At 59.1% G+C, this 57,254-nt stretch carries 50 protein-coding genes and 1 tRNA gene (1 of these 51 running past the window's edge); 29 read left to right on the forward strand and 22 right to left on the reverse strand.

Annotated elements, in window-relative coordinates:
- Window positions 1-287: 287 nt before the first annotated feature.
- The 3 genes from ACNA0I_RS22410 to ACNA0I_RS22420 all read right to left on the reverse strand — a co-directional run bounded on the left by ACNA0I_RS22410 (window position 288) and on the right by ACNA0I_RS22420 (window position 3,501).
- On the reverse strand, window positions 288-1,547 hold the full coding sequence (locus tag ACNA0I_RS22410; protein ID WP_415808241.1) for a CaiB/BaiF CoA transferase family protein: 1,260 nt from the start codon (window positions 1,545-1,547) through the stop codon (window positions 288-290).
- 19 nt (window positions 1,548-1,566) lie between these two features.
- A complete protein-coding gene (locus tag ACNA0I_RS22415; RefSeq protein ID WP_415808242.1) occupies window positions 1,567-2,376 on the reverse strand; it encodes an enoyl-CoA hydratase/isomerase family protein in 810 nt (269 codons plus the stop codon).
- A 129-nt stretch (window positions 2,377-2,505) separates the two neighbouring features.
- Window positions 2,506-3,501, reverse strand: a complete 996-nt coding sequence (locus ACNA0I_RS22420) for a Bug family tripartite tricarboxylate transporter substrate binding protein (RefSeq protein ID WP_415808243.1) — start codon at window positions 3,499-3,501, stop codon at window positions 2,506-2,508.
- A 130-nt stretch (window positions 3,502-3,631) separates the two neighbouring features.
- On the opposite strand from ACNA0I_RS22420, the gene ACNA0I_RS22425 reads away from it, so the two are divergent.
- Complete coding sequence (locus ACNA0I_RS22425) at window positions 3,632-4,342, forward strand: GntR family transcriptional regulator (protein ID WP_415808244.1); 711 nt, start codon at window positions 3,632-3,634, stop codon at window positions 4,340-4,342.
- Between the two features lie 118 nt (window positions 4,343-4,460).
- On the opposite strand, the gene ACNA0I_RS22430 is transcribed toward ACNA0I_RS22425, so the two are convergent.
- Window positions 4,461-4,637: a hypothetical protein gene (locus ACNA0I_RS22430; RefSeq protein WP_415808296.1), complete on the reverse strand. Its 177-nt coding sequence runs from the start codon at window positions 4,635-4,637 to the stop codon at window positions 4,461-4,463.
- On the opposite strand from ACNA0I_RS22430, the gene ACNA0I_RS22435 reads away from it, so the two are divergent.
- Together ACNA0I_RS22435 and ACNA0I_RS22440 are read left to right on the forward strand one after the other, a co-directional pair.
- A complete protein-coding gene (locus ACNA0I_RS22435) occupies window positions 4,597-7,323 on the forward strand; it encodes an autotransporter domain-containing protein (RefSeq protein WP_415808295.1) in 2,727 nt (908 codons plus the stop codon). The genes ACNA0I_RS22430 and ACNA0I_RS22435 overlap by 41 nt on opposite strands.
- 327 nt (window positions 7,324-7,650) lie before the next feature.
- Complete coding sequence (locus ACNA0I_RS22440; RefSeq protein WP_415808245.1) at window positions 7,651-9,729, forward strand: autotransporter family protein; 2,079 nt, start codon at window positions 7,651-7,653, stop codon at window positions 9,727-9,729.
- Window positions 9,730-9,736: 7 nt separating this feature from the next.
- Here the strand turns inward: ACNA0I_RS22440 and ACNA0I_RS22445 are convergent, their stop codons facing one another.
- Window positions 9,737-11,035, reverse strand: coding sequence for an MFS transporter (locus ACNA0I_RS22445; RefSeq protein ID WP_415808246.1), 1,299 nt, complete (start codon window positions 11,033-11,035; stop codon window positions 9,737-9,739).
- 95 nt (window positions 11,036-11,130) lie between these two features.
- Between ACNA0I_RS22445 and ACNA0I_RS22450 the strand changes: the two genes are divergently transcribed.
- Window positions 11,131-11,838 (forward strand): TetR/AcrR family transcriptional regulator, encoded by a 708-nt coding sequence (locus ACNA0I_RS22450; RefSeq protein WP_415808247.1) that lies wholly within the window; start codon window positions 11,131-11,133, stop codon window positions 11,836-11,838.
- Between the two features lie 24 nt (window positions 11,839-11,862).
- Here the strand turns inward: ACNA0I_RS22450 and ACNA0I_RS22455 are convergent, their stop codons facing one another.
- The 6 genes from ACNA0I_RS22455 to glnK all read right to left on the reverse strand — a co-directional run bounded on the left by ACNA0I_RS22455 (window position 11,863) and on the right by glnK (window position 16,886).
- Window positions 11,863-12,198, reverse strand: coding sequence for a ribbon-helix-helix domain-containing protein (locus tag ACNA0I_RS22455; RefSeq protein ID WP_094821715.1), 336 nt, complete (start codon window positions 12,196-12,198; stop codon window positions 11,863-11,865).
- 161 nt (window positions 12,199-12,359) lie between these two features.
- On the reverse strand, window positions 12,360-13,958 hold the full coding sequence (locus ACNA0I_RS22460) for a GMC family oxidoreductase (protein WP_415808249.1): 1,599 nt from the start codon (window positions 13,956-13,958) through the stop codon (window positions 12,360-12,362).
- A gap of 19 nt (window positions 13,959-13,977) precedes the next feature.
- Window positions 13,978-14,589 carry a tat (twin-arginine translocation) pathway signal sequence gene (locus tag ACNA0I_RS22465; protein WP_415808250.1) on the reverse strand — a complete coding sequence of 204 codons (612 nt, stop codon included), beginning with the start codon at window positions 14,587-14,589 and terminating at the stop codon, window positions 13,978-13,980.
- Window positions 14,590-14,668: 79 nt separating this feature from the next.
- Entirely contained in the window at window positions 14,669-15,067 is a 399-nt protein-coding gene (locus tag ACNA0I_RS22470; RefSeq protein WP_415808251.1) for a VOC family protein, read from the reverse strand.
- Window positions 15,068-15,274: 207 nt separating this feature from the next.
- Window positions 15,275-16,510 carry an ammonium transporter gene (gene amt / locus ACNA0I_RS22475; protein ID WP_415808252.1) on the reverse strand — a complete coding sequence of 412 codons (1,236 nt, stop codon included), beginning with the start codon at window positions 16,508-16,510 and terminating at the stop codon, window positions 15,275-15,277.
- Window positions 16,511-16,547: 37 nt separating this feature from the next.
- Window positions 16,548-16,886 (reverse strand): P-II family nitrogen regulator, encoded by a 339-nt coding sequence (gene glnK / locus ACNA0I_RS22480; RefSeq protein WP_012249555.1) that lies wholly within the window; start codon window positions 16,884-16,886, stop codon window positions 16,548-16,550.
- A 610-nt stretch (window positions 16,887-17,496) separates the two neighbouring features.
- Between glnK and ACNA0I_RS22485 the strand changes: the two genes are divergently transcribed.
- Window positions 17,497-17,754, forward strand: coding sequence for an accessory factor UbiK family protein (locus tag ACNA0I_RS22485; RefSeq protein WP_415808253.1), 258 nt, complete (start codon window positions 17,497-17,499; stop codon window positions 17,752-17,754).
- A gap of 102 nt (window positions 17,755-17,856) precedes the next feature.
- On the opposite strand, the gene ACNA0I_RS22490 is transcribed toward ACNA0I_RS22485, so the two are convergent.
- The 4 genes from ACNA0I_RS22490 to ACNA0I_RS22505 form a co-directional block, all read right to left on the reverse strand.
- Window positions 17,857-19,461 carry an AMP-binding protein gene (locus tag ACNA0I_RS22490; protein WP_415808255.1) on the reverse strand — a complete coding sequence of 535 codons (1,605 nt, stop codon included), beginning with the start codon at window positions 19,459-19,461 and terminating at the stop codon, window positions 17,857-17,859.
- A gap of 196 nt (window positions 19,462-19,657) precedes the next feature.
- Complete coding sequence (locus ACNA0I_RS22495; protein WP_415808256.1) at window positions 19,658-20,353, reverse strand: response regulator transcription factor; 696 nt, start codon at window positions 20,351-20,353, stop codon at window positions 19,658-19,660.
- The gene (locus tag ACNA0I_RS22500; RefSeq protein ID WP_415808257.1) at window positions 20,346-21,923 is read right to left on the reverse strand and encodes a sensor histidine kinase; all 1,578 of its coding nucleotides are present in this window, start codon (window positions 21,921-21,923) and stop codon (window positions 20,346-20,348) included. Before ACNA0I_RS22500 ends, ACNA0I_RS22495 begins: the two co-directional genes overlap by 8 nt.
- A 77-nt stretch (window positions 21,924-22,000) precedes the next feature.
- Window positions 22,001-23,683, reverse strand: a complete 1,683-nt coding sequence (locus tag ACNA0I_RS22505; RefSeq protein ID WP_415808258.1) for an ATP-binding cassette domain-containing protein — start codon at window positions 23,681-23,683, stop codon at window positions 22,001-22,003.
- 1,251 nt (window positions 23,684-24,934) lie between these two features.
- On the opposite strand from ACNA0I_RS22505, the gene ACNA0I_RS22510 reads away from it, so the two are divergent.
- The 9 genes from ACNA0I_RS22510 to ACNA0I_RS22550 all read left to right on the forward strand — a co-directional run bounded on the left by ACNA0I_RS22510 (window position 24,935) and on the right by ACNA0I_RS22550 (window position 33,228).
- Window positions 24,935-25,909 (forward strand): alpha/beta hydrolase, encoded by a 975-nt coding sequence (locus ACNA0I_RS22510; protein WP_415808259.1) that lies wholly within the window; start codon window positions 24,935-24,937, stop codon window positions 25,907-25,909.
- Window positions 25,910-26,090: 181 nt separating this feature from the next.
- Window positions 26,091-27,608: a YifB family Mg chelatase-like AAA ATPase gene (locus ACNA0I_RS22515; protein ID WP_415808260.1), complete on the forward strand. Its 1,518-nt coding sequence runs from the start codon at window positions 26,091-26,093 to the stop codon at window positions 27,606-27,608.
- Between the two features lie 273 nt (window positions 27,609-27,881).
- A complete protein-coding gene (gene rpmI, locus ACNA0I_RS22520; protein ID WP_012249552.1) occupies window positions 27,882-28,079 on the forward strand; it encodes a 50S ribosomal protein L35 in 198 nt (65 codons plus the stop codon).
- 15 nt (window positions 28,080-28,094) lie between these two features.
- Complete coding sequence (gene rplT / locus ACNA0I_RS22525; protein WP_415808261.1) at window positions 28,095-28,454, forward strand: 50S ribosomal protein L20; 360 nt, start codon at window positions 28,095-28,097, stop codon at window positions 28,452-28,454.
- Between the two features lie 277 nt (window positions 28,455-28,731).
- Window positions 28,732-29,754, forward strand: coding sequence for a phenylalanine--tRNA ligase subunit alpha (gene pheS, locus ACNA0I_RS22530; RefSeq protein ID WP_415808262.1), 1,023 nt, complete (start codon window positions 28,732-28,734; stop codon window positions 29,752-29,754).
- A 13-nt stretch (window positions 29,755-29,767) separates the two neighbouring features.
- Window positions 29,768-32,185 (forward strand): phenylalanine--tRNA ligase subunit beta, encoded by a 2,418-nt coding sequence (pheT, locus tag ACNA0I_RS22535; protein WP_415808263.1) that lies wholly within the window; start codon window positions 29,768-29,770, stop codon window positions 32,183-32,185.
- Between the two features lie 2 nt (window positions 32,186-32,187).
- A complete protein-coding gene (locus tag ACNA0I_RS22540; protein ID WP_415808264.1) occupies window positions 32,188-32,529 on the forward strand; it encodes an integration host factor subunit alpha in 342 nt (113 codons plus the stop codon).
- Between the two features lie 57 nt (window positions 32,530-32,586).
- Window positions 32,587-33,024 (forward strand): MerR family transcriptional regulator, encoded by a 438-nt coding sequence (locus ACNA0I_RS22545; RefSeq protein WP_415808265.1) that lies wholly within the window; start codon window positions 32,587-32,589, stop codon window positions 33,022-33,024.
- Between the two features lie 127 nt (window positions 33,025-33,151).
- A tRNA-Pro gene (locus ACNA0I_RS22550) sits at window positions 33,152-33,228 on the forward strand.
- 73 nt (window positions 33,229-33,301) lie between these two features.
- On the opposite strand, the gene ACNA0I_RS22555 is transcribed toward ACNA0I_RS22550, so the two are convergent.
- Window positions 33,302-33,523 carry a hypothetical protein gene (locus ACNA0I_RS22555; RefSeq protein WP_415808266.1) on the reverse strand — a complete coding sequence of 74 codons (222 nt, stop codon included), beginning with the start codon at window positions 33,521-33,523 and terminating at the stop codon, window positions 33,302-33,304.
- 218 nt (window positions 33,524-33,741) lie between these two features.
- Between ACNA0I_RS22555 and ACNA0I_RS22560 the strand changes: the two genes are divergently transcribed.
- Window positions 33,742-34,743 (forward strand): Bug family tripartite tricarboxylate transporter substrate binding protein, encoded by a 1,002-nt coding sequence (locus tag ACNA0I_RS22560; protein WP_415808267.1) that lies wholly within the window; start codon window positions 33,742-33,744, stop codon window positions 34,741-34,743.
- 418 nt (window positions 34,744-35,161) lie between these two features.
- Here ACNA0I_RS22560 and ACNA0I_RS22565 read toward each other — a convergent pair whose 3' ends face one another.
- A complete protein-coding gene (locus ACNA0I_RS22565; RefSeq protein ID WP_415808268.1) occupies window positions 35,162-35,923 on the reverse strand; it encodes an IclR family transcriptional regulator in 762 nt (253 codons plus the stop codon).
- 173 nt (window positions 35,924-36,096) lie between these two features.
- On the opposite strand from ACNA0I_RS22565, the gene ACNA0I_RS22570 reads away from it, so the two are divergent.
- The 6 genes from ACNA0I_RS22570 to ACNA0I_RS22595 are packed head-to-tail and all read left to right on the forward strand — an operon-like array spanning window position 36,097 to window position 43,937.
- Entirely contained in the window at window positions 36,097-37,419 is a 1,323-nt protein-coding gene (locus ACNA0I_RS22570; protein ID WP_415808269.1) for an ArgE/DapE family deacylase, read from the forward strand.
- A 37-nt stretch (window positions 37,420-37,456) separates the two neighbouring features.
- Window positions 37,457-39,064 (forward strand): ABC transporter substrate-binding protein, encoded by a 1,608-nt coding sequence (locus tag ACNA0I_RS22575; protein WP_415808270.1) that lies wholly within the window; start codon window positions 37,457-37,459, stop codon window positions 39,062-39,064.
- Window positions 39,061-40,038, forward strand: a complete 978-nt coding sequence (locus tag ACNA0I_RS22580) for an ABC transporter permease (protein ID WP_415808271.1) — start codon at window positions 39,061-39,063, stop codon at window positions 40,036-40,038. The genes ACNA0I_RS22575 and ACNA0I_RS22580 overlap by 4 nt, the downstream gene beginning before the upstream one ends.
- The gene (locus ACNA0I_RS22585) at window positions 40,035-40,874 is read left to right on the forward strand and encodes an ABC transporter permease (RefSeq protein ID WP_415808272.1); all 840 of its coding nucleotides are present in this window, start codon (window positions 40,035-40,037) and stop codon (window positions 40,872-40,874) included. The genes ACNA0I_RS22580 and ACNA0I_RS22585 overlap by 4 nt, the downstream gene beginning before the upstream one ends.
- On the forward strand, window positions 40,874-42,514 hold the full coding sequence (locus ACNA0I_RS22590) for an ABC transporter ATP-binding protein (protein ID WP_415808273.1): 1,641 nt from the start codon (window positions 40,874-40,876) through the stop codon (window positions 42,512-42,514). Before ACNA0I_RS22585 ends, ACNA0I_RS22590 begins: the two co-directional genes overlap by 1 nt.
- On the forward strand, window positions 42,504-43,937 hold the full coding sequence (locus ACNA0I_RS22595) for an amidase (protein WP_415808274.1): 1,434 nt from the start codon (window positions 42,504-42,506) through the stop codon (window positions 43,935-43,937). The genes ACNA0I_RS22590 and ACNA0I_RS22595 overlap by 11 nt, the downstream gene beginning before the upstream one ends.
- Window positions 43,938-43,963: 26 nt before the next feature.
- Here the strand turns inward: ACNA0I_RS22595 and ACNA0I_RS22600 are convergent, their stop codons facing one another.
- The 3 genes from ACNA0I_RS22600 to ACNA0I_RS22610 all read right to left on the reverse strand — a co-directional run bounded on the left by ACNA0I_RS22600 (window position 43,964) and on the right by ACNA0I_RS22610 (window position 46,924).
- Window positions 43,964-44,890, reverse strand: a complete 927-nt coding sequence (locus ACNA0I_RS22600; RefSeq protein ID WP_415808275.1) for a 2-hydroxyacid dehydrogenase — start codon at window positions 44,888-44,890, stop codon at window positions 43,964-43,966.
- A gap of 67 nt (window positions 44,891-44,957) precedes the next feature.
- Window positions 44,958-46,265, reverse strand: a complete 1,308-nt coding sequence (locus ACNA0I_RS22605; protein ID WP_415808276.1) for an NAD(P)/FAD-dependent oxidoreductase — start codon at window positions 46,263-46,265, stop codon at window positions 44,958-44,960.
- A 29-nt stretch (window positions 46,266-46,294) separates the two neighbouring features.
- Window positions 46,295-46,924: a cupin domain-containing protein gene (locus ACNA0I_RS22610; RefSeq protein WP_415808277.1), complete on the reverse strand. Its 630-nt coding sequence runs from the start codon at window positions 46,922-46,924 to the stop codon at window positions 46,295-46,297.
- A gap of 173 nt (window positions 46,925-47,097) precedes the next feature.
- Here ACNA0I_RS22610 and ACNA0I_RS22615 point away from each other — a divergent pair, with 173 nt between their 5' ends.
- From ACNA0I_RS22615 to ACNA0I_RS22630, 4 genes are read left to right on the forward strand one after another with little or no spacing between them, the layout of a single operon-like run.
- Window positions 47,098-48,753 carry an ABC transporter ATP-binding protein gene (locus ACNA0I_RS22615; RefSeq protein WP_415808278.1) on the forward strand — a complete coding sequence of 552 codons (1,656 nt, stop codon included), beginning with the start codon at window positions 47,098-47,100 and terminating at the stop codon, window positions 48,751-48,753.
- The gene (locus tag ACNA0I_RS22620) at window positions 48,746-50,407 is read left to right on the forward strand and encodes a peptide ABC transporter substrate-binding protein (RefSeq protein WP_415808279.1); all 1,662 of its coding nucleotides are present in this window, start codon (window positions 48,746-48,748) and stop codon (window positions 50,405-50,407) included. The genes ACNA0I_RS22615 and ACNA0I_RS22620 overlap by 8 nt, the downstream gene beginning before the upstream one ends.
- Before the next feature lie 46 nt (window positions 50,408-50,453).
- Window positions 50,454-51,404, forward strand: a complete 951-nt coding sequence (locus ACNA0I_RS22625; protein WP_415808280.1) for an ABC transporter permease — start codon at window positions 50,454-50,456, stop codon at window positions 51,402-51,404.
- Window positions 51,405-51,427: 23 nt separating this feature from the next.
- Window positions 51,428-52,306 (forward strand): ABC transporter permease, encoded by an 879-nt coding sequence (locus ACNA0I_RS22630; RefSeq protein WP_415808281.1) that lies wholly within the window; start codon window positions 51,428-51,430, stop codon window positions 52,304-52,306.
- A 6-nt stretch (window positions 52,307-52,312) separates the two neighbouring features.
- On the opposite strand, the gene ACNA0I_RS22635 is transcribed toward ACNA0I_RS22630, so the two are convergent.
- Both ACNA0I_RS22635 and ACNA0I_RS22640 read right to left on the reverse strand, forming a co-directional pair.
- Entirely contained in the window at window positions 52,313-53,194 is an 882-nt protein-coding gene (locus tag ACNA0I_RS22635) for a DUF2242 domain-containing protein (protein ID WP_415808282.1), read from the reverse strand.
- A gap of 269 nt (window positions 53,195-53,463) precedes the next feature.
- Complete coding sequence (locus ACNA0I_RS22640) at window positions 53,464-54,144, reverse strand: S24 family peptidase (protein WP_415808283.1); 681 nt, start codon at window positions 54,142-54,144, stop codon at window positions 53,464-53,466.
- An 898-nt stretch (window positions 54,145-55,042) separates the two neighbouring features.
- Here ACNA0I_RS22640 and ACNA0I_RS22645 point away from each other — a divergent pair.
- The 4 genes from ACNA0I_RS22645 to ACNA0I_RS22660 all read left to right on the forward strand — a co-directional run.
- Entirely contained in the window at window positions 55,043-55,267 is a 225-nt protein-coding gene (locus ACNA0I_RS22645) for a hypothetical protein (RefSeq protein ID WP_415808284.1), read from the forward strand.
- Between the two features lie 223 nt (window positions 55,268-55,490).
- On the forward strand, window positions 55,491-55,703 hold the full coding sequence (locus ACNA0I_RS22650) for a hypothetical protein (protein WP_094821683.1): 213 nt from the start codon (window positions 55,491-55,493) through the stop codon (window positions 55,701-55,703).
- 138 nt (window positions 55,704-55,841) lie between these two features.
- Complete coding sequence (locus tag ACNA0I_RS22655) at window positions 55,842-56,948, forward strand: AGE family epimerase/isomerase (protein WP_415808285.1); 1,107 nt, start codon at window positions 55,842-55,844, stop codon at window positions 56,946-56,948.
- A 176-nt stretch (window positions 56,949-57,124) separates the two neighbouring features.
- Window positions 57,125-57,254 carry the 5' portion of a hypothetical protein gene (locus tag ACNA0I_RS22660; protein ID WP_415808286.1) on the forward strand. The gene runs 86 nt beyond the window's last position, so only the first 130 of its 216 coding nucleotides appear in the window; its start codon is at window positions 57,125-57,127; its stop codon lies beyond the right edge, outside the window.

A 57,254-nucleotide genomic window follows, 5' to 3' on the forward strand; every position in this document is an offset into this window, starting at 1 on the left:
CGCTCCCTTCGACATCCACTCCGCTCGNCNACGAGGCGCCCCCACGCAGCCACTGCCCCGCATCGACTCGCAGTAACTCAAGCTCATCACATCGCTGGCATGACTTTCTTGCTTGGCGTTTTTCTGAATCAGCCTGGGTGAAGAGAAGGATCTTGCAGGGCTGCGATGAGCGGGTGCCCTGCACACCCGCTCATCGCGTTCGGGATTTGCATGCAGAGGCTGTGGCACCGTTGCTGGGCAAAAGATCTCTCGAGTCACGTTGACATAATGTCACGCACGGCGCTCGTCTAAGCCGTCGCACCCTCACGATCAATCGCCGCCACGACTCCTGCATTGATCAAATCATCAATCTCAGACTCGCTATAGCCAAACTCCCCCAGAATAGCGACCGTGTCCTCACCCAGCTGCGGAGCAGGCCGATGGTACTGCGCCGGCGTGGCCGACAACTTGACCGGCATCCCCACAGTACGCACCGTGCCCGCGACGGAGTGTTCCTGTTCCACCACCATGCCGCGCGCCAATGTCTGCGGATGCGACAGCGCTTGTGCGATGGAATGCACGGGCCCGGCCGGTACGCCAGCTTCATCGAAAATATCCAGCCATTCCTGCGCACTGCGGGTTTTCAAGATAGCGGACATACTTTCGACAAGCTCATCGCGATTGTTCATCCGGTCCCGGTTGCGTGCAAAGCGCGGATCCTCGGCCCATTCAGGTTTGCCCAACGCGGCGGCAATACGCTGCCAGTTCTTTTCGTTCGCCCCGCCGATGATGATCCAGTCTGTTCCTGTCGGAAACGCCTGGTACGGTGCGCTCAAGACGTGCGCCGACCCGGTAGGTCCAGGCGATACGCCGCTGCCAAAATAAATCGCGGCATGCCAATACAACTGCTGCAGGCTAGCCTCCAGCAACGAGGTCTCGACGATCTGGCCTTCGCCTGTGCGTTGTTTGTGTTGATATGCCGCCAACACGCCAAATGCCGCTAACAAGCCCGCATTGATATCGGCCACCGAATTCCCCGTACGCAGCGGCGGCCCGCCAGGTTCGCCGGTGATGGCCATCAAGCCCGAGAAACCCTGCGCGACCAGATCAAAGCCACCCTTGTCCGCATAGGGACCCGACAGGCCATAGCCCGATACTGCGCAGTAAATCAGGCCCGGATTTTCCTTGCGCAGCGTCTCGTAGCCCAGACCCAGCTTCTCCATCGTGCCTTTGCGAAAATTCTCCGTCACCACATCGGCATCGCGGATCATGCGCAGCAGGACTTTCTTGCCCTCGGGATGTTTCAGGTCCAGCGCGATGGCGCGTTTGTTCCGGTTCAACATCAAATACGGCGCCGAGATCCCATTGATCTGCGGGTCGCGATACTGCCGCGAATCGTCGCCGCCGTTGATTTTTTCGACCTTGATCACGTCTGCGCCCAAGTCGGCCAACATCATGCCGCAGGTGGGGCCCGCCATGATCTGTGACAGCTCGATCACGCGCATGCCTGCCAGCGCGCCTTTCGCAGCGCCGGTCGCGGAGGAGGGATTGGATGCGTGCTTTTCCATAGTGTTTCCTGAAACGGGATCAGCGTCCGTTGAACTGGGGTTTTTCTTTCGCCAAAAACGCGCGATAGCCGGTGCGGAAGTCTTCCGTATCAAAACAATCGAAAGCCTCGTCGCGATCGGCATCGGTCAATGGCGTGCCCGCCATCAGATTGCGGACGAATTTCTTGTGCCAACGCGCTACCAGCGGCGCGCCTTCAGCGACGCGGCGTGCGGTTGCCTGGACTTCGGCGGCGACCTGATCGTCCGCTGCTACCCGCGTGACGACGCCCAGCCGCAGGGCCTCGCTGGCGTCGAAAATCGTGCCTTCCAGCAGTACCTGCAACGCTACCGTGGGCCCCACCAGACGTACCAGGGGCGACAGTTCCGAGTATGACATCACCAAGCCGAGATTCTTGATCGGCACGCCAAAACGCGAGCTCTCGCCGCAGATGCGGATGTCGGCCAGGCTGGCGATTTCCAGCCCGCCGCCCACGCAAATCCCGTGAATCTGGGCCACGATCGGATGACGGCAGTTCGCCAGTGATTCGATCGTGCGGCGCATGACAGCCCCGTACGCGACGGCTTGTTTTTTGTTGCTGCGCGAGGTTTCGAATTCGCTGATGTCGTTGCCGGGCGAAAAGGATTTTTCCCCAGCGCCGCGCAATACGATGCAGCGTACGCTGTCATCTTCATTCAGTTCCAGAAAGGTATCGCCCAGCAATCGCCAGCCATCGATGGTGAAGGCATTGAGCTTCTCGGGACGATTCAGGACGACGGTCACGATGCCGCCATCGCGTTGCACCTGGACCAGCGATTCGCCGGCGGCGTTGGTGGTGGAAGTTGTGTTCATGGGTTCTCCGATCGGGCTCGATATTGATACCGGGTGGGGAAAAGGGCGCAGCCGCCAGGCTGCAGGATCAGTCAAAAATGTTGCGTATGGCATCTAAGGCTGGCAGCCATCGAGCTGCGCCGGCAGGGTCTACTGCTTGCTCAAGCCCAGGCTGCTGGTGATTTTTCCGTATTTGCTCCATTCGTCCTTGATGTAGCTGGCGAACTCGGCCGGCGTCTCGGGGCCGTCGCCCAACTCCATGCCTTGGTCGGCCAGTTTCGCCTGGATATCAGGATCGGCCAGTGTCTGTGCCATGGCTTGGTCAAGCTTGTCCAGGATCGGTTTGGGTAATTTGGCAGGCGCCAGCAAGGCATACCATTGGATGATGTCCATTCCCTTGATGCCGGCTTCAGCCAGGGTGGGGACCTCAGGCAAACGCTTGCTGCGCTTCGCGCTGGTGACCGCCAGCGGGCGCAATTTGCCGGCCTGGACCTGGCCGATCGCGCCTGGCAGCGTATCGAAATTCATGTCCACATTGCCGCCCAGCAGGTCCGTCATCGCCTGGCCGCTGCCCTTGTACGGCACGTGTTCCATCTCCACGCCGGCAATTTGCGAGAACCGCGCGGCGCTCAGATGTTGCGGGCTGCCCTGGCCGGATGAGGCGTATAGCAGTTGTTTGGGATGAGCCTTGGCGTCGTCGATCAGATCCTGTACCGTCTTGTAGTCGTGCTTGGTGGGGTTGATCACCAACACATTCGGCACCGACCCGATGTAGCGCACGGCGGTGAAATCCCTGATCGGATCGATATCCGACTGGACCACATAGGGTGCGGACACCGTCGACTGCATATTGGCCAGCATCAGGGTATAGCCGTCGGGATCCGCCTTGGCCACATAATCGGACGCGATCAAGCCCGAGGCGCCCGGTTTGTTTTCCACGACGATCTGTTGGCCTAGAACGCTGGAAAGTTTCGCCGACAGAATGCGCGCCGATACATCGGTGCCGCCGCCGGGTACAAACCCGACAACCAGGCGGATCGGCCGTTCAGGCCATTTCGACGCGTCCTGGGCTAGAGCAGGGGCGCCGGCGGAAATCAGCGTGGTGATCGCCAGGGCGCGGGCCCAGGCACGAACGGGGGTATGCATAGGGTATGTCTCCTCGGTAAGTGAGCCTGTCCGGGCATTGCTTGCTCTATGATTGGTACAGGCTTGGTATTCCTTTGGTGTTTGGTATACCAGATACAACAATAGACGATTTAGGACGTGCGAACAACCCATGGCTAACGCTGAAGCTTCGGTTTCTGACCAATCTCCCCTGGATTTGGCCATTCACCATCCCACTTTGCCGGCCGTCGTGGCTGAACGGCTGCGCCAATTGATCATCGATGGCACGCTCAAGCCGGGCACCTGGCTCAACGAGCGGGACTTGTGCGACCGCCTGAAAATTTCGCGTACGCCGCTGCGCGAAGCCTATCGGATGCTGGCTTCTGACGGGTTGTTGACCCTGCAGCCCAAGCGCGGCGCCATGGTGATCGAGCTGTCTGCCGACGACGTTGCGAATATCTTCGATGTATTGGCGGTACTGGAAGGCTTGGCCGCCCGCAGTGCGGCCGAGCGGGCCACGGACGAAGAACTCGCGCACATCGCGCAGTTGCACGAGCAGACCCGCGACCACTACAACAACCGGGACATCCGTGCCTATTACGCCACCAGCATGGGCACGCACATCGCGATCAATCGCGCAGCGCACAATCCTGCGCTGACGCATGCCTATGACCGGTTCAATCTGCAAGTCCAGGCACTGCGATATCGCTCAAACTTCGATCTGGACGAATGGACCAAGGCGATGAACGACCACGAGGCATTTGTGGGCGCCCTGCTGCGGCGCGATGGGGAAGAGGCGGAGTCCTTGATCCGTGGTCATCTGAAGGGGCGCAAGTCCTATCATATGCGGACAGTGCGTACGACGCCGGCCGCGGCATCGTGAGCTGTGCCATCGTGCGTGCCCCGCGCCCGATAAAGGGGGGATAACCTCATCGCCGATTGCGCACGATCGGCCTCGTTGTTTCTACTCGTCCGAATTCTTGCCTCGTGAACCCCTTTTGCTATTGACCGGATGCGGTATTGACCACAATCACGCCCATAGCAATACGCTCGGCGGCATGGGGAATGAGTTCAAGAAACGCTACCTTCGCGTTCAGATATACGTCGACGATAGTGGTATCGGTATGCGTATTGGCGATGGTGTTCAATACGGTGCGGGCGCAGCCTTCCAGCGACAAGCTTAGACAAAAAACTCGTGTTTTTCTTGATGGAAACAACAGAGTTGTATGGCGGGTGGACCTCGATGAGGTTAGCGAGCTGCGCCTACCTTCCTTCTCGGTTCCTGATTGGCCGCTTAAAGGCACCATTACGCCGCCTCCCGTTTATGCGTCGGATTTCACCGGAGAGGGAGTCAAGGTTGGGATATCCGATTTTGGTTTCGATACGCTGCGAGACTCCCCGCATTGGCTGGCGTTGAGCGGAGTGATACACGAGAATCTACCGATTAGAAAGATTGGCGACCCGTCCGTTCATGGTGCGATAGTCGCCCGCATCGTAGCAGGCAAACCCCTCGGAGATGAATACGCTCAGGGTATTGCTCAAGGCAGTCGTCTATACGTGACCGACGCCCGTACCACATATAAGAAATTATTCGCCAACGATGTCACTATCATCAATCATTCTTGGGTGTTGACTGGTCGTGGTCACGACGGGATTCGAGAACTAGGCAATGCCGACGAGGCGACTTTGTTAAAGAGGTTCGTTGGTGAAGAGGAGATCACGCTGCACCAGGCCGTTTGGATAAATGACGTCCTCATGATTTGGGGCGCCGGGAACGCTGCAGCGTCCGCCCCTTCATACCCCGGACTGCTTCCCGGTCTGCTGCCTACGCTGCAAAAAGGATGGCTCGTCGCTACGTCGATTCATTCCGATGGGACGTTACGTTCCTATGCCAACGCGTGCGGCGAGGCCGCTAATTGGTGCATCAGTACGGTGGAGGGGCGCGCCGGCGACTACAAGGGAACGTCATTGGCCGCGCCGGTGGTGACGGCCACAGCGGCGTTGGTTTCCGAGGCACACCCTTGGATGGATAACAGCGCGTTGCGGCAAACCTTGCTTTCCACGGCGGATGATCTTGGAAAACCTGAAATCTATGGATGGGGGCGTCTGAATCCGGATCGTGCCGTGCGCGGCCCGGCCTTGTTTGATTCGCGGCTTACCTTGGGTGGGGATTTCATTGCCGATATCCCGAGCTCCGCACCGTCATCCGGTTTTTACAACAATATCGCCGGTGATCGTGGGCTGATCAAAAAGGGCGGCGGCAGATTGGCGTTATGGGGGGAAAACACGTACACCGGCGGCACGCAAGTTTTGGACGGAATTCTGGAACTCCATGGCAGCGTTGCAGGTTGGCTGTCTCTTTCTCAGGGGGCCATACTCATCAGCAACGGAGGCAGGATCGGCGGGGATTTCGTGAATGCCGGAAAGGTGTATCTCGAGGGAAAGGGCTTGCACGTGCAAGGCGATTACATCGAGATGGGACGGACGCGGCGCGTCTATATACCCGTCGACGCCGTATTCGAAATTGACGGGCGGGCGTATATCGGCGACTCGAGCTTGCATATTTTGTCGCCTAGTCAGATCTACATATCAACGGCGGCCCGAATGTTAATGCGTGCGGGCGAAATCATTGGCGAGTTTGGCGCTGTCGCGATAGATGGCTTGTACCAGGCCACGGTGAGGTATGGTTCCGAACAGATCGATGTGCTGATCGACAGATATAACGTTGCTACCGCGGCGCGGGCGTCGTTCGCTGAGGGGCGCGTATTGCACGCCAGTGCGCTTGCCGTCGAGACATCATTTGCAGCAGTAGATCGCAAGTTGCAAGGCGAGTCCGTCGATGTGAGCGATGCGTTCATATCGCAGGCAGCGATACTGCAACACATCGATTCCACGGAAACCTTTGAAATCACATTGAATAGTCTCACGGGCGAGGTCTACGCCTCGTCCCAAGCATTGAGTTTTCAGCAAGCGCAGATTGTCAATCGCGCATTGTCCAACCGTGTCGATGCGTTGAGTCGTACGCACGACGGCGGCGGACTATGGATCAACATGCTGGGCGCCGATGGCAAACTGCAGCAATCGGGTTATGCCAGCGCCGATACGCATCTGTTTGGCGCGCAGCTCGGGGCCGACTATCGCTTGAACCCGCATACGATCATCGGCGCGGCATTCTCATGGTCGCAGGCGAATGCGGTATTTGATGGACCAGGCGGACGTTCCAAGGGGCGCAGCGTAGGGCTTTCTGTCTATGGCCGCCATGGCGGAGCTACGGGAAATTATCTGGTTGGCCGCCTGGGTCACGATTGGATTCATACCGACGTTTCACGCGACATCATGATTGGGCAGAGCGAGCATATCGCCAGCAACCGTCATGACGGTATGACGTCCGCCTACGCAGAGCTGGGCTATGTTCTGTCCGCGGGATCATCGACCTACACGCCTTTCGCAGGCATCGAATACAGCCGTCTGCATCGCGGCGCTTTTCATGAAACCGGCAGCCAGTTTGGATTGAGCGCCCGACACGCCTCGTATGAACAAGGCGCGGCATTGTTCGGCATGCGACATCAATCCGGGCCGATGCGATGGACGGCTGGTGAGACGACATTCACGGGGTCCGCTGCTTATCGCTACGGCAATCCGGGCAGCCTGAGGTTTTCCGCGGCGTTCAACGGTGCGCCCGATGCCAGGTTCACGCTGCAGGGGATCGGGCTGCCGCGACATAGCGGTTGGCTGGGTTTCGGCGTTGTCACGCGGCAGGACTCCTCCCATCTCGACTGGTTCATCAATGTCGATATGCAGCTCGACCATCATGGTGTGAACAGCAAGGCGATTTCGGCAGGGCTGCGCTACGAATTTGGATAGATGGGCTGCGCTTGCCGCGGCGATGGGGCGTTTGTTGCCGTGCGCCGTGGTTGCAATGAGTGGGCTGGCACTGTCAGTTCGTCTCATTTCTGGGCTTGAGTCGGCACATTCCCACGGTTTTCGAAACGTCGTGGCTCAATGGTTCGCGTCATCTAACTGAGAGGGAGCGAGCTAATGATCACGATCTGCAAACTCAAACGGAACTCGAGTGTCCGCGGATGGGTGGTGTCCCCGGCAATGCGTAAGCGCCGACCAAAGCCATCCGCAGTGGCCGCGTCGTACGTATTGCTGGCATCGTTGTCTCTGCCCTGCGCCGCACAATCCGTGATGGGTCCGCATGTCGGTAATGATGTCCGCCGGTCTCATGTGGTTCCTTTTTCTGAGCTACACAGTGAAGAGCAGTCTTGGTCTGACTGGGTTACCTTAAAACGACCCAAGGTTTTGTTCGGCTCTCAAACCGTGATCGTCCGTGACGGTATGCGTACGCGCGATGATTTCTCGTTCGACGAAGTGCACGTTGTCGGAGATAGCCTCAGCAAATTGATCACCAGGGGCGGGGACGCTTCCAGGCCACTGACCATGCATGACAACGACTTCAACGGAGAAATCATCGTCAAAGCGGGCGCACTACAGGTGGACGATAGCCGCATCGCTGCAAAGCGGATCACGGTACAAAATGAGGCGTCGTTACTAGGGAACGGCGTGGCTGCACCCGACTATGGGCCTGGACGGCAGCGGGATCAGCACATTCTGATAGAGCGCGGAGGGTCGTTGCAGGTCGGCTCGTTAGCGGCGAGAACAAAATATCAGGCAGAAAGTTTCGTTATTAAAGGCAATCTCGCCGTCCATGGGGACGTATGGATTCATAATTTGCCAAGCGGAGCCGGCAGTACGCTCTATGTGCAGGGGGATTACCATGGGGAGAAAGGGAGTGTCGTGCATATGGCAATTGACGAGCGTGCTCGTTTGGTGAAGTTGATCTCCCCGTCGCGCAGCATGGCTCACGACAAATTGGTAATCATGGGAAATAGCAGCGGCGAATCCCAAGTCAGAATTATCAATTTGGGTAGCGGCGCCGATATTGATTACGCTCGGGGCGTTATCAAGCTGATTACCGTACGCGGGGATTCAGCGGCGGAGTTCACCCTGGCGGGGCGCGCCGTGGCGGGGTCCTATGAGTACCGTCTGGCACGACGAGATGATCGCGACCCAGCCTCCGGCTCAAGGAAGGACTGGTACCTGGTGAGTGATACGTCGGAAAATAAGGATCAATCAGACGGATCCGCAGGCGACTCATCCAGTTCAGAGGGCCGCACGTCTCCCAAGCAGATCTCCGAACGACCTCCCTCGGACGAACAGAGCGCTGCGGCTGATCCTGGTAATTCATCAGACTCAAAGCCCGACACCACAAACGAGAATGCCCTCATCATCCGGGCACCTCTAGCGCCACGTACCAAAGTCATCCGCCCCGAGGCAGGCTCCTACAACAGCAATGCCCTGGCAGCCAACACCATGTTTCAGATGAACCTGAACGACCGGCTCAGCAGCTACTACCAGGGCGAGGCCCCCGGCCATCATGGCAGCGTATGGGTGCGGTACAACGGCTCGCGCAATCACCTCAATGACGCCTCGGGGCAACTGCGTATCCGGGGTGACAAAAACATGGCGATGCTAGGCATCGATATGCTGGCGAGCTCGACCAACCTGCTCGATCAGATCACCCTCGGTGTCATGGGCGGATACGGACAGTACCATGGACACACGACATCGCGTGTGTCGGGCTATTCGAGTCACGGCAAGGTGGACGGTCACAGCGTGGGGATCTATGGCACCTATCAGCAAAACGCCGATATCCAGAGCGGGATATACCTGGACAGCTGGGTGCTATGGAACCGCTTCAACAACAAGGTCAAGGGCGATGACTTGCCGCTCGAAAAATACACCTCAAAAGGCGTCACGGCGTCGGCAGAACTCGGCTACAACGCCAAGATCGCCGAACGGAATAACGTAAAGTACGTGCTGCAGCCCCACGCGCAGATCATTTATCAGAACGTACGCTCCGCTAATCTGCAGGAGGCGAACGGTACGCGTGTCCACTTCCTGAATCGTGGCCGTACGCAGACAGTCGTTGGTTTACGGGCGGCCGCACACATCCCCAGCGGCTTGACCTCGACCATCACACCGCACCTCGAGCTCAACTGGCTGCGCTCCAGCAAAAACTACGCGGTGCGTATGAATGGTGTGGGCGCCGAGATGCATGGCGGGCGCAACACGGGTCAATTGAAATTGGGCGTAGAGGGCGACATCAATCAGCGTGTCTCACTCGATGTTGCCTTGTTCCGCAATCAAGGCAACTCGGGATATCACGAGACAGGGGGAAATCTGGCGTTGAAGTATCGCTATTAATCTCAGCTCAGGTTGCTGCCAGCGGAATCGGCTCGGGCGCTCTGCCCGAGCGCCGAATCATCAGCGCCAGGATGGCCGCGATGATGCCGGTCGCTCCTGCCAACACAAACGCCACCAGATAGCTGCCTTGCGTGTCGCGGATATAGCCCGCCATCCATGCCGCCGACGCAGCGCCGACTTGATGGCCCGCGACGATCCAGCCAAATACGATCGGCGCATCGCGTTCACCGAACGCCTCGGTGGTCAGGCGCAATGTGGGCGGGACGGTCGCGATCCAATCCAGACCGAAAAATATCGCAAAAATCGACAGACTGTAGAACGAGAAATCGGAATAGGGCAGATACATCAGCGCCAATCCGCGCAGCCCGTAGTAAACAAACAGCAGCTTGCGCGGATCATAGCGATCCGTCAGCCATCCGGACGCCGTCGTGCCGATCAGATCAAAAATCCCCATGACGGCCAATAGTCCTGCGGCACGCACCTCGGGAATGCCATGGTCGCCGCACAGCGCGATCAGATGCGTGCCCACGAGACCATTCGTCGTAAAGCCGCAGACGAAAAACGTTGCGAACAAATACCAGAATGTGCGTGTGCGAATCGCACGATTCAACGCACCGAATGTCGCGGCCAGTAAACCGGTGCGCGGTGCCGGTGCCGCCAATGGCGTATCGGGCGCAGAACCATAGGGCGTCAGGCCCACGCTGGCCGGCCGGTCACGCACTAGCCACCAAGCCAGCGGCACCAATGCTGCTGTCGCCGCAGTCACCGCCCACACCGCACGCCGCCAGTCGCCAGACGAGGCCAGGGCGGCCAGACCGGGCAAAAACAGCAATGTCCCGGTCGCCGTACTGGCGGTCAGCAATCCCATCATCAGGCCACGGCGTGAAGCGAACCAGCGGTTGACCACCGTCGCACCCAACACCACCGCCACCGCGCCCGAGCCAATACCGGAGAACACACCCCAGCTCAGTAACAAATGCCAGGGTTCGGTCATGAAGCTGCTCAGCCCTGTAGATATCGCCATCAAGCTCAATGCAGCGACCAACACACGGCGCACGCCAAACCGTTCCATCGCTGCCGCAGCGAACGGCCCCACCAGGCCATACAGAAAGATCCCCACGGCGGCCGACAATGAGGTAGTGGCGCGGGTCCACCCAAAGTTTTCCTCCAACGGGATGAGCAACACGCTCGGGGTAGAGCGCAGGCCAGCCGAGACTAATAGGGATAGAAAGATGACGGCAACCACCACAAAGGCGTAGCGTTGCCCATAGTGCTGAAAGGGGCGAGGGAGCTGGGATATACTCATGTTACTGACTGGTACGTATCGGGAACTCGTATGCTACGTACCGGTCAGTAACATCGTCAAGTAAAAAATATTGATCCGATGTCAGGAGTATCGCCATGACCCGTAAAACTGCTTCCTCTGCCGCGGCTGAGTTGTCCCCCCAATCGGCGCCCCCCAAGCTGGCGTCCGAGCGTATTCGCGAGACCGCGCGCCGCATGTTCTATGAGGATGGCATTCGCGCGGTGGGTGTGGACGCCTTGGTGGCCGAGGCGGGTGTGACCAAGCCCAGTCTGTATCGCAGTTTTTCGTCGAAAGACGAATTGGCAGCGTCGTATTTGCGCGACTACGAAGTCGAGTTCTGGGCCAAGTTCAATGAGGGAGCGCCCCTGCACCCCGATGACCCGCGTGCTGCGTTGATGGTGTATTTCGAAGGCCTGGCTCAACGCTCGGCGGGCAGACCCGTAGCGCCGACCTCGGATCGCGTCGCGCGAGACGAGAGCAGCCTGCCTGTGGCCACCACACGTTATCGCGGTTGCGGCTTGACCAACGCCGTCGTCGAGTATCCCGAGCCCGATCATCCTGCGCATCAAGTCGCTGTGAGGCACAAGGCTGATCTGCGTGCGCGTATGGTGGAACTCGCGGTGGACATGGGGGCCGCGGATCCGGATGTCCTGGCCGACGGATTGATGTTACTGCTGGAGGGGGCGTTTGTGTCTGGCCAGATATTCGGCGAGGGCGGACCGGCGCGCTATCTGCCCGAAGTTGCCAGCCGTTTGATAGATGCCAGTATCGCACCACCGCAGCCGGCGCCGCGCAAAAGCTGAGGCGGCCAGCGGTTCAAGGGCGCGTCACCGCGCATGCGCCAATACCGGCTGAAACCGCGTCGCATCACGCCCATCGCATAAAGGCGTGAGATCGGTGTTCTTCTGCGATAAATATCGTAGACAGCAAACACGCAAAAACGACGCAAAGCTCATCGGCATATCCCCGTGGCGAGCGAGCAATTCATCATGCAATTTGATCGCAAACTGACTCGTCGTCAGGTCTTCGCGTTCCGCGATTTCCTGCAAGACGTTCCAGAACAGATTTTCCAATCGGACCGTCGTCACCACGCCGTGAATGCGTAACGAACGCGTGCGGGATTCGTAAAGAATCGGATCCGTATTTACATAGATCTGGCACACGATTGTCCTCCTATCTTGAAAAAGCGGGACCCGGTCGAGCGCCGGGCTTGCCGCATTGATGTTACGCCGATTCCGCGGTTCCCGGTGCCGGGACGGCAATCGGCGTCCGTGCTGCCGGCTGGCGCGCTCGGGCGCCCCCTCTCTGTGATGGCCTCAAGACTTTAGATCGCTCCGTGCTTCATCTGTTCAGCAATGTAATCCGCTTGGCGAATTGCCAACGATACGATAGTCAGCGTGGGATTTTCCGCTCCACCCGTTGTGAATTGACTGCCGTCCGAAATAAATAGATTGCGGATGTCATGCGCTTGGCCATGCTTGTTCACGACACCGTCTTCGGGTTTGTCGCTCATCCGTGCCGTGCCGAGATTATGCGTGGAAGGATAGGGCGGTACACGATAGGTATCCTTGGCCCCCACCGCTTTATACAATGCCTCGGATTGTTTGAAGCCATGTTCGCGCATGGCAACATCGTTTGGATGGTCGTCGAAATGTACGTCTGCGGTCGGCAGGCCGTATTGGTCCTTCAGCTCGGAGTTCAAGGTAATTCGGTTGGAGGCCTGGGGCATGTCTTCGCCCACGATCCATAGTCCCGCAGTGTGCGCATACTGATCCATCGCATCCGCGAATTTCGCACCCCATGCGCCCGGATCTAGAAACGCCGCGTAAAACGACAATCCTAGAGATATCGTCTCCATGTGATAACCGCCTGCAAACCCGCGCGACGTGTCGTGGCGCGCCTCGTCCTCGACGATGCCGGCCATCACCGTGCCCTTGTACATGTCGACTTTATTTGCAAACGTGGCATAGACCGAACCAGTCGTATGCCGCATGTAGTTGCGGCCCACCTGATCCGAGCTGTTTGCCAGTCCATTGGCAAACTTCGCCGAGTGCGAGTTCAGTAACAGACGGGGCGTCTCGATGGAGTTACCTGCGACCGCAACCGCACGGGCTTTTTGCCGTTGAAGCGCTCCTTTGGAGTCGTAGTACAGCACGGCATTGACCTTGCCCGCCTCATCATGTTCGATACGCGCCACATGTGCCTCGGTACGCAATTCCGCATGCCCGGTTTCAATCGCGCGTGGCAGCTCCGTATACAAGGTGGACCATTTCGCGCCGAATCGACAGCCTTGAAAACAGAACCCGCGCTGATAGCAGTGAGCCCGATCATCGTTGGCCACGCTATTGATCGCCATGTGGCCCGTGCTGACATGCTTGTAGCCTATCTTGGTGGCGCCTTCGTGGAATATTTTGAAATTGTTGTTGCCCGGCAAGCCTGGCAAGCCATTCGTACGGGTCACACCGAGTTTCTTCTCGGCACGAGTGTAATAGGGATCCAGATCCTCGCGCGTGATCGGCCAGTCGAGTAATGTCGCACCATCGACTTTTCCATATGTCGTCAGCGCCTTGAATTCATACGGCTGAATACGCAGACTGGCGCCGGCCCAGTGCACCGATGTGCCTCCGACGGTTTTACAGATCCATGCAGGCAGGTTGGGAAAATCTTTCGCGATACGCCACGAGCCAGATGCAGTACGCGGGTCGAGCCACGACAATTGCTGAAACGACGCCCATTCATCAGCCAGAAAATCCGCTTGCGTATGCAATTTTCCGGCTTCGAGGATGACGACGTCTACGCCTTTCTGCGCGAGCTCATTGGCCAATGTTCCGCCGCCTGCGCCCGAGCCGATCACTACGACGACATGATCATCGTCGAGGGAAAATTTTTTGCCGGGCTGTTCTGGAGTATTTGTGTTCGCCATGTCTGTCTCCTCGTTCTAATTAGTTTGCCGGGATAGGGCCGCTGTCTTGTTCCGGGGGATTCGGCAGCCACGCCAGATCATTGAATCCCTTGTATAGATAGCCGCCATCTCCCGCCTGTGCGCCATAACCGAAATGGGCATAAGCCAGCGCATTGGAGTAAAGCGAGACCACTGCTGTCGAACGTACGGTCTGGAAAAATGGCGTGTCCGCCAACGCGGCCACGTCACGGTCCTGGTCGACGACAGCACGAGTGGACCAATCACCACCTGCCTGCGTATCGAGTTTGCGTATACCCTCGGCCAGTTGATCCCGTACCGCGGCAGCACCCGCAGCTTTGCCGTCAAGGTCTTTGACGACGAGTGCATACACGGCGTCATCCAATGTGGTGTGAGGATAGATGCGCTTGATCAATGCAAGCAGGACCTTTCCCTGATGCTCATCGAGGCTTTTTAATTCCAAGGCCCAGGCCCGGCTCGGTGCGATGAGGGTCAGCGCGGACGACATCGCCAATGTGCCAAATAACACGCCCGTGCCTTTCAACAGGGCTCGGCGTGTGAGCGAAATACAGGACTTTTCTGTGGCGGGTGACGGCTCTCGCTCAAGGGCGAGAGCGATGTGTTTGGATTGCATGTGTGTCTCCTTATCGTAGCCTTGAGCAGGCTTTTCTTGGTCACGGGCTCGGGTATTGCCATAGCCTGGCATCGTTGAGCTACTGATAGTGCCCGTGGCGTTCGAGCACTTCGATCTTGTAATTGTCAGGGTCTTGAACGAAGAAATAGCGCGCGATCAATGCGCCGTCTGCGGCGAAGAATTCTTTGAGGTCATTGGGGGTGAATCCCAGTGCAGTCAGGCGTTCGCGCTCGTGGACGGCATCGTCCACCACAAAGGCGACATGTCCGTATCCATCGCCGTGCGTATACGGTTCGCTTTTGCCCTTGTTCCACGTGAGTTCGATTTCCGTTTCGCTTTCGCTATTGCGTAAATACACGAGCGAGAAACTGTCAAAATCCAGTCGATAGCTGGGCTCGAGCCCAAATGCGGTTTGATAGAACGCCAGCGATTTGTCGAGATCGCGCACACGCACCATCGTGTGAATCAGTTTTGCCATGATGCAGGTCTCCAGTCATTTTTGTGGTGAGCAATGCGCTTTGCCATTGCGGTATGGAGAGCAGTCTAGGCAGATTTGATCGAGGATAGGTAATAGCGGGCTAAATACTGACGCAAATAAAAAACCACCGATGCTTTCACATCGGTGGCTTTTCCCCTTGGGGAGACCGTTTGCCGCCATATTCAGCGCGGCGTCAGCCCCTTCCTTTTAACTGTGGTATGCCGATTCGCCGTGGCTGGTTACGTCCAGGCCTTCGCGCTCCTGGTCTTCCGGTACACGGACACCGCAGAGCATGTTGGCGATCTTGTAGGCCACCCATGCCACCACGCCCGACCACACAATGGTCAACAGCACGCCTTCCAACTGCACCCAGAGCTGAGACATCACCTCGCCGGTGCCGGCACCGAGACCGCCGAGCGCCTTGGCATTGAACACACCGGTCAGCAGCGCACCGACGATACCGCCGACGCCGTGCACGCCGAACACATCCAGCGAGTCATCTGCACGCAACATGCGCTTCAGGCCATTGACACCCCATACGCAGACAATGCCAGCCAGCACGCCGATGATGAGCGCGCCGCCCGGGCCGACGAAACCCGCTGCCGGCGTAATACCCACCAGGCCTGCGATAGCGCCAGAAGCAGCACCCAGCATCGAAGGCTTGCCCTTGATTGCCCATTCGGTGAACAGCCAGGCCAGAATCGCGCCAGCGGTCGCAATCATGGTGTTAAAGAATGCCAGCGTAGCGCCTTCGTTTGCGGCCAGTGCCGAGCCACCATTGAACCCGAACCAACCCACCCACAGCAGGGCGGCGCCGATGAAGGTCATGGGCAGGTTATGGGGTTGCATTGCTTCGCGGCCATAACCCACGCGTTTGCCGATGACATACGCACCAACCAGACCGGCGATCCCCGCGTTGATATGCACCACCGTGCCGCCGGCGAAATCCAATGCTTGGCGGGCATTGAGCAAACCAGGCGCGGTCTCCGAGGCGAACCACACCATGTGCGCAATGGGCACATAGGCAAAGGTGAACCAGATGACCGTAAACACGAGCACGGCGGAAAAGCGTGCACGTTCAGCAAAACTGCCCACGATCAGTGCGCATGTCAGCCCGGCAAACGTCGCCTGGAACGACGCAAACAGCAGTTCGGTCAACGAGCCGGACATGGCGTAGGTGCCATCTGCGGAATTGAACATCCCCGAGAAAAACGCGCGCGACAGTCCGCCAAAAAAGGCATTGCCCTCGGTAAAGGCCAACGAATAACCGTAAACAAACCACAGCACGACGCCCAATGCGAACGTGCACAACACTTGCAGCATGACAGACAGCACATTCTTGCTGCGCACCATGCCGCCGTAAAACAATGCCAATCCGGGCGCTGCCATCATCAGTACCAACAGCGTTGATACCAGCATCCAGGAGATATCCGCTTTATCCATTTTTCAGGCTCCAATGCTTCTTGCTTTGTTGTTGTGCTTACAGGGCGGCTTCGCCGGATTCACCTGTCCGAATACGAATGACTTGCTCCAGCGGAGCGGTAAAGATCTTGCCGTCGCCGATCTTGCCGGTACGGGCGGCTTGCTCGATCACGTCGATCACTTGGTCCACCAGGTGATCCGGCACGGCGGCTTCCACGCGCAGCTTGGGCAAGAAGTCCACGGCGTATTCCGCGCCGCGGTACAGTTCTGTGTGTCCCTTTTGACGGCCAAAGCCCTTGACTTCGGTGACCGTCAGCCCCTGTACGCCGATCCCGGAAAGCGCTACTCGTACTTCGTCGAGCTTGAACGGCTTGATGATGGCGATGATGAGTTTCATGGCAGTTCCTCTGATGGTTGCATTCACGCATGAGCAATAAAGCAATATGCGTGCCATCTTTTGGCTGCCGCGCCGCCGCAGGATAAAAAAACCCTGTCAGGGCGCAAATTCGCTATGACTGCAGTGGGAACGCCGACCGGCGACACCGTTGATGCCGGGGACGCGGCGGGCGCCGATCAGTTTTTGACCAGACATAGTGCGTCATTGCACTATTGTGGTGCATTCATGCCCTGAGATGATCCCCTGATTGGTGCGCGGCACCGGGGTAGGGACGGTTGAAACAAAACATTTGCCAACGGCTGGGGTTGTATCGAATTGCTGCGTCTGTTTCGGCGTTTCGCAGCAATGTATCGAATTTGTTGATACGCGGCATTACACCCAGTGGCTTGTTGTCGGCGGCAACGTCAGGAAGAATCGAACCGTACCAGATGCAGTGCGACGGGCACTCGGACAGTGTGTCTATCGCAAGCAATGGCTCTGGTGCAATTCGATTTTCTCCTGTGCTTTGAGGCGGTGCCGTGTACGGCCCGCCCATTTTTTTTGTTGTAGGGTTTGGTAGGGCTAGAGCGGCTACACTCTATACATTCAGAACATCGAATGCGAGGACGTCATGAACCGCACCCAATGGCTCGAAGATTTCCAGAAAAATCTTTCCGACTTGATCGCGCGCAGCCCGGCCGCTGATCTCGAACGCAATGTAAAGGCGATGATGGGGCAGGCCTTTACGAAAATGGACCTGATCACCCGCGAGGAATTCGACGTACAGGCGGATCTGCTGGCTCGTGCGCGCGAGCGTGTGGATCAACTGCAAGCTCAGGTGCAACAGCTGGAGTCGCGTGTTGCGGCTTTGGAGAGCAAGCCGGAATAGGTTGGAGTTTGTCCAGGCCGCAAAAGGCGCGCACGAATAGATAGCGATCGCTGTCCCCGCCTAAAAGGCAGGCCGAACGCACAGATTGGCCGACTTCAGCCCTCACAGCGCGGCGTGCCGATCTCCGTCAAGCAGTCTCTGCGCCATTTTTCTGAGTTCGTGCTTCTGCACCTTGTTCGAGTTGGCGCTTTGCACCATTGGAAACTGCTGCACAAACGCGACTCGTTCAGGGACTTTGAATTTTGCCATTGAGGCTTGACAGGCGCGAATGATGGCCGCCTCGGTCACGTCTGCCCCGCACGAGGCAATGGCAAATGCCACCGGTACGGTTTTTCCCTCGCGTTCGGCGCCCACGACTTGCACTGCTTGAACGCCGTCGAGCTCGCGGATGAACGCCTCGATTTCCATCGGGTTGACCAGAAAACCTGCCAGACGCAGATGTTCTCCGTCTCTGCCCTGAAAAACAAACGTGCGTTCATCCACCGTGAAGCCCAGATCGCCTGTGCGGAAAAATCCATCGGGATGGATGGCTTTGCGGGTGGCTTCAGGATTGTCCAGATACTCTGACATCAGGCTGGGGGCCTGGATTTCAATCTGTCCGATGGCGCCGTGCGGCAGCGTGTTGCCATGCTCGGGATCTACCGCACGGACCCTGCCGGCTGGCGAGGCCAGGGTTCCTCCGGCGGCACGTCGATATTGCCAGTCCATATCGAGCCGCTGGCCCGCCACCAAGGCTTGGAGTTCGCTGGATCCATATAGCCCGGCAATGGGTATCCCCGCCTGTAGCGCGCGTTCGGGCAGATCGTCCATAGAGGGGGCAAAGCTGGCATAGCCCACATACTGCAGCGTAGGGAAGGGCCGGCCATTGCCCGCCGTTTCCTTCAGCAGCAGATCAATGAGTTCGTTATTGGCAAAGGTGTGGGTCACCGCGTGATCGGTGATTTGCCGCACGGTAGTGCTGGCATCGAATACTGCCAGCGATACCAAGGAGGCGCCGGGAACCAGGCCACTGAGCATCGTGGAAAAGCCAAACGCGCCGCACATCGGCGCAGCAATGAGCACCACGCTCTGCGCAGTGACACCATAGGCCGAGGCCGCAATGGCTCCGTGATTGATCAGCCCCTCTTGCCGATGCAGGACGAGCTTTGGCTCGGATGTGGTGCCCGAGGTGGTGTAGACCAATGCTCCGTCACGGGCTTGTCCAGGATCCGAAATGGGAAACGTGGTGTCAGTGTTCGCGTATGAGATCAGGTCAAGCGCCGGCCACGCATCGCGCAAGGTATGGGCGACGTCTGCGTTGGCTTGAACGGCAATGACGCCTTTCAGTTGGCCAACGATAGCAGCGTCCACGCATTTGAGCGTATCGACAAACGGCAACCCTTTAAAGGCCGGCCAGAATGCCAGCCAGCGGCATTGCCCGCGTTGCAGCAGTTGGCCGACTTCATGTTCCTTGAACCGGGTGTTGACTGCGACCACCATCATTCCCAATCTGGCACATGCGAGAAACGTCACGAGCCATTCGACACAATTTGGCATCCACAGCGCCAGACGGTCTCCGCGGCGAGCCCCGCGAGACGCCATCAGTGCCGCCATACAGTCCACTTCAGCCAACAACTCCGCGTAGTTCAGCTGGCGGGCGTTATCTTGAAATGCGATCCGTGCCGGCGCCGTCCGAGCATGCTGTGAAAGCAGGGAATAGAAGTCCACTTTGCACTCCTTAGACCACGGAGATCAGCGTCATGAGTCTGTGTCCCATGGCTCGGCCGATACCCTTGCCGGCACCCGTCACCGGTACTCGCTTTGTGCTCATGCGCGTCTCCTTGAGTTCTTGCCGCTTTTACTTTATTGGTCCAACTCTACTAGATTGCTGCAGCATCTTCACGAAAGGCCGAATCGGTTTTTTTTAATCGGCCTTTTCTGCACCGATGGTATAGCCAAAGCCGCGGGCGGTGCGCAGTAGCGGCAGTTCTCCTTCCTGCTCGATCTTGCGCCGCAGATAACGGATATACACATCTACCACCTTGGTGCCGGGATCGAAGTCCATTCCCCAGACGTCGCGCAATATCCGTGCGCGGCTGACCACTGTGCCGGCGTGTTCCATCAGATAGGCGAGCAGCGCGAATTCGCGCGCGGTCAGTTCGATTCGGCGTTCGCCCCGATGCGCAGTTCGGGCTGCGAAATCCAACTGCAGATCGCCGACGCTGAGAGTCGTGTCCAGGGCACGGCCATCCTGGCGCCGGCGCAGCAGGGCCTGCATGCGTGCCACCAGTTCGTCGAATGCGAACGGCTTGGCCAGGTAATCGTCGGCCCCTTGCTTTAATCCCTGGATGCGCTCTTGCAGTTCTGCTTTGGCTGTCAGCATCAGAATCAGGCAACGACAGCCCTCCGCGCGTAACCGGGCGCAGACCTCGACGCCTTCCATCCGCGGCAACATCCGGTCCAGGATGATGAGATCGAATTCGCCGTCGCGAGCGGTTTCGTACCCGTGCAGCCCATCGCGCGAGACTTCGACGCTGTAGCCTTCGGCTTGCAGGCCGCGCTGCAGGAAAGAAATAATGCGAGGGTCGTCCTCGATCAGCAAGACTTTGGCGTTATACATGTTGATGTCTCAATGGCAGCCGAACGGTGAATGTCGAGCCTTCCCCGACGGTACTGCTGAAGTCGACGGTTCCGTGGTGCTTCTGCACAATCCAGCGAGCGATCGACAGGCCCAGGCCGCTACCAGCCGCCCAGCGCTCGCGCGCCGCCGTACCGCGGTAGAAGCGGTCAAAAACATGGGGCAACTCTTCGGCAGCGCAGCCCACGCCGTGGTCACGGATGACCAGCTCCGCCCGTGCGCCTGCGCGCACCGCGATCTCGACCGTCGTGCCGGCGGGCGAATACTTGATCGCGTTGTCCAACGCGATCATGGCGGCCTGCTTGAGCCGTGCCCGATCGCCCCATATGGGCACGCCTTCCGTTGGCGTATCCTGGCCCATCATCAGCCGCACCTCCCGGTGGCGTGCCAGCACGTTGGTGTCATGGATGGCCGCCAGCGCGATTTCCTTCAGGTCCAGGGCGTCTTTTTCGAACGCGATATCATCGCCTTCCGAACGCGCCAGGAACAGCAGGTCCTCGATCAGATGTCCCATTTCCTGCGCGCGCGCCACCACCGCGGTCAGAGCCTCACGGTACATCGTTTCGTGCCAGGCCTTGCCGCGCAGCGCAATCTCGGCCTCGCCCCGCAACGCGGTCAGCGGGGTGCGCAGTTCGTGGCTGATATCGGCTAGTAGGCGCACGCGCTGCTGGTCTACCAGGGTCAGCCGATGATTGGCCTGGGCCAGGTCGCGTGTGCGTTGTGCAACCTCTCCTTCCAATTGGCTCTTGGAGGCGAGCAATTGCGCGTGCTGCGCATGCAGTTGCTCGGCCATTGCATCGAAGCTGCGCGACAATACACCCAGTTCATCACGCGCCTGGCTGCCGATGCGGTAGTGCAGCGAGCCTTGTTCAATCGCGCGTGTGCCTGCTGCCAGGGCACGAATAGGGCGGCCAATGGAGCGAGTCAGCAAATAACCCGACACAGAGATCAATGCCAACAGGGCTGCCAGCAAACTCAGCATGGACACCGTCACCTTCTGTCGCAATTGTTCGGTGACAGACTCCAGCGCGTCGACCTCGGCCTGTTTGCTGCGGACATTCTCGGCAATCAGATATTCGAGCTCCGAATCCAGCCGGTTCTCGATCTGATAACGGAACAGAGCAATGGCCTCATCGCGCTTGCCGATCAAGGACAGCGCGAGCAACTCATCCACGGAGCCGCCAATGCTGTCGATGAGCAGATGCATGCGCTCATAGAGCGATAGCGTCATGATGTCGTCGCGCTCCGATTCTGCCTTGATGCGCAGATCCAGCTGCTTCAAGTCGAAGAACGATTTATAGACGTCGGCACGGGCGCTTTCGAAATCAGATAGTTCCGCAGGGCCGATCAATATCAGTTCGGCGATCTGCTCCGCGTAGCGATTCGCGTTGATCGCCAGGTCAGACGTCAGGGCCAGTTCTTTGCGTGCATGCAAAAGCCGATCGAAATAGTCCTCGGCCGTACGCGTGGCAAAGACAGAGGTGATCGCCATGACAATGACGGAAAAGGCGACTATGGATTGGAACACCCAGATCCGAGTCTTGATACTCAAGTTGTCCTCATACACTCAGAGTGCGCGAATGGGCCGCGCATCATACTTCTGCGGAGGCGCCCGGCGAGGGCATCCTTTTATATATTTACTTCCGCACATGTATGTTCTGATGTATGTAGATGTTTCGTCTCTTTAACTGATTCGAGTTGCCCTGCATCCAGACGCCATACGGCGTCGGCCGCCGACAGCCATTGCGGATCGCTGGTGACCAGCAGAATCGTTGTGCCGCGCCGGCGCAGCACTCGCGCAAGCGTACCGGTACGTACCTCGTCGAGCATGGCGTCGGCATCATCGATCAACAGCAGGCGCGGCTCACCCATCACGGCTCGTGCCACGATCAGCCGTTGCCGCAGCGCTGCGGGCAGATCGGCGCCGCGCTCGGCGATCCGAGTGTCCAGGCCACGCGGCAGGGCAGCAATGGCCTGGTGCAATTCGCACAGCTGCAAGGCGTCGGCAATCTCGGCATCATTGGCGGCACTCGCCCGGTAAGTCAGATTGCGCCGGATAGAGCCGCGCAGCAGCGGCAGGTCGGGCGAGATCATACCCACAGCCTGGCGGATAGAGGTGAGGTCATGCTCGGCCAGCGCTTGTCCATCCAATCGCACCGTGCCTTGGTCGGGATCGAACATGCGGGCAGCCAGTCCCAGTATCGTTGACTTTCCTGCGCCGCTGCTGCCTGTGACGGCGATCAGCGAACCTGCGGGCGCCTCGGCGCTGACCTGCGTGAGCGCACCCGCCACCGATACCTGGTCCAACGCCAGATGGCCCGGCCCAGGGCTCAAGGGCGGCAAGCGCCGGCCGGATGCCAGCGTGGGCAGGCGCAAGAAGCCGCCCAGCACATCCCGCGCCGCGCGGAAATTCTGCCAGAACACGAAAATACGCCCCAGATCGCGTAACGGCGAATCCAGCAGGTTGACGACCAGAATGGCCGCCAACAGGGTGCCCCAGCCCGCCTGCTGCACGCGTAGCAGGCCCGCCGCCAGCACCAACGCGGTCAGGATGGTCGATGCGGCATCCGGCACCGCACGCAGCAAAGCGGCCAGGCGAGCCTGGGATACGGCCGCCTGGGCCAGCCGCGAACTTTGTTTCTGCAGGCGCGAGCGCTCGCCGCGGGTGCGGCCGAATACGCGCACCGGCGAATAGACATTCAGTTTTTCACCCAGATTGGCAGCCATGCGGCCGCGCGCGCGCCGCAGTTCGCGCACGCGCAGGTACAGCGGCGATCCGGCGGCCGCCAAGGTTGTCACCGCCACCGCGATCGCCCCGGCGACACAGGCTGCAATGAGCGGATCGAGCCAGGCCAACACGCCCACGGCCGACACGATCGTAATCGCCGCCACCGCCAGCCGAGCCAGCCCGCGACTGACCCAGTCATTGAGCGCATTGAGGTCGGCGACAAAACGCACCATCAGGACACCCTGAGTGCGTTTTTGCAGCACGCGGCTGGGCAGATTGTTCAGATGATCGAAAAGCCGCAGACGAGTCGCCGTCAGATAACTCTGGCCCAGCCTTTCCGCCGTGGTCCGCTCTGCCATACGCAGCCACATCAGCGCGAGGCCCAGCACGGCAATTGCCGCGGCATGGGCCAGCACCACATTCGGCACAACTTCCGGTTGATGCAGCCCGTCAAAGCCATGCCGTGTGGCGATCGCGATACCCGCCATGGTGGCCGCTTGCGCGATCCCGTTGGCCAGCAGCCACGCCATCAGTCCCCGCCGGCTGCCCGCCAATACGGCCGGAAGCGGCCCGCGGCGCTTCACAGGACGGCCTGCACCGATTCCGCGCCGGTCAATTCTTCCAGCATGACCGGGTCGCCCAACGCATCCAGGCCCAGCACTGGCAGCCCGACCGCCTCAGTGGCCTCTTGGATGGCCAGGGGGGCAATGGTGATAATGCCGCTGATCGCCAGCGTCTTGAGTTGATGCCGCGCCAGCCAATCGACGCCGGCCTTGGCACCGAGCGCGTCGCGCGCGGCAAAAAACACGCCGTCGACCAACTGCTGGAATTCCGGTGATTGCAGCAGCATCGCCGTTTCCCGCTGATATAGCCCGTCGGCGATTTCCAGCACCAACACATCGATACCGGTCCTCATGGCATGCGAAGCCAGGGTGAAGCAGATGCGCAGCAGCTCAGCGTGCTCTACCTTATACGTGGACACCACGCCGGCAGAGGTGAAGTCCAGCGCAGGGCGGGCGCCGGCGTCCATCATGCGCCACAAATCGCCGCCTGCTCCGGTCCCCGTGACTTTCGCAGAACCGACGCGATATCCCGCGGCGCGAAAGCCACGTATCAGGCTCACAGCGGNCGTGGTCTTGCCGGCGTTCATCGACGCGCCGATGACGGCGTAGACGCGAGCGGTCTTGGGCTCACGCAAAGCCGGCAACGCCGCATCGGCCACGTTCAGCACCCGGCCTGTGCGATCGGCCAGCAATCCCACGGGCGTGATGGCAGTCGCAGCACCGGTTTTCGCGCTGCGCGACAACACGTTGGATGCGATGCCGCCGGCCGCGACCAGATCGCATGGGCCCAGGTCGCCGCGGATTTCTGCTTCGAACTGATCGGGGGCGTAGCGATTACCGTAAGCCACCACGATTTCGTCGCCGACAAACAAGGTGGAGCGCCGGCCATCGCGCGATTCCAGCGCCTTGTGATGGCCGAGCTTGCTCACAACCGCGAGGACCAGGTCGCCGGCGCGCGGGCTGGTCGTGGTGACCAGATCCGTAGCCATGGACAGATCCACATGGCGGGTGCTGTATGCCGTCTTGCAATGCTGCAATCGCTGGTGCAGGTCGATGTCGTACATGTCTATCTCCGCAAAATATTCGATCGTGAAAAGTTGATGTACTCACGATATCAAGCCCACCGCGCGCGCAATTGAGAAATAGAAAAGCGCCAGATTAAAAACAGGTAAGAGCCCCACGAGCTTCAAATCCGCGTGCTACAACGATTTCGCATCATCAATTCGCGCGGCACGGTGCCGCGCTGCGCACGAGGTAGGAGGCGAATCCGGTTTGAACCTGCGACACGTTTCAGATGCCGGGCATGCGCGCCGCCTCTGGCTGCGCGAAGGCCTGGCTTGCGTCTATATCAGCGACAGCACGTTGGACGAACCCCAGCCTGGCATACGTCGTGCAGTACTGGTCGTCCATGGCACCGAGCGCGACGGCCACCGTTATTGGCGAGCCTTGGACCGGGCCGCGCGCCTGGCGGGAAGCGGCATCCGCGACCAGACGTTGCTGGCTGCGCCGCAGTTCTACACGCGACGCGAGGCCCGTGCGCGGGGCCTGGGCGCATCCACGCTGGCCTGGGCGCCGCAGGCCTGGAAACAGGGCGATGCATCGCGCCACGGCACAGGTGTCAGCGCGTTTTCAGTGCTCGACGCCATGGTCCGGCGCCTGGCGTGCCGAGAACGCTTTCCCGATCTGGAACGCCTCGTTATCGTGGGGCATTCGGCGGGAGCACAATTCGTGCAACGCCACGCGGCAGCGAGTTCCGTTCCTACGTTGGCCAGAGAGCTGGGCATCGCGCTGCGCCACATCGTAGTGGGACCGTCGTCGTACCTATACCTGGACGCCGCTCGCCGCGGTCACGGACCCGGTGGCGCGTACGGCCAGCCATCAGGGCAGGCCTTGCTGCACTGCCCGGATTACGATCACTACAAATACGGCTTGCAACGGCCCAACGCGTATGTCGCCTGTGTGGACCCGGACGAGCTGCGCCGCAGCTATGCCGGCAAAGAGGTCGTCTATCTGGTGGGCGAGCACGACAATGATCCCAACGATCCGCACCTGGACCGCAGCGCAGCGGCCATGCTGCAAGGCAGCGACCGGCGCGATCGCTGTCTCGCCTACCGAGACTATCTGGCGTATTTGTATGGCGGTCTGCCGCCCAGTCATGTGTTCGAGATCGTGCCGCGACTGGGGCACGAAGGCGCTCGCATTCTGCGCTCTCCGATCGGTTTGCGCTGGCTGTTTGATATGGCGTGATGGCGGGGCGCGTTTCGTTGCGTAATTCAGGAACGCCATCCATTGCCGCCGCAAATCAGATGAAGCATTTCCTGCGCCACAAAAAAAATGCCTGAAAAGCGTGACATCGCTATCACCCTGGCACTGCCCAAACCGAGTGCATTTACGCATACTGGCCGTCGTTTTCACTTCAGACGCCGCCATGACTCTAGCCATCCTTGCCAGCCGCGCCTTGTCCGGCGCCGACGCGCCTGCCGTGCGCGTAGAAACGCATTTGGGCGTGGGACTGCCGGCCTTTACCGTGGTGGGTCTGCCAGATACCGAGGTCCGCGAGAGCCGTGAACGGGTGCGTGCCGCGATCATCAATAGCGGCTTCGAATTCCCGAACGGCCGTATCACGGTCAATCTGTCGCCCGCCGACCTGCCAAAGGCGTCCGCGCGTTTTGATCTGCCCATTGCCTTGGGCGTTTTGTTGGCGTCGGGTCAAATCGCGGTGCCAGGTGCGCATGGCGATGCCGCGCCATCGGGATTACAGAATCTGGTGTTTGCCGGGGAATTGTCGTTGACCGGGGCGTTGGTGCCCGTTGGGGCTCCCCTGGCATTGGCGCTGGCCGTTGCCCGCGATCAGCCCGGCAGCACTATGATCTTGCCTACAGCCAGTGCCGCCATGGCGGCGTGGGTTCCGGATTTGTCGGTGCTCTGTGCTGACACTCTGGCCGACGTGGCGGCGCATTTGACCGGCAGCGCGACACTATCGGCGGCGCAACCCAGTCCCTGGACCGAGGCGGTGCATCCGCCTTGCCTGTCCGACGTACGGGGCCAGCCTCTGGCCAGACGGGCGTTAGAGGTTACTGCAGCAGGCGGGCACAGCTTACTGATGGTCGGTCCGCCAGGCGCTGGCAAGAGTATGTTGGCGCAGCGGTTGCCTGGCCTGCTGCCGCCGCTTTCTCGAGTACAAGCCCTCGAAACCGCAGCATTGTCGAGTTTGGCAGGAGCGCTCGCTGCTGCATTGCCGGGCCAGCCGCCGTTTCGCGCGCCACACCATGGCGCCTCAGCCGCCGCCTTGATTGCCCCCGCTTTTCCCAGGCCGGGCGAAATCAGCCTTGCCCATCACGGCGTCCTTTTTCTGGACGAGCTTCCCGAATTCAACCGCAGGTCGCTGGAGTCGCTGCGAGAGCCGCTGGAGACGGGCAGGGTGGTCATCGCCCGGGCCAGGCATACCGTCGAGTATCCTGCGCAGTTCCAGCTCGTTGCAGCCATGAATCCCTGTCCTTGCGGCTGGCGCGGGCATCCCAAACGTCCCTGTGCGTGTACTCCCGATCAGGTGGCCCGATATGTCGGCAGATTGTCCGGCCCACTCGTTGACCGGCTCGACTTGTTGATCGAGTTGCCGGCCACAGGCACAGACTGTCTCTCCTTGCCGGCCGGCGAACCCTCCGAGTCCATACGCGAACGCGTCGCCCGTTGCCGCGAGCATCAACAGCAGCGTCAAGGATGCACCAACGCCCAACTCCACGGCCCCGATATCGATTCTCACTGCGAGCTGGATGCCGAGAGCCAGCAGTTGCTGATTCAGGCCATACAGCGTTTGCACGGCTCTGCCCGGGCCACCCACCGCGTGCTCCGCGTGGCCCGCACGGTCGCCGATCTGGACGAACAGCCCCGTATACAGGTCCGCCATGTCGCCGAGGCGCTGCAGTATCGTTGTCGTTTGCGATAGGCTGCTGCAGCCAGGATCCTGTATCGGCCCCCCGTGAATGAGGAATAGGGGACATAGTGTTCCCGGGATTGAGCGCTGCCTTGGACATTGGCCGCAATCAAATTAGACAAAAATCCCAAAACCACCATATAATCAAAGGCTTTCCCGGATCTTTCGGGGAAAACCAGAAGTGGATCCAGGTTCGGCAAGCCTTGCCGTGCCGGCAGGCGATGTGTCTGCCAGCCCGTCGAGCACCTGTGCGTCCATATTAAATTAACAAACGTAGGAATCATCATGCCCAAGATGAAAACCAAGAAAAGCGCATCCAAGCGCTTTCAGGTTCGCGGCAGCGGATCGATCAAGCGTGGCCAGGCTTTCAAGCGCCACATCCTGACCAAGAAGACCACCAAGAACAAGCGCCAACTGCGCGGTTCGGCTGCGGTCCATGAAACCAACGTGGCTTCCGTGAAAGCCATGATGCCTTTCGCTTGATAACGGAGATCTACTATGCCTCGCGTCAAACGCGGCGTTACCGCCCGCGCCCGTCATAAAAAAGTCATTGCCGCCGCCAAGGGTTACCGTGGCCGCCGCGGTAACGTATTCCGCATCGCCAAACAGGCGGTCATGCGTGCTGGCCAATATGCCTATCGCGATCGCCGCAACAAAAAGCGCACGTTCCGTGCTCTGTGGATCACCCGTATCAACGCCGCTGTGCGTGAGCAGGGTATGAGCTACAGCGTGTTCATCGCCGGCCTGAAAAAGGCTTCGATCGAACTCGACCGCAAGGTTCTGGCCGATCTGGCTGTGCGCGACAAGGCCGGCTTCGCCGCCATCGTGCAACAGGCCAAGGCAGCATTGGCCGCCTAACGTGCGCTGATCGTATCGCGCATCGCTGCAAACGGGGCTTTTTGGCCCCGTTTGCGTTTTGTCTGGGGCTGTTCTTGGACGAAGCACCCTTGTGGGGCAGCAGGCCATCGGGCGTAGTATCAGGGCTGAAGCGCCCATCGAACTGCGTCTTTAGGCAAAATGCCTCTTCGAGGCTTAGTTGCGTTTTGCCGTCGGGCCGCCCCAAGGCAAAACAGCCCCCCAGGGGGCAGCAAGCCGCCAGGCGCGGCGTGGGGGCGCATTTTATGGCACTGACTCCATGACTTTATTGGCTGAAGACCTGGTCTCCCAGGCCCAAGAACGATTCGCCGAGGCCACCGACGCCGCGGCTCTGGAAAATGCCAAGGCGCGTTTTCTGGGCAAAGAGGGCGCTCTCACCGCGTTGCTCAAGGGTCTGGGCAAGCTCGACCCCGAACAGAAACGCGAAATGGGTGGCCGTATCAATCAGGCCAAACAGCAGATCGAAGCCCTGCTGAACCAGCGTCGTGCTGAACTGGTTCAGGCCGAGCTCGATGCTCGCCTGGCTGCCGAAACCATCGATGTCACCTTGCCCGGCCGTGGCCGTGGGATGGGGGGCATCCACCCTGTGGCCCGCAGTTGGGAGCGTGTCGAGGAAATCTTCCGCTCCATTGGTTTCGACGTGGCTGACGGTCCGGAAATCGAAAACGACTGGACCAACTTCACCGCGCTGAACAACCCCCTGGACCACCCTGCGCGATCCATGCAGGACACGTTCTACGTCGATCTGCAAGACGGCGATGGTTTGCCGCTGCTGTTGCGCACGCACACCAGCCCCATGCAGGTGCGCTATGCCCGCATGAACAAGCCGCCCATCAAGGTCATCGCTCCAGGCCGTACGTATCGCGTCGACAGCGATGCGACGCACTCGCCGATGTTCCACCAGGTCGAGGGCCTGTGGATCGCCGAGGACATCTCCTTTGCCGACCTGAAAGGTGTCTACACCGATTTCCTGCGCCGCTTCTTCGAGAGCGACGATCTGGTCGTGCGATTCCGCCCGTCCTTTTTCCCGTTTACCGAGCCCTCGGCCGAGATCGACATGATGTTCACCTCGGGCCCGAACCGCGGCCGTTGGCTGGAAATCTCCGGTTCAGGCCAGGTGCACCCGCAAGTCGTGCGCAACTTCGGTCTGGATCCCGAGCGTTACATCGGCTTTGCGTTCGGCTCCGGCCTCGAGCGCCTGACGATGTTGCGCTACGGCGTCAACGACCTGCGCCAATTCTACGAAGGCGACCTGCGCTTCCTGCGCCAGTTCAACGTATAACCGACGGCTGATCATGCAATTTCCTGAATCTTGGCTCCGCGCCCTGGTTAACCCCACGATCACTACCGACGAACTGGCCCATCGGCTCACCATGGCCGGCCTGGAAGTCGAAGAAACCACCACTGCTGCGCCGCCGTTTACGGGCGTGGTCGTCGCGCACATTGTCTCGATTGCGCCGCACCCCGATGCCGACAAACTGCGCGTCTGCCAGGTTGATGACGGTTCGGGCGAGCTGCTGCAAATCGTATGCGGTGCTCCCAATGCCGCCCAAGGCCTCACTGTCCCCCTGGCCCGCGTCGGCGCCGAATTGCCCGGCGGCATGAAAATCGGCGTTGCCAAAATGCGTGGCGTCCCGTCTGCTGGCATGCTGTGTTCCGCTCGCGAACTGGGCCTGTCCCAGGATCACGCCGGGCTGCTCGAGTTGCCCGGCAGCTTGACCCCCGGTCAGTCGATCCGCGAGGCGTTGGGTCTGGATGACACGCTCTTTACCCTGAAGCTCACGCCCAACCGTGCCGATTGCCTGTCGATCCTCGGTGTCGCACGCGAGGTCGCGGCCCTGACCGGCGCTGCGCTGTCGGTTCCCACCGCCGTCGCCGTACCGGTCACCTTGCAGGACCGTTTGCCCGTGACCGTATCCGCGCCGGACCTGTGCGGCCGTTTTGCCGGCCGCGTGATCCGTGGCGTCAATGCGCGCGCCGCGACGCCTGAGTGGATGAAAACCCGCCTCGAGCGGGCAGGGCAGCGCTCGATCTCGGCGCTGGTGGATATTTCCAACTACGTCATGCTCGAATTGGGCCGTCCGTCCCACGTCTTCGATCTGGACAAGATCGGCGGCGATATCGACGTACGCTGGGCTCGCGAGGGCGAAACCCTCGAGCTGCTCAACGGCCAGACCGTCGAGCTCAACCCCAAGGTCGGTGTCGTCGTGGCCGGTGACCAGGTCGAAAGCCTGGCTGGCATCATGGGCGGCGAGGCGACCTCTGTCACGCTGGACACCACCAACATCTATCTTGAGGCCGCGTTCTGGTGGCCCGAGTCCATCGCCGGCCGTGCACGCCGCTACAAATTCAGCTCCGAGGCCAGCCACCGTTTCGAGCGTGGCGTCGACTACGCCAGCATTCCCGAGCATCTGGAATTCATCTCGCGCTTGATCATCGACATCTGCGGTGGCCAGGCCGGTCCCGCTGACGACCAGATCGTGAATCTGCCCACTCGCCAACCGGTGCGCATGCGCCTGTCGCGTTGCCATCGTGTGTTGGGCGTCCCCGTGCCTCAAGCCGAGGTCGCACAGATTTTCAACAGTCTCGGTCTGTCGTTCCAGGTCGACGGCGACGACTTCATCGTCGAGCCTCCTTCGTATCGCTTCGACCTCGAGATCGAAGAAGACCTCATCGAAGAAGTCGCCCGCATCTACGGTTTCGAGCGTCTGCCCGATGTGCCGCCCATCGCGCGTGCCCAGATGTTCTCGCAGCCCGAGCAACGTCGCGGCCCGCATACCTTGCGCCGCATGGCCGCCGCCCAGGACTACCAGGAAGTCGTCAATTACAGCTTCGTCGAGGCCGACTGGGAGCGTGACTACGCAGGCAATAACGAGCCTGTACGCCTGCTCAATCCCATTGCCAGCCATCTGTCGGTCATGCGTTCCAGCCTGATCGCGGGTCTGGTCGCCAACATCCGCTACAACGCCAATCGCAAGCAATCGCGCGTGCGCGTCTTTGAACTCGGCCGCGTGTTCCTGCGCGACGCGGCGCATCAGGATGGTCCGCTTGATGTGGCTGGTGTGCGCCAGCCCTTGCGTCTGTCGGGCGCTGCCTGGGGCCCGGCCGTTGAGGAACAGTGGGGCACGCCGACTCGTCAGGTCGATTTCTTCGACGTCAAAATGGACGTAGAGGCCCTGTTCGGCGCGCGCGCCAGCGATTTGCGCTTCGAGGTTGCGACGCATCCTGCGTTGCATCCTGGCCGTAGCGCTCGCATCGATCTCGATGGCCAGCCTGTAGGTTGGATTGGTGAATTGCACCCGCGTTGGGCGCAGCAGGCCGACCTGGCGCATGCTCCCGTGGTTTTCGAACTCGACGCTCAGGCCCTGTCGCAGGGGCAATTGCCCCAGGTGCGCGAGCTCTCCCGCCAGCCCGTGGTCGTGCGCGACTTGGCCTTGTGGGTCGATTTGTCCGTCAGCGCCCAGGCGATGCTGGACACCGTTGCCGCAACCGTCGCAGCAGATGCTACATTGGCTGTGGTGCAGGACACGCGCCTGTTCGATGTATGGCGCGACAAGCCCCAAGACGGCAAGCCCGTCACCGAGAAAAGCCTTGCTTTCCGTTTCTGGCTACAAGACACTGAAGTCACGCTGGACGAAGCTCGTGTTGCCGACTGCCTGGCCCGCATTACTCAGGCGCTCATCAGTGAACACGGCGCGCGTCAACGCACTTGATCATGGGAACCTCTATGCTTGCTGAGCCGCGTACCTTGACCAAAGCCGAACTCGCCGAATTGCTGTTCGAGCGAGTCGGCCTGAATAAGCGCGAAGCCAAAGACATCGTCGATACATTCTTCGAGGAAATCCGCGATGCCCTGGCGCGCGGAGATGCCGTCAAGCTATCGGGATTTGGCAATTTTCAGGTGCGCAACAAACCTCCCCGTCCTGGGCGCAATCCCAAGACGGGCGAGACGATCCCCATCGCTGCGCGGCGCGTGGTTACGTTTCACGCCAGTCAAAAATTGAAGAGCGTGGTCGAGCAGACCGAGCCGACGTGTGCGGACTCCAACGAGGAGTGATACGCTTTGTCGGCAATTGTTATCGGCTTAACGTCCATCACGGCATAAAATCAATCCATGACTCGTCCCGAACCCACCGTTGCGCTTCCGCCCATTCCCGCCAAACGCTACTTCACCATCGGTGAGGTCAGCGATCTGTGTCTCGTCAAGCCTCACGTGCTGCGTTACTGGGAACAGGAGTTCACGCAACTCAGTCCGGTAAAGCGTCGCGGCAACCGCCGCTATTACCAACACCACGAAGTCCTGCTGATTCGCCGTATCCGTTCCTTGTTGTACGAACAAGGCTTCACGATCAGTGGCGCGCGCAATCGTCTGGGCGATACACGCGACACACCGCATGATCAGGATGCTGCAGTGCGCTTGAGCGGGGCAGAGCTGCAGTCGCTGCGTACCGAATTGGGCAACATCTCAACGATGTTGGCAGAGGCGCTGAATTCCTCATCGGGTGGCGCTGCTCCGGCCGTTCCGACGGGGCAAGCCGGTAGCAATGCATAAGCCAGGTTGGCATATCGAAGGCATCAAGTCGGTATCGCGAAAGCCCTAAAAAATTTTCGTATTTTTCTTAAAAAAAGCCTGCATTTCGATGCAGGCTTTTTTTATCTCTGCTATACTCTTTTTCTTTCGGGGCGTAGCGCAGCCTGGTAGCGCACTTGCATGGGGTGCAAGGGGTCGCGAGTTCGAATCCCGCCGTCCCGACCAGCAATACCGAGGGCCTACAGAGTTTTCTCTGTAGGCCCTTTCTAGTTTCTGAGCGAGCAGTTCTGCGGCTATCTCACTCGCTGACATGCAGAAATTTCACCGAATTCGGATCGACGCCTCCATGTCGCAGTCGTGCATCGATATCCTCTGACTGTCCATCATTGGTCTCCACCACAGGCAGACCCTTGGCATGGGCCAATTCGCGTTTGGCGTGTACCAGGTCGGAAATGGCTCCATCGACAAGCGCTACGCCATCGCTTCCATCAGTGCTCTTGAAGCTAATCTGCGTCTTCATTTTTGTCTCCTTGATGGGTGTTCGCACAATAACCGTAACACCATTTGGGGTTGAGACCCAACTCGGTACGACGATCAACAATCCTGATCCACCGATGCCAAAATTCTATTTGAAGGATCAAGGGATTGATTCCTACTATTGCAGCTCCGGCATCCTGATCCTTGCTGCTTCTGCCATGGGATGCATCTATTACCTATACAAAAAACGGAGACATCACCATGCAGAATCCCTCACGCCGCCAGCTATTGCAGGCTGGCGCTTCAGCGATGTTCGGGCTGGCATTCTCGCCAGTCCTGGCGCGGTCCTCTGATTCTGTACTACCCAAAGGACCCATTAATCTGGTCGTCCCGTTTGCCGCAGGCGGTGCCACCGATGTCGTTTCCCGTCTGGTGGCGCAAAAGCTCGGGGACCGTATCCAGCGCACCGTGGTGGTGGAAAATCTATCCGGAGGCGGCGGTGCAATCGGTGCGGCGAAAGTGGCGCGTGCGACGCCCGACGGTCATACCTTATTGATGGGCACCATCGCCACGCACGTGATCAATCCGCTGTCTATGGGGCAGCAGTTGCCATACCGTGCTCAGACCGATTTCACGCCCGTGTCGTTGGTCGTCACGGTGCCCAACGTGCTGCTGGTAAACAAGTCGGTCAAGGCCACCAACGTACGAGAGTTGATCGCTTTGGTGAAGGCGCAGCCGAATCAATTCAGTTATGGCTCGTCGGGTGTGGGAACGCCACCGCATCTATCCGGCGAGCTGTTCAAATCAACGATGGGATTGCAGATGACCCATGTGCCATACAAGGGCGGTGGCCCTGCAATGACCGATCTCATCGCAGGCCATATTCCGATTCTGTTCGACGTATTGAGCGGCGCGGCATCGCATATACGCGCGGGCTCGGTGCGCGCGCTCGCGGTGACCACCAGCGAAAGAGTAGCGTCTTTTCCCGATCTGCCCACGATGGTGGAATCCGGTGTGCCGGGCTACGAGACATGGACATGGAACGCCGTATTCGGGCCGGCCGGCATGCCGCGTCCGATGGTCGACGCGCTGAGCGGCGCCTTGCATGAGGTGGTCGCGCAACCAGATGTGCAGGCCCAGCTCAAGGATCTGAGCGCCACTCCCGTGGGCTCAACGCCTGACGCATTGACGCAATTGGTCGATTCCGAGACTCAAAAATGGCAGGCGGTGATCAAATCGATTGGGGGGCTGAAGAAGGATTGATGGATTTGCTATGCTTGATGGCATAGCTACTTGGAGCAGCATCATGCATATCCATCGTTTGACATCATCGCGAGTCCCGTTGGCGATAATGTGTGCGTTGCTAGTCTCATGCGCCAATACAGCGTCCGAGCCTGCCGAGGTACAGGGTTCATCGCCGCCGGACTACACCTATACTGCAAAGGACGGCGATACCGTACATGTTGCGCCGAAGCCCCGGCTGACGATCCAGTCGGGTGAGGGCGAACGATTAAATCTCCCATGGTTCATCAGGGATGCACAGAACTTGGTCAACGAGTAGTTGCTGCGTTCAGAAGCCACGGTTTGCAGGTTGTTCCTATTGAGGCTAGGGGCTTCGGATTTGTGCCCGTTCACGATGTACTGCGCGAGCGAGTGTTGCGCCGAATGACTCCAGTCGGCCTCACTGCTTGCTCAGCGCCTGTGCCGCGTTGATCACCAAAGGCCCATAGCGTTGGGCGAAATCCTCTGGCTTCCATTGAGACAACAGGCCGTAGATGTGAATTGCCGCGATGGGCTGGCCCGTGATATCCAGCACAGCCGACGACACGGCGAGTTCACCCAGCAACGATTCTTGAACGGTCATGGCAAAACCGTCCTGGCGGGCCTGTGAGATTTTTTTCCAAATGGCGCGCGGCTCGATGAGCGTATGCGGCGTGGCTGCCACGAGGTCGGAACGCGCCAGGATGTCATTGACCTGCTCCTCGGACAAGTGCGCCATGATGGCTCGGCCCGCGCATGCCCGGTACATCGGCATCGTGCGTCCGACCAAGGTCGCGAAATAGTAGCGGCGCCGCGTTTGCCGGCGCAGTGCGTACACAATGTTCAGATCATTCGGCAGGCTCAGGTCTACCCCTTCGCCGGACTCTTGCTGCAGTTCGATCAGCACCGGATTGGCGCGCTCGATCAACGGGTTGCCGCGCAGATAATCGAACGTCCGGTGCAAGATTTTTTTCCCCAGCGTGTAGCCGCGTTGGTTCGGGCCGCGTTCGAGATAGCCCAATGCCACCAACGTGTGCAGCATACGTAATGTCGAATTGCGATCCAGATTTGAAATCTCGACCAGCTCATTCAAGCTCAATATGCCGGGCTTCACGCTGAAGGCTTCAAGGATGTCGAATGCCTTGGCTACGGATTGATTGAATCGAGTATCCACACTGCTCATTTATTTGTCTCCTGCTGACAGGGTAGCGATTGTCGTACCACTGTCGATGTTAGGGAAATCTCTCATTCCCCAGACCTTGCCCGGTTTTATATACGATCCTAAGATATCACTAATAGGCACGTAAGTATCAATATCTGATACTAGTATTTTACCGACAAAATCATGGAGGTGAAATGAACGAAGTCCAGGCGCAAAAGTTGTCCCCACAGGACATCGAAACGGCAGTCGACAGGTTGGAGCACTACATGACCGACACCTTGTCGCGTTTTGTGCAATGTCGCAGCCTCCTAGGCGAAGAAATCCCGGCAGCCGAGTTCCTCGAGGCCGAATTGGCAGCGTTGGGCCTGCAGAGCGAACGCATCGCGCTGCGCACCGAGGACATCGAAGGACTGCCTCTCTATTCACCGGCCTGCTGCCCCGATGGCGGGCGTTTCAACGTGTTGGCATGTCATGAGCCGACGCGCAGCACGGGGCGATCCGTGCTTTTCAACGGCCACCTGGATGTCGTTCCCACGGGGCCGGAGCATCTCTGGGCAGAGTCGCCGTTTAAAGGCAGCCTGCATGACGGCTGGCTCTTTGGCCGTGGCGCGGGAGATATGAAGGCGGGCATCGTGTGCTCGCTGGCTGCATTCAAAGCATTGCAGGATCTAGGCATGCAACCCGCTGCGCTCGTCGGTTTTAACGGCGTGCTCGAAGAAGAAAACACCGGTAACGGTACGCTGGCCACGATATCGGCGCTGAAAAGCGCGCTGGGCGTCGCCAAACTCAGCTCGTTCGACGCAGTGTTGATTCCTGAACCCACGCAAGAGGGCCTGATGTCGGCTCAGGTGGGCGTGTTCTGGATGTATGTAGATATCATCGGCAAGCCGGCCCACGCGTCTTTGATGACGACGGGGATCAATCCGGTGGACCTGGGCGTGCGCGTCGTGGATGCGATCAAGCAAATCGAGCATGAATGGAATCTGCCCGAGAATCGCCATCCTGCATATCGGGATCATGCGCACCCGATCAACTTCAATCTCGGCCAGATCCATGCCGGCGATTGGAATTCGTCTGTGCCCAGTGTCTGCACGCTGGGCCTGCGCCTGTCGTGCTATCCGGACATGCCGGTGGAAACGGCGAAGGCTCGCATCGAGGCCTGCATACGCCAGGTCGAACAAGAAGTCGCACAACCCGACACTCAGTTCATCATTCGCTACGAAGGTTTTCATGCGCCGGGATGCGAATACGACCTGGACGTGCCGGCGTTGCGGCTATTGGCCGATATGCATCGGCACGTAGCGGGCGAGGCGCCTGAATCGATTGCGCTGACCGGCACGACTGACGGCAGGCATTTCCATTTCATGACCGATGTGCCGGTTACCTGCTATGGGCCAGTCTCGCGCAACTATCACGGGTTCAACGAAAGCGTCAGCGTGCAGAGCATGCTGCGCGTTGCCAAGACGTTTGCGCTCTTTCTGAACGAGTGGTGCGGGGTCGAACCCAAGCGCAGTTGATGCTTTCCGTTGATCCGCGTCTTTCATGGAGAACAGGATGAAACTGGTCAGTCAGGCCCGTCGGGCCATTGTCAAATGCGGGTTTGCGTTGGCCGCTGCCGCTACGCTGGCACAGCTGCCCGCGCACGCTGCCGAAACGCCACAATCCGGTGGCGTACTCACGGCAATTTTGCATCCGGAACCGCCCAGCCTCATCCTGGCACTCCAGCAGGTGGCCGGGACGCAGATGGTCGGTGGCAAGATTTTCGAGAGCCTGCTGACCTATTCGTTTGATCTGAAGCCATTGCCCAGCCTTGCTAAATCCTGGGAGATTTCGGACGACAAGCTGACGTATACCTTCCATCTGCAGCAAGGCGTGACCTGGCACGATGGCCAGCCTTTTTCCTCGGCAGACGTCGTGTTTTCGTATGAAAAAGTGTTGTCCCAGACACCTCGTACTCGTGGCCTGATGCAAAACGTCGAGTCGATCACGGCGCCGGATGCGAACACCGTCGTGTTCAAGTTAAAGGAACCCTATGCGGCGTTCCTGTACGGACTCGACATCGGCGGCGGTGCCATCTTGCCCAAGCATCTGTACGACGTGGACACGCCCATCGGCCAAAATCCGAATAACGCGCATCCGATCGGCACCGGTCCCTTCAAGTTCAAGAAATGGGAACGCGGCTCGTATGTGGAGCTGGTCAAGAATGAGCATTACTGGAAAGCCGGCCGCCCGTACCTGGACGGTATTACTTATCGCGTGATCCCCGATGCCGCTTCGCGCCGATTGGCCATCGAGCAGGGCACAGTGATGCAGGCCTGGCTGCAAGACCTGGAGCCGATGGATGTGCCGCGCGTGGCAAAGCTGCCCAACATGACCCATACCAACAAGGGTTACGAATACTGGTCAACCATGCAATGGATCGAGTTGAACAACGCGAAAGCACCGTTCAACGACAAGCGTTTCCGCCAGGCATTGATGTACGCGATCAACCGCAAGTTCATTGCGGAAAAGATCATGGTTGGCCAAGGGATACCCGCCACCGGGCCGATCCACCACAATACGCGCTTTTACGATTCGAACGTCAAGAAGTACGACTACGATCCCAAGAAAGCCATTGCTCTGCTCGACGAAATGGGCTTGAAACCGAATGGCGATGGCGTGCGGGTCACCGTCAGCATGATCCCATTGCCCTATGGCGAGATGCCGCGGCGCGTGGCCGAATACATCAAGCAGAACTTGTCCAAAGTCGGTATCGCGTTGAACCTCGAGAGCACCGACGTAGGCGGATGGGTGTCGCGTGTCGGCAACTGGGACTACGACATGGCGGGCAACGGCGTTTTTCAATATGCCGATCCCGCCATTGGTGTGGCGCGTACCTATGTGAGCACCAATATCCGCAAGGGCGTGATGTTCAGCAACACGTCCCAGTACAAGAACCCGAAAGTCGACGAACTGTTCAACCTGGCTGCGAAAGCCGGCGACGATGCGCAACGGCAGCAGTATTACTCCGAGGTGCAAAAAATTCTGGTCGAGGACGTACCGCTGGTGTGGCTGGTGGACACCAATTACGGCACAGTCTTGAACAAGCGCGTGCATGACGCCATCACCACAGGCCTAGGCGTGGTCGACACCTACAGCGACGCCTGGTTGTCGAAAGAATGAGCAAGGTCGCCGGATTTCTGGGCAGGCGCGTGATCAAGAGCATCCTGGTGCTCTTCATGATCGCTATATTCAATTTCTTTCTCGTTCGCGCCGCACCGGGAGATCCTGCCGAAATCCTGGCAGGACAGTCCGGGGCAGCCGACGCCGAATACATCGAAAAGCTGCGCCAGGATTTTGGACTGGACAAGCCCTTGGTGGTACAGCTCGGGTCTTATCTCAAAGACGTGGCCACGTTTGACCTGGGCTATTCCCATCGGCAGCAAGCCCCCGTATCAACACTGATCCTGGCGCATTTGCCCGCCACCCTGGTGCTGGCATTAACGTCGTTTGCGTTCGCGCTTTTTGCCGGAGTGGGGTTGGGTATCCAGGCCGCACTACGCGTGGGCAAATGGGGCGATACCGTCATCACGACACTTGCCATGCTGGCCTACGCGACGCCGATATTTTGGGTGGGGTTGATGCTGGTGTTGGTGTTTTCGGTGCAACTGCAATGGTTGCCGTCCTTCGGCTACGAAAGCGTGGGCGCCAATCTGACGGGGCTGGCACGTGTCGCCGATATAGCGCGCCATTTGATCCTGCCGACGATCACGTTGGGCATGTTCTACATGGCGGTGTATGCACGGTTGACCCGCGCCTCCATGCTGGAGATCCGCCAGCTCGATTTTGTGAAGACGGCGCGCGCCAAGGGGCTGGCGGAACGCACGGTGATCATGCGGCACGTCTTGCGCAATGCCTTGCTGCCCATCATCACCTATGCGGGCATCCAGGCGGGCCACCTGATAGGCGGGTCTTTGCTGGTTGAGACCGTGTTCGCCTGGCCTGGCATAGGGCGGTTGGCGTTCGATGCCCTGGTGCAGCGCGATTACAGCGTGCTGCTTGGCGTGTTCTTCGTGGCGTCCATTGTCGTTGTCGTCGTCAATCTGTTGACCGACATTCTCTACACGATTGTCGATCCCAGGATAGAGCTGAAATGAAAAGCTTCTTTCGCGCGTTTTGCCGCAACAAGGGCGGCCTGATGGGCTTGGCTGTGCTGGCACTGGTCAGCCTGCTCGCCCTTTGTGCCAGTTGGCTATATCCCGACAGCCCATGGGACATGGTCAACGCGCCATATATGCCTCCCATGTCCGAGGATGCGCTATTGGGTACCGATACCCTGGGCCGAGATATCGCGAGCGGCATTGCCTATGGGGCTCGGGTCACATTGGTGCTGGCGCTGATTTCCACCGCGGTGTCGGTTTTGGTCGGCATCACAGTTGGGGCCATTGCCGGCTTCTATGGCGGCAAGGTGGATCAAGTCATCGTCGGATTCATCGAGCTGTTCCAGACGATTCCCGGGTTTTTTCTGGCTGTCGTGCTCGTGGCCATTTTGACCCCCAGTATCGGCACGGTGATTTTTGCGATTGCGCTGGTATCCTGGCCACCGCTGGCGCGGCTGGTCCGCGCCGAATTCATGAGCATGAAACATCGGGAATTCGTCGAGGCAGCAGTCCTGAGCGGTCAGTCCAATCTCCGCATTATTCTGACCCAGATACTGCCCAACAGTCTGTCGCCTGTCATCGTGTCCGGCTCATTGATGGTCGCCAGCGCGATCCTGCTGGAATCGGCGCTCAGTTTTCTGGGGCTGGGCGATCCCAACACCATGACATGGGGATACATCATCGGAGCATCGCGCAGCGTATTGCGCGATGCATGGTGGATGAGCGTGTTCCCGGGCATTGCCATCCTGATCACGGTTCTGGCTTTCAATTTGGTGGGCGAGGCACTCAACGATGCGCTCAATCCCAAACTGGCCCGTAAAAGGACTGGCTGATGTCTGCGCTACTGGAAATCCGCGATCTGTCTGTCTCTGTGGTGCAGGACGGTCCCTCGACGCGCGTCGTGAAGAACGTGTCCTATACCGTTAACCGAAACGAAATCCTGTGCGTGGTCGGCGAATCCGGTTCAGGCAAATCCGTGACTGCGCATGCCCTGATGGGGCTGTTGCCCGACGGCGAATTGCGGGTCGACTCGGGCAGCATTCTTTATCGCGGCCGCGAGCTGGTCGGGCTGACGCCGAAAGATTGGTACGGCTTGCGAGGCAAGTCCTTTGGCATGGTGTTCCAGGAACCCATGACGGCACTGAATCCCATCATGCGCATTGGGCGCCAGGTCGACGAAGTACTCGAACGCCATACCAGTCTTTCTGTCGAGGCGCGTCGTGCCAGGATATTGCAGCTGTTTCGCGACGTCATGCTGCCTGAGCCCGACAAGTTGATGAATGCCTATCCATTCCAGTTGTCGGGCGGCCAGCGTCAACGCGCGGTCATCGCGATGGCGCTGGCGATGGAGCCGGATATTCTCATCGCCGACGAGCCTACGACGGCGCTGGATGTCACCACGCAGGCGCAGATCCTGGCGATGATCAAAGACATCCAGGCACGGATGGGCATAGGCGTGATTTTCATCACCCACGATTTTGGCGTCGTTGCAGAGATTGCTGATCGCATCGTTGTGATGCGGCATGGCCAGGTGGTAGAGCAGGGCGCCGCCGACGACATCCTGAATCGGCCGCAAGCCGCCTATACCCGCCAGTTAATTGCTGCCGTTCCGCATAAGCCCCAGGGCAAAGCCGAGGCAGCCGTGGCGCCGCCGCTGATCGTGATCGACCAATTGCGCAAGATCTTTCGTTCGGACAAGGGACGTCAGGTACTGGCGCTGGACGATATCTCTCTGACGATTCAGCAGGGCGAAACGGTCGGGCTGGTCGGCGAATCGGGATCGGGCAAGTCCACCCTGGGCCGCACGCTCACTGGCTTGATCACTCCCGATAGCGGCAGCGTGAAGCTCGACGGGACGGAGCTCGTGGGCCTGTCTGCCCGTCAATGGCGCGAGCATCGGCGTCAGATCCAGATGGTTTTTCAGGATCCGTATGCCTCATTGAATCCGCGCCATCGCATCGTCGATGCCGTGGCGCAAGGACCTATCGCGTTTGGTGAGCCACGGCGCAAAGCGTTGGCCCACGCGCGCGAATTGCTCGAACTCGTGGGCTTGGGGGGCGATGCCGGTGATCGCTATCCACACCAGTTTTCAGGGGGGCAGCGGCAACGGGTAGGCATTGCCCGCGCATTGGCGTTACGCCCTAGGCTGCTCGTGGCCGATGAGGCGGTGTCGGCGCTCGACGTGTCCATCCAGGCGCAGGTGCTGGAACTGCTCAAGACCGTCAGCGGGCAATTCGATCTGTCGGTCCTGTTCATTACGCACGACTTGCGCGTCGCCGCCGAGATATGCGACCGCATTGCGGTGATGCGGCAAGGCGAGCTGGTCGAGCAAGGACGGGCCACCGATATTTTCTATCGCCCACAGCACGAATACACGCGTCGATTGATCGACTCCATTCCCGGTAAACAGTGGTCCAAGCCGGATCTCTCCCGAGCCGGCTCCTCAGAGGAACCTACAGCATATGCAACATGACGACTATGAATCATTGGACGGTTTGGATATGGCAGCCCGACTTCAGTCGGGGGACGTTTCCTCCGAGGAATTGATGCGCTGTGCAGTGGAGTTGGCGCGCAGTCGCGGAAAGGCACTGAATGCGCTGCGCTACGAACAGTACGAAACCTCCATCGAGTTGGCGAAAACCTGGCAACAGAGGGGAGCCTTCGGTGGTATTCCTTTTTTGTTAAAGGATTCGGGGCTGCCGTCCACGCGGTTTCCGTCAAGTGTGGGTTCGCGCCTGCTAAACGACACGACCTACGACTGCAATGGCACGCTCACGGATCGTTTCGAACAAGCGGGCCTGATTGCGTTTGCTCGTACCACCGTGCCGGAGTTCTGCATGGTGGCGACGACCGAGGCCGTGATAAACGGGGGGCCCACCCTCAACCCCTGGGACCGAAGCCGCTCGGCGGGTGGCTCTAGTGGCGGTGCGGCGGCTGCAGTGGCGGCACGTATCGTCCCGGTGGCTCATGGTAGTGATGGTGGTGGTTCGATTCGCATCCCGGCTGCGTGCTGTGGCGTGTATGGTTTAAAAGCATCCCGTGGTCGCGTACCGATGGGGCCTTTGCGTGGCGAGGGATGGGGAGGCATGGCGACCGACGGCGTGCTTAGCGTGACCGTCCGGGACACTGCCGCCGCCATGGATGCCATCTCCGGCTACGAGCCTGGTGCGCCGTACGCGGCGCCGCCCAAGACAGGGGCTTATCTGGATGCGGTGGCCGAGTCGGCCGTCAAACCATTGCGGATCGCTGTATGGCGTTCGGCGTGGAACGATATCGCGATTGCGCCAGAGCCATTGCGCGCCGTGCAGCACAGCGCTGACTTGCTGAGCAGCCTGGGGCATACGGTCATCGATTCTGCGCCGCCCGTCATCGACTATGACGCCTTTGTGTTGGCGCATGCATGTATTTTGGCCAGCAATATCGTGCTTGCGGTGGACACGCGCCTGGCATCGACGGGCAGGGCGCTGCAACGCGACGATCTGGAGCCCATCATGCTCTCGGGTTACGAACTGGGCAAGCGCCTGATGGCAAAAGAATACATCGCCAGTGTGAACCGTTTGCACGCCATCGGCCGCGCGATGGAAGCCTACATGAGTGACTTCGACCTGATTTTGACGCCGGCATTGACCGAATTGCCAGTGAAGCTCGGAGAGCTGTCCACGCAGCGCGGAGAGTTTCTCGATCTGCGTAAAAGGGTCTCGCGATATGCGACCTTTATGGCGGCATTCAATGCGTCCGGCCAGCCGGCCGCCAGCCTGCCTTTGTTCGCCACGGCAGAGGGCGTGCCTGTTGCCACGCAGCTCGTGGGACGCTTCGGGCGCGAAGACCTGATATTGAGCGTTTCAGCTCAACTTGAACGGGCAGCGCCATGGCAACACCGTAAACCTGCCTTTTAGCGTTTGTTGTTTCAGCTTTGGGGCCGTCAATACCCCCGTAAAGAATCGACGAGCCCATGAGGATCTTCACCCGCCAGTATCCGCTGTATATTGGCGACCGTCGCTGCAGCTGCGCTGTCAGCGCGCGTATGCGCGGCGATATGCGGCGTCAGCACGACCTTTGCGTGAGACCACAGCGGATGATCGGCGGGCAGCGGCTCTGGCTCGGTCACGTCGACGAACGCGGCTTCCAATTGTCCGCTATCGAGCGCTGCCAATAGCGCATCTTGGTCCATGTGCTTGCCACGACCCACTTGAACGAGCGATGCCCCGCGAGGTAATTGCGCAAAGCATTCGGCGTTCAAGATGTGGGTGGTTTCGTTGGTGAGTGGCAGCAGGCAGATAAGGATATCGGTTGCGGCCAGCATGGCCTGCAATCCATCAGCGCCATGATATGAACGGATACCCTCGATGTTTTTTGGGCTGCGGCTCCAGCCGGCGAGTTGGAATCCGAACGGCTTGAGCGCCTCGAGCGACGCACGGCCGAGCTCGCCCAGGCCCAGTACCGACACACGGCGTTGATCTGCCCAGACGAACTCGAGATTTATCCATTCATGGCGCCGCTGTTGCTCCAGATAAGCCGGCAGGCGGCGATGCAGCGCCAATACGCTCATCACGACATAGTCTCGCATCAGACTAGTCAGGCCGCTCTCTATCATGCGCACCAGCTTTGCCCCAGGCGGGATCGGCGTCTGAGCGACCTGATCGATACCCGCACCCACAGAAAAAATCACTTCGAGATTCGGATAACGGTCAGACAGATCATCTGGAAACGTCCAGGTCATCAGATAGCGCACGGCATGCGGGTCGACCTGCGCCGCGTCGCTGTAGAAGGGAACGTTGGGCAAATCATGGGCGAAAGCGCGGCGAAACACTTCGACGCGTTCGGGATAGGACAGCATGAGAAAGGCCATCAGACATCCTTGTGAAATCAAAGCAGCCGAGCACGGGCCAGGCTGGAGCCACGCAGGCAGAACGTATTCAGCGCTCGGCGCGCGCCAGCGCGAGGCGATCCTGCAGCCGATAGACCTGGATCAGTGCAGGCATAAAGTATGGCTTGCCGGCGTAGAGAGGAATGGCTGGGATAGGCCGGAAATCAAAAGCCGATTTCCGTTGATCGTCCGCCAATAGCTTGTGCGCCGCGCGGCTGCCGATCCAGGGTGCCCACACGACGCCCGAGCCGCAAAAGCCCGTGGCGTAAGTCAGCCCATTGTGTTCAAAGATTCGAGGCAGCATGTCGCGGTGCATGGCGACATTGCCAAACCAGCTGTGGCTCAGCTTCACATCCGCGAGCTCGGGGAAAAGATTGATCAATCCGTCGCGCAGTTGCACGGTTGATGCCGTGGGGTCTCCGCTTTGCGATGCATCGCGACCGCCCAGAAGGATGCGTTTTCCGTCGGGCGAGGGGCGATAGTAATAGCCAAGCACCTTGCCTTCGCCGCACATCATTCTGCGTGGCATCAGCTCTGCCATCAGTTCTGAGGGCAGTTCCTCGGTGGCGATGATGCGGCTGCGTACGGGCACCAGGCGGCGCCGCAGCCACGGATTGGCGCCATCGGTATAGCCATTGGTGCAGATCAGCACCTGACGGCCAATGATGGTGCCGGCCGCGGTCTCAACCCGAAAGCCCGCACCATTGTTCGTGATGGACTTGACTGCCGTGTCGGAATGTACGGTGACGCCGGCCGCCAGTGCCACGCGCAGAATCTCTGCATGGTATTTACCGGGATGCAGTCCGCCTATATCCATGCGGACCGAGCCGCCTCGATAGTAATCGGTGCCCACATACTGGCGCTGCTCGGCATACGGAACCGCATAGGACTCGATTCCCAGCGTTTTCTGCAGCTTTTCGGCGCTGCGGGCCATGGTCTCGTATTGCGCCTTGCCGATGGCGCCGTAAAAACGACCGGTCAAACTGAAGTCGCAGTTCAGGTTTTCGGTGCGAATAAAGTCGTAGATGAATTCGCGCGCGGCCTTGCCCTCGGCTTCGATAGCCATGGCGCGGGCTTCACCATATTTCCGCACCAGTTCGGCATAGCTCAATCGGATGTTGCCGCTGGTGATGCCGCCATTGCGCGACGATGCACCTTCGCCGGGATTCATCTTGTCCAGCACCACCACGCGGCGGCCCGCACGCGCCAGCGTCAACCCCGCTGTCAGCCCAGCGTAGCCCGCGCCCACGATCACGACATCGGCTTGTTTGTCCAACGGTTGTGTCGGCAGCGGTCGGACCGGTGCGGCTTCCCACCAAAAAGGGGTGCTCTTGTGGGCGATGGGGGGCTGTTGCATGGAGAATCTCCTTGTGCAGGAATAGGGGGCTAGAGGAAACGATCGAACTGGACTGCTCCGATGATCCACAGAACCTCAGTCGGAACATCGCTGGTGTTGCGCAGGGAATGCGGACGGTTGCTGTCAAAGACGAAGCTGTCACCGGTCTCCAACTCAGAGGCTTCATCATCGACGGTGAGAACCACCTTGCCTGACAGGACAAGGCCGCCTTTCTCTGCCGGATAGCTCAGGGCATGGCCGCCCGATTTACCGCCAGGCTCCAGCCGCAGGATCATGATCTGCAGGTTTTGCCGGTCAGGTGGCGTGAGGAGTTCTTTGTGCAGCATGCCCAGGTCGATGACTGGCCGCTGTGCACGGCGACGCACAAAAGAGGGTTCCCCCGTCTTGAGCGCCTCGCTTTTTGTTTCGCCAAATAATTCCTGCATGCTGATGTTCAGCGCCCTGCGCAGCGAGGTCAGCAGCCGCATCGAAGGGTTGGCGATACCGCGCTCGACCTGGCTGATCATTCCCATCGAGACCCCCGAGGCCTGAGCGAGGCTCTCGAGCGACATTCCCTTTTGCTTGCGCAGTTTTCGCAGATTGGCGCCGACATGAAACTCGGGCGCATCCGCATGATGGGCGGTGGCACGCTGATCTGCGTTTTTCCCGGATGCCGGCATCGAAATCCCCTATTGACAGGAAATGAGCGTTTAGCAAGATAATGAAGATATCTACCAGATTTTCAATATATCCTAAATTTTTACTAACACGCCATCACTATCACTACAGGGTAGGGGGATTTGTGGCTTCTATACCGGCAAGCAGTACAGCAGCCTCTGAGGCGACACTTTCGGTGCGCAATCTGACCGTCAGTCTGCCCGCTGGCATGGAACGCGCTCATGCCGTGGACGACATTTCATTCGATCTACTGAAAGGACAGATTCTTTGCATCATCGGGGAATCGGGCTCCGGCAAGTCCGTTACCGCCAATGCCATCATGGGCTTGCTGCCCAGGGTGATTCGTGTCACTGAGGGTTCGATCCTGCTGGGTGATACCGAGATCATCGATGCCGCACCCGAGCGGTTGCGCGACTTGCGTGGCCGCGTGGTTTCCATGATTTTTCAGGATCCGCTGTCGGCATTGAACCCTCTGATGACGGTAGGCGAGCAAATTACCGAGGCCCTGATGGCTCACGCCGTGGGCACCGCGGATAGTCGCAAGGAGCGCGCCCTCAAACTGTTGACCGAGGTCGGTTTGCCAGACCCGGCGTTGATGTTTCACCAGTATCCGTTCCGTCTGTCCGGCGGACAACGGCAACGGGTGATGATCGCGATCGCACTGGCGCTGGAGCCCGCCATCCTGATCGCGGACGAGCCGACGACTGCACTCGATGTGACCACGCAGGCGCAGATCCTGGACCTGATCCGCGATATCCAGCGTCGCAAAGGGATGAGTGTGATGTTCATCACCCATGACTTCGGTGTGGTTGCAGAGATCGCCGATAGCGTGGTGGTGATGGAAAAGGGAAAAATCGTCGAGCAAGGGCCTGCAGACCGGGTGCTAAAGACTCCAGAGCACCCCTACACCCAGCGTTTGATCGCCGCCGTCCCGCATCTGACCGGGACCGACCGCGTGCTGTCGCGCACGGCCGAAACGCCGATTCTGAAAGTCGAGAATCTGGTCAAGACCTATCGCAGTGGCAGCCGTCTGCTGCGCAGTGAACGCATCGTCAAGGCCGTCGACGATGTCTCTTTTGAGCTGAAACCCGGTCGCACGCTTGGCGTCGTGGGAGAAAGCGGTTCGGGGAAAACCTCGCTTGGGCGGTTGCTGATCAAGCTGATGGACAGCGATAGCGGCCGGATCTTCTTTGAGGGCGCGGATATCGCCCCGATGAGCGAGGACAAGTTTCGTGCGATGCGCCCAAAGATCCAGATGATTTTTCAGGATCCTTTCGCGTCGCTCAATCCGCGTTCGACCGTTGCACATATCCTGACCGTCGGACCGGTCGCGTATGGCATGCCCGTCGCGCAGGCCCGCGAACAAGCCAAAGCGCTGTTGTCGCACGTAGGCCTGGATGCGGGAGCTTTCGAGCGTTATCCGCATGAATTTTCTGGCGGTCAGCGTCAACGTATCGGCATCGCCCGCGCGTTGATGTTCAAACCCAAGCTGCTGGTGGCCGATGAGTCCGTCTCGGCACTCGATGTGTCGATTCAGGCGCAAATCCTGATGTTGCTCGATCAAGTGCAACGCGAGACCGGCGTATCGATGGTTTTTATCACCCATGATTTGCGCGTCGCCAGTCAGATTTGCGACGAGATCGTCGTGATGCAGAGGGGCAAGATCGTCGAGATGGGACCACCCTCGCAGATCTTTCTCAATCCCCAATCTGCCTATACCCGCGAGTTGGTGGCTGCCATTCCGGGCCAGGAGCCGGGCCAGCGGGAGCCGGTCACTGAAGACTTCAGCGCTAACCATGCCGTATTCCCACGGAGGAATTCCAATGACTGACACAACCACCTCGATGAGCCGTCGTTCCGCCCTGAAACTGATGGGGCTTGCTGGCGCGACGGGTTTGTTTGCAACGAATCTGCTGGGCAAGCCTGCTTTTGCCCAGACGCCGCCTGCCGCGCCGACAGGGCGAGTCATCGTTGGACTGTCGCAAGAGCCAACGGTGTTCAATCCGTTGATGTTGAAGATCGAAGTCGATGATGGTCTGCATTTTTCGGTGTTCGACGCGCTGTTTCGCACCATGCCGGATGGCTCGATTGTGCCCAACCTCGCGACAGAGGTGCCGAGCCAGGAAAACGGTGGGCTGTCTGCCGATGGTCTGCAATGGCGAGTGAAGCTGCGCGACGATGTGAAGTGGCATGACGGCACGCCCATGACAGCCGAGGATGTCAAATTCACCCTCGAGCTGATCGTCGATCCGAAATTCCGCAGTTGGCGCACCGCTGGGCACAATCTCGTGCAGGACATTACCGTCGTCTCTCCGACCGAATTGACCTGGAAGATGAAAGAGCCTTTCGCTCCGTATATGTCGTTCCTGACAGAGACGTTTATCGTTCCCAAGCATGTGCTGGAGAAAGAGGCCGACAAGAACACGGCTGCATTCAACCAAGCCCCGATCGGCACTGGCGCGTTCAAATGGGGCCGTCGCGTCGCAGGCGACCACGTCGAGTTGGTCGCTAATGCCAACTACCACGGCGAAGGGCCCTACATCGAGCAGCTGGTATTCAAATACATCCCCGATCTGACGGTGTTGTATACGCAGTTCAAGAGCGGCGATATTGATCTGGTGGGACGTCAATACATCACGCCCGATAACTACGCAGAGGCCAAAACGCTGAAAAACAGGGTCGTTGAACTGCAACCAGCGCCCACCGTTGAGCAGATCTATCTCAATCTGGAACGCCCGGTATTCAAGGAGCTCGCCGTTCGCCAGGCGATCTATGCCGCCATCGATAAACAAGCGATCATCGACGCGCTGTACTATGGCTTGCCCGAACCCGTCGAGTCTTATATGCCGCGCGGTTCGGTCTACTACAACCATGATTTGCCCAAACACGAATTCAGTCTCGATAAAGCCCGCAAGCTGCTCGATGATGCCGGCTGGGTAAAAGGCTCGGATGGCATTCGTGCCAAGAACGGCGTACGGCTCGCCTTCAGTTGCTCCACCACATCGGGCAATCACCTGCGCGAACAACTGCAGCAGTTCGTCCAGCAGACCATGAAGGAAATCGGCATCGAGATGAAGATCTCGAATCTGCCGGCGGCTGTGATCTGGGGAGATTTCTGGACGCTGTCGCAATATGACTCCGTCGTGGTGGGAATCAATTATCTGGTGGGCTCCGATCCCGATGTATTCAACCGGTTCCATACGGGTGCGATCCGCGCCAAGGGCGGGCGCGGCTCCAATACGGCGCAATACAGTAATCCGCGTGTAGACAAATTGCTGGAAGAGGGCGCCCGCACCTTTGATCAGAAGCGCCGCATTGAGATCTACAAGGAAATCCAGGCGCAGGTGCGTGCCGATCTGCCTTTTCTGCCGCTCTTCTCCGAAAACGTGGTCCGGGGACGGAAATCCGATATCCAGGGTACGGCCAGCAATAGCAATACGCGTACCGAGTCCTGGCATGCGGCTGGGTGGTTTCGGGGCGCTTGATGAGGCTCCTGGTAGTGCGTCTTTTGTAATCCGTCGTGAGGGATGAATGGCCGGATTTCTGCTTAATCGTTTGTGGCAAAGCATCATTTTGCTGTTGATCGTGTCGATCATCGGCTTTGGGGTGCTGAATATGATCCCTGGTGGCCCGCTGTCGCAATTCGCGCTCGATGCGAGTATGACGCAGGCGGATATCGATCGCCTGACGCGCCAGCTGGGCCTGGATCAGCCTTTGCCGCTGCGGTATCTCGATTGGGCTTGGCAGATGCTGCAGGGCGACTGGGGGCGCTCTTATCGTGATGGCACGCCGGTTCTGCAAGTCATCGCGCGCCATTTACCTGCGACGCTGTTGCTGATGGGAACGTCGACCGCCATTTCCATTGCCATTGGCACATGGATCGGTATCCGCGGGGCGACGCACCGCTATTCGGGCTTTGATTATGTTGCGACCATCGGCGCCATGGTGGCATTGTCGATCCCGACCTTTTGGTTCGGCTTGGTCGGGATTTATCTATTTTCGCTGAAACTCGGGTGGGTGCCCGCGGGCAATATGTACACCATCGGGGATCAGTCGTGGTTGAATTACCTGCATCACCTGGTGTTGCCGAGCCTCGTGCTGTCTCTGGTGCATGTCGCCACGTGGAGCCGCTACATGCGATCGGCCACGCTGGACGTGATCAATCAGGATTTCATTAAAACCGCTCGGGCCAAGGGGGTACCGGAGCGCCGCGTTCTGATGAAGCACGTGGTGGGCAATGCCTTGCTTCCCATGATTACGTTGGCGGGGATGCAATTGCCCACGATTCTGGGAGGCGCGTTGGTGACGGAGACGGTGTTCACCTGGCCCGGTATGGGGCGCTTGTTTCTCGATAGCCTTGGTTATAGCGATTATCCGGTCATCATGGGGCTGCTGATGCTGTCCGCCTTTTTGACCCTGCTTGGAAACCTCATCGCCGACATTATTGTCGCGACGGTTGACCCGCGTATCCGGCTTAGCTGAACCCATCCGCTCAGGACCTTGTCATGACTACTATCGCAGTCCCCTCAGACCGTACCCATTGGTGGCAGAGCCGAGCCGTGCGCAGGTTCGCGCGTCACCGGCTGGCGTTGGTGGGCATGGTAATGATTACGGTGTTGGTCCTGGCCTGCATCGTGGGGCCTCTGTTATTGCCGTATGACTCGCTCTATGTCGATCTACGCGCGCGTTTCGCACCACCTTTTTCGGGGCTGCATTTTCTGGGCACCGACCCGCTGGGACGCGATCAGACGGCCCGTTTATTGGAGGCCGGACGAATCTCGCTGCTGGTGGGATTCTCCGCAATGGTGCTGTCTACGATTATCGGCACGGCCGTGGGCGTGATCGCAGGCTATCGTGGCGGCCGGGTAGGGGCCGCGTTGATGCGGATGGTCGATGCTTTTTTGGCATTCCCGTCGATCTTTCTCGTGCTGGCGCTCGCCGCGTTGTTAAAGCCCAGCCCGACCATGATCACGGTGATCATAGCGATCACCAGTTGGATGGAAGTTGCGCGCATTGTCGAAGCCGAGGTGCGTTCGCTGCGTGAGCGGGAATTCGTGCAGGCGGGGCGGATGCTGGGCTTGAGCGGCACCCACATCATGTTTCGCGAGATCCTGCCCAACGTCGTGGGGCCGATTATTGTGGCCGCGACGCTCACCGTGGCGCGTGCGATCTTGCTTGAAGCCTATGTCAGTTTTCTCGGCTACGGGATCCAGCCGCCGTTGCCGAGTTGGGGCAACATGCTGAACGGAGCGCAACAATATCTGGCCAGTGCGCCTTGGCTGGCCATCGTGCCGGGGATAATGATCACGATGGCGGTTACCAGCTTCAACTTCATTGGCGACGGATTGCGCGACGCCTTGGACGTACGCAACGATCACATGTGAGTGTGGTCAGTTGCCACTGCCAGTGCCCGACGCCGGAGCCGTCGAAGCATCCGTGGGCGCAGGCTGCGCAGACGGGCTGGTTGCGCCGGATTTAGCAGGTTCGACTGCATTGGTATCGACAGGCGTTGTGGCCGATGGCAATGGCGATGATGTGGACGGCGTCGGGGCCGCGGGTTTTGCCGGCTGTGTCGGAGCGGGGGCGTTCGTTTGCGTTGGGGCTGTTTGGGGCGGCGTAACACGCAGACCTGGTTTGTCTATCTGCTGCTTCGCAGCTGCACCAGCCGCTTTGGGATTCTGTCCGGGCGTTGTGCCCGAATCGATTGCAGCTTTTGCTGACGTCAGATTCTGTTCCAATTGTTGAAAGAATCCTTCGTAGAACACGCCACGCGAGATGGTTTCGCTGGACGTTTTCACCAGCGAATCGTCGCTCGCGCCCAGTGGCATGGACACCGAACCCAGCACGCTCAGGCCCACGCTGGCCGAATTGCTCGACCGCTTCATCGTATACAGCTCACGCAGCGCGTTGGCATATACCGTGGCCTCGCCGGAACCGCTCGTCGTGCAATTTACGTTGAACAGAATCTGTCCATGTTGATTGTCGTTTTCTTTATCCTGGTAGTTCTTGTGCCCGCTGACCTGGTTGGGTTCGGCTTTGTCGATGATGTATCCCTGGCCCAGCAGTGCGCGCCGTCCGGCTTCGCACGCCGCTTGGCTGGACGTGCCTGCGAAGCGATGGGAATAGGTGGTTTCCTGCGTAAAGGAATCGCGCTCGTCGATGGTCGGGGTAGGCGCACAAGCTGCCAGCAGCACGACAGAGGCCAGCAAGCCCGCCCGCCCAGCGACTGACGAATATTGGGTGGATTTGAGGCGGAGAGGCGGAAAACGCATGGAGTTAAAACCCTGGCAGTGATGAAAATTCATTATTTCCGATCGCTGGACGCGCGCCTACGTCTAAAGGTGTACATGTCGCTATATTTGTTACCGCTCGCGGTGACTACCTGCGCGTCCGAAGGATGCAACGAGATGCTTAACGAGTAGTCGATTGAATCAGACCAATCCTGCCGTCTTGGGAGGGGGTTTCGATCTTGCGGGAGTCGTCAGACAGATGTATAGCCGCGATAATAGTGGGCACCGCGTGAACTTATCGAGCCGATGTTCTACAGATCAAACCCGCACCAAAACACCCGGCCGACGATACGGTCGTCGGGTTCAATCTGGATATCCGGGTAGTCGTCGGCTTGCGTGGCGTTGTGGGATCTGGCGTACCAGACACCTTTTTGTTTGATCAATTGCTTGACGTACAAGTGGCCGTCCAGCCACAGCACGTAGACTTTTTTGGATATGGGGTCGGTTTTTTTTTGATTTGCCAGAACAACTGCGCCGTCGATGATATGCAGGTCCAACATGGACGTGCCGTCAACGTGAAAGGCGAGGGTTTCTTCAGGGATGGCGTCGTGTTTTGTCAGCCAGTCGCGCCGAAACATCAGCGTCTTGGCGGCATCATCCGAAAAGACGAGTTTGCCCTTGCCGGCCGACGCCTTGGCATCCACCACCCGGATCGGTGTGTGATCGTCGGCGACAGGAGGCGGAGGATCTATATGTTTGGGTTTCGTGCCGTCAAACAACCATTTTGCACTCACGCGCATCAATGGTGCGATCTTCATGCAGGTGTCCATGTCTGCACCATTAGAGCCGTCAAACCAGAACGTGGCAGCTGCAGAAGTCATACCTGCCGCCTTCCACAAATCGGTTTTTGTCAGACGCGGTGCTTCCTCCGCTTTGCGGCGGTGGTTTTCCTCATTGAAGGCAGTTTGAATGCGGTCTTTGAACAGCAACATCTTAGTAGGCTAAACAAATTCAATCTTAGTTGGCTGTGATTTGGTTGCTAATACGCTATTAGTCAACTAAAATTTAAACATGGATGAACAGAAAACTGATGGTGACTTAATTGACGCGCTGGGCGGCACCAGTGAAGTTGCGCGTCTGTGCGACCTGACAACGGGGGCCGTGTCTCAATGGCGGAACAACGGTATCCCACGTGCATGGAAAAAATTCCTGAGGTTGGCAAAGCCCCGTATCTTCAAAGCGTGGGAGCGGGCTCGGTAGCATGCGTGCCAGGGTGATTGGAGGGGCTTTGTCATATGGGATCAGTCCGATTTTGTCGGTGCGATCGCGACCGAGACGAAGACGCCTGCGTCCAGGCATTATCTGCCCATTGCGAGCCACTACACGTCCGGTTTTGATCACCCAGCTGCGTGGTGGAAATCCGGTCACGGCGGCTTGCAGATTCTCTGCCGGCACGGAAAAGAAATCGGCACGATTACCCACGGCAATACCGTAGTCATTGATTCCTAACGCCTGCGCAGGAAGCCTGCTCCATGCACTACACAGCGCTGCCGTAGCGTCAGCCCAATGAAGAGCGCCCCAGCTCGAGATGAGTCTGGGGCGCTCCTACCAAGCTTCGTACGCATTGGGTATCAGAACACTTGGTGAATTCAATGTAGCGCTGCGATTTTGCGGATGCAAGCACTAAATTGTTTCCAGCGCGGGAAATCTTCTGTTGCCGGGCCGCCCCAAAACAAAAACGCCCCCTTGGGGGGCAGCAAGCCGAAGGCGCAGCGTGGGGGCCTTTTTTGGCGCAAAGGCAACAACGCATTCTGGCCGGGTTCCGGCTCGGCGCAGCGGGGCGCATGCTATCGTAGCCTCCGGTTTTGCACATCTATTCGGACACCCGTTATGCCGCGTATCAACGTTCAACAAGGCGAATTAGCCCAATGGTTACAATTCATCTCGGATGGTGAGGAGGCAGGGGTATCTCGAGATCAAATTCCGTCACATGTCGCCGAGGGTTTGTTGATTCTGCTGTGCATAAAAGAAACCGATCAGGGCAAGGTGATCCTGACCGACAAAGGGCGTCTGGCGCTACGCATGGAATCCCCCGGCGCAATACATCTCGGATAGTGCGCGCGTGCACTTTGCAATGCTTTGCATTTTTCGGCTGCAGAACTAGGGAATGTCCCAGGGGATTTGGTCACGTTTGCGACATGGTTTGAGTATCGCGGCCGACAACTAGTGGGTAAGATGAACTTGCGTGACAAAGACGTGTCCAACTTGCATCTGCATTGGATCCCGCTCTCTGTTGCGCGTGGATTCACGCGTTTGGATAACCGACTGGGAGGAAGCCATGCAGCATCAAGACCAGGAAGTGCTGATCGACGTATCCACAGCAGCCATGGATACCGGCGGGTACGGCGTACTGCTGACGGTAACGGCTGAGGGAGGCACCGAAGTCGATGCCGCCTTTTCCTATCTAGGTGTTTGTTCTTCATTGCACGAGGCGCGTGACCGCGCAGAGATCTTCGCCCAAAACTGGGTCGAGGAAAACATCGTTCGCTAACATGGGTAGGTGAAAACTTGATGCAGGTCGCGCGCGCCGAATGAGGTCGGAACGACGCCGGTTCTGGTGGTAGCATGATTCGGGTTATCGTCGTTACTTCGTCATTTTCGGCGCGCGCTGATTGCGCGCCATGTCCCGATGGCTATTTCTGTCCCTACTGATCTCGCGCGCACCGTTCAGGCGCTGCGACAGCATTTCAATGATGTGATTTTGCCCTTGTGGGCAGGCCGCGGCTTTAACGAACGCATGGATCTGCCTTACGAGGCATTGGCCGGCGATACCGGACTGCCGTTGCCCGTGCAGCGCTATCGTGCGATGGCGTGCGCGCGTCAGTTGTATGTCTATGCATGTGCCCCGGGTGCGGCGTATGCGCATCACGCGGATCGTCTATTCGATGCGCTGCTGCGGCATTTCCGCGATGACGTGCATGGCGGATGGCGCTATAGCATCGATGTCGAGGGACTGCCGTTGGATGATGCACAGGACCTGTATACACACGCGTTTGTGGTGTTTGCATGCGCCGCGTATTTCGAGCGCTCGCATCGGGCCGAGGCCAGACAAGCGATGCTGCAAACGGCGCAACAGATCGAAGCGCGATTTCGACGTGAGGATGGCCGCTATCACGCGTCGATGTCAGCGGATTGGCAGCAAGCGCTGGCCGGCCCGGCGCAAAATCCCGTCATGCATCTGACCGAAGCCTATCTGGCAGCGTCGCGCGTGGCGGAGCCCGCCTGGTTTGCGCAGACGTTGCGCGGCCTGGCGCAAAGTGTTGCGGATACTTTTTTGCATGCGCCGACCTTGTGTATTACTGAAGCGCCGTCCGGGCAAGCCGACAATCACATAGAGCCCGGACATCAGTTTGAATGGTTTGTTTTGCTCAATAGTGCACCGGCCGTGTTTGCCGATCTGGAACTGCCCCTGATGCTGCCGCGCGGTTGCGCCTGGGCACGAGAGCAAGGGGTCGCAGTCAGGACCGCTGGCGTGTGCGCCGCGCTGTACGAGGATGGCCGCATCAAGGACCCGACGGAACGCATCTGGGCGCAGGCCGAGTATGCGCGTTATCTGGCAGCGTCGGGAGAATGGGCCGAATTGACGCGGCAGTTGCAGCAGTTCCAGAGCCGCTTTCTGCATCCGGGTGGCTGGCGCGAATGTCTGGACGGCAGCGGCCGGCTCGCACGGGCGGATATGCCCTCGTCAACGCCTTATCACTTGGCTACGTGTTACGCGGCATTGCCTACCGTTTGAGGGGCAGGGGATGTTACGAGTTTGGCGTCGGCTGTCGATGGGGACGCTACAACAATGAGGTTTTTTTGCCGCAAAAACAGCCGCCAGGGCAGGATCTCCGGGGTCCAATCACGAATGAGATGTCAATAATTGGTGTAATCACTTACAATTTGCCAATTATCGTTCAGAGATTGGTCATGAGCATCATGTGTCCAGCGTGCCAGGCAATCATGCCAAGCGTACCGGGAACAGAACCCCACGGTGAGTTGGGGCATCAGGGCTTCATATACTCTACCCAAAGGGGGCGAGAGGGCAGTCGCGAGGATC

Source organism: Bordetella muralis (genome assembly GCF_965139205.1).
Lineage (GTDB): Bacteria > Pseudomonadota > Gammaproteobacteria > Burkholderiales > Burkholderiaceae_B > Bordetella_A > Bordetella_A muralis.

Excerpts from the sequence above, each read along its gene's own strand:
- ACNA0I_RS22410 (WP_415808241.1), bottom strand. The coding sequence starts at position 1,547 with ATGGAAAAGCACGCATCCAATCCCTCCTCCGCGACCGGCGCTGCGAAA.
- ACNA0I_RS22415 (WP_415808242.1), bottom strand. The coding sequence starts at position 2,376 with ATGAACACAACTTCCACCACCAACGCCGCCGGCGAATCGCTGGTCCAG.
- ACNA0I_RS22420 (WP_415808243.1), bottom strand. The coding sequence starts at position 3,501 with ATGCATACCCCCGTTCGTGCCTGGGCCCGCGCCCTGGCGATCACCACG.
- ACNA0I_RS22425 (WP_415808244.1), top strand. The coding sequence starts at position 3,632 with ATGGCTAACGCTGAAGCTTCGGTTTCTGACCAATCTCCCCTGGATTTG.
- ACNA0I_RS22435 (WP_415808295.1), top strand. The coding sequence starts at position 4,597 with ATGGTGTTCAATACGGTGCGGGCGCAGCCTTCCAGCGACAAGCTTAGA.
- ACNA0I_RS22440 (WP_415808245.1), top strand. The coding sequence starts at position 7,651 with ATGGGTCCGCATGTCGGTAATGATGTCCGCCGGTCTCATGTGGTTCCT.
- ACNA0I_RS22445 (WP_415808246.1), bottom strand. The coding sequence starts at position 11,035 with ATGAGTATATCCCAGCTCCCTCGCCCCTTTCAGCACTATGGGCAACGC.
- ACNA0I_RS22450 (WP_415808247.1), top strand. The coding sequence starts at position 11,131 with ATGACCCGTAAAACTGCTTCCTCTGCCGCGGCTGAGTTGTCCCCCCAA.
- ACNA0I_RS22460 (WP_415808249.1), bottom strand. The coding sequence starts at position 13,958 with ATGGCGAACACAAATACTCCAGAACAGCCCGGCAAAAAATTTTCCCTC.
- ACNA0I_RS22465 (WP_415808250.1), bottom strand. The coding sequence starts at position 14,589 with ATGCAATCCAAACACATCGCTCTCGCCCTTGAGCGAGAGCCGTCACCC.
- ACNA0I_RS22470 (WP_415808251.1), bottom strand. The coding sequence starts at position 15,067 with ATGGCAAAACTGATTCACACGATGGTGCGTGTGCGCGATCTCGACAAA.
- amt (WP_415808252.1), bottom strand. The coding sequence starts at position 16,510 with ATGGATAAAGCGGATATCTCCTGGATGCTGGTATCAACGCTGTTGGTA.
- glnK (WP_012249555.1), bottom strand. The coding sequence starts at position 16,886 with ATGAAACTCATCATCGCCATCATCAAGCCGTTCAAGCTCGACGAAGTA.
- ACNA0I_RS22485 (WP_415808253.1), top strand. The coding sequence starts at position 17,497 with ATGAACCGCACCCAATGGCTCGAAGATTTCCAGAAAAATCTTTCCGAC.
- ACNA0I_RS22495 (WP_415808256.1), bottom strand. The coding sequence starts at position 20,353 with ATGTATAACGCCAAAGTCTTGCTGATCGAGGACGACCCTCGCATTATT.
- ACNA0I_RS22515 (WP_415808260.1), top strand. The coding sequence starts at position 26,091 with ATGACTCTAGCCATCCTTGCCAGCCGCGCCTTGTCCGGCGCCGACGCG.
- rpmI (WP_012249552.1), top strand. The coding sequence starts at position 27,882 with ATGCCCAAGATGAAAACCAAGAAAAGCGCATCCAAGCGCTTTCAGGTT.
- rplT (WP_415808261.1), top strand. The coding sequence starts at position 28,095 with ATGCCTCGCGTCAAACGCGGCGTTACCGCCCGCGCCCGTCATAAAAAA.
- pheS (WP_415808262.1), top strand. The coding sequence starts at position 28,732 with ATGACTTTATTGGCTGAAGACCTGGTCTCCCAGGCCCAAGAACGATTC.
- pheT (WP_415808263.1), top strand. The coding sequence starts at position 29,768 with ATGCAATTTCCTGAATCTTGGCTCCGCGCCCTGGTTAACCCCACGATC.
- ACNA0I_RS22540 (WP_415808264.1), top strand. The coding sequence starts at position 32,188 with ATGGGAACCTCTATGCTTGCTGAGCCGCGTACCTTGACCAAAGCCGAA.
- ACNA0I_RS22545 (WP_415808265.1), top strand. The coding sequence starts at position 32,587 with ATGACTCGTCCCGAACCCACCGTTGCGCTTCCGCCCATTCCCGCCAAA.
- ACNA0I_RS22555 (WP_415808266.1), bottom strand. The coding sequence starts at position 33,523 with ATGAAGACGCAGATTAGCTTCAAGAGCACTGATGGAAGCGATGGCGTA.
- ACNA0I_RS22560 (WP_415808267.1), top strand. The coding sequence starts at position 33,742 with ATGCAGAATCCCTCACGCCGCCAGCTATTGCAGGCTGGCGCTTCAGCG.
- ACNA0I_RS22565 (WP_415808268.1), bottom strand. The coding sequence starts at position 35,923 with ATGAGCAGTGTGGATACTCGATTCAATCAATCCGTAGCCAAGGCATTC.
- ACNA0I_RS22570 (WP_415808269.1), top strand. The coding sequence starts at position 36,097 with ATGAACGAAGTCCAGGCGCAAAAGTTGTCCCCACAGGACATCGAAACG.
- ACNA0I_RS22575 (WP_415808270.1), top strand. The coding sequence starts at position 37,457 with ATGAAACTGGTCAGTCAGGCCCGTCGGGCCATTGTCAAATGCGGGTTT.
- ACNA0I_RS22580 (WP_415808271.1), top strand. The coding sequence starts at position 39,061 with ATGAGCAAGGTCGCCGGATTTCTGGGCAGGCGCGTGATCAAGAGCATC.
- ACNA0I_RS22585 (WP_415808272.1), top strand. The coding sequence starts at position 40,035 with ATGAAAAGCTTCTTTCGCGCGTTTTGCCGCAACAAGGGCGGCCTGATG.
- ACNA0I_RS22590 (WP_415808273.1), top strand. The coding sequence starts at position 40,874 with ATGTCTGCGCTACTGGAAATCCGCGATCTGTCTGTCTCTGTGGTGCAG.
- ACNA0I_RS22595 (WP_415808274.1), top strand. The coding sequence starts at position 42,504 with ATGCAACATGACGACTATGAATCATTGGACGGTTTGGATATGGCAGCC.
- ACNA0I_RS22600 (WP_415808275.1), bottom strand. The coding sequence starts at position 44,890 with ATGGCCTTTCTCATGCTGTCCTATCCCGAACGCGTCGAAGTGTTTCGC.
- ACNA0I_RS22605 (WP_415808276.1), bottom strand. The coding sequence starts at position 46,265 with ATGCAACAGCCCCCCATCGCCCACAAGAGCACCCCTTTTTGGTGGGAA.
- ACNA0I_RS22610 (WP_415808277.1), bottom strand. The coding sequence starts at position 46,924 with ATGCCGGCATCCGGGAAAAACGCAGATCAGCGTGCCACCGCCCATCAT.
- ACNA0I_RS22620 (WP_415808279.1), top strand. The coding sequence starts at position 48,746 with ATGACTGACACAACCACCTCGATGAGCCGTCGTTCCGCCCTGAAACTG.
- ACNA0I_RS22625 (WP_415808280.1), top strand. The coding sequence starts at position 50,454 with ATGGCCGGATTTCTGCTTAATCGTTTGTGGCAAAGCATCATTTTGCTG.
- ACNA0I_RS22630 (WP_415808281.1), top strand. The coding sequence starts at position 51,428 with ATGACTACTATCGCAGTCCCCTCAGACCGTACCCATTGGTGGCAGAGC.
- ACNA0I_RS22635 (WP_415808282.1), bottom strand. The coding sequence starts at position 53,194 with ATGCGTTTTCCGCCTCTCCGCCTCAAATCCACCCAATATTCGTCAGTC.
- ACNA0I_RS22640 (WP_415808283.1), bottom strand. The coding sequence starts at position 54,144 with ATGTTGCTGTTCAAAGACCGCATTCAAACTGCCTTCAATGAGGAAAAC.
- ACNA0I_RS22645 (WP_415808284.1), top strand. The coding sequence starts at position 55,043 with ATGCCGCGTATCAACGTTCAACAAGGCGAATTAGCCCAATGGTTACAA.
- ACNA0I_RS22650 (WP_094821683.1), top strand. The coding sequence starts at position 55,491 with ATGCAGCATCAAGACCAGGAAGTGCTGATCGACGTATCCACAGCAGCC.
- ACNA0I_RS22655 (WP_415808285.1), top strand. The coding sequence starts at position 55,842 with ATGGCTATTTCTGTCCCTACTGATCTCGCGCGCACCGTTCAGGCGCTG.